This is a genomic window from Sphaerochaeta sp. (assembly GCA_022482495.1).
In the GTDB taxonomy this organism is placed as follows: domain Bacteria; phylum Spirochaetota; class Spirochaetia; order Sphaerochaetales; family Sphaerochaetaceae; genus RUG023.
The window spans coordinates 114,809-171,816 of record JAKVPA010000005.1; the positions used below are offsets into that span (position 1 = coordinate 114,809).

A 57,008-nucleotide genomic window follows, 5' to 3' on the forward strand; every position below is an offset into this window, starting at 1 on the left:
CATCCAGATCGAACCAAAGACTTCCATCTACCAGTACCTGCTGGAGTGGGGGCCGTACACCAATACACCGACCTACCGGGTGGAGCAGTACAGCGACGACCTGTACTTGGTCCATGCCATCGAGTACGATATGGAAATGGAGTTCGCCACCAAAGCGGACCTGCTTCGGTTCAACGCCATCATGGAGCAGTACGCCAAGAAGAACGACGAGAACCAGAAGGATGGCAGCACGGTGCGTTTGATCAGCGGCGCATGGTGGCAGCCGCTGTACAGCGCGTCGTTCCAGCCGGATGCGGGAAATTACACGATGATCTCCGACAACATCCTGTATTCGGCCGACGGTGCCTATTCCATCCATCCGTTCACCCTGCCTGAGGACAAGGATGCCCTGCAGGCCAAGGAACGGGAGTTGTCCGGACGGGAGCCGGTCTCCGAAGTCCGGTACGTGAACAACGCATTCTACCGGTACCTTACCGGGTCTGACCACCAGTAAGGGCCGATGATGAGGAGAGAGGATATGAAGAAAACTCTGTGGGTTTTGATGGCTGTTGCCATGTTCGGTGGCGTCCTGTTCGCCGCCGGCACCAAGGAAGCTGCGCCGGCTGCCGCTGACGCGCTGAAGATCGCCATCGTGACGAGTCCGTCCGGTGTGGACGATGGTTCGTTCAACGAGGACAACTACAACGGCATTCTTGCGTTCATCAAGAATCATCCCGCCGCGACGGTGACCGCCGTCCGCGAGCCGACCGGTGACAGCGCCGCGGCCGTCAAGGCTGCCAGCGACATCGTCGCCGACTACGACGTCGAAGTATGCACCGGCTTCCAATTCGCCGGCATCGGCACGCTGGCCCAGGAGAACCCCTCCACCAAGTTCATCTTGGTTGATTCGTTCCCCTCTGACGCCTCCGGCAAGGAAGTGGCGCTGGACAACGTGTACGCCATGCAGTTCGCCGAGCAGGAGTCTGGTTTCTTCGCTGGCATGGCCGCCGCGCTTGAGACGAAGACCGGCAAGGTCGCCGTGGTCAACGGCATCGCCTATCCGTCCAACGTCAACTACCAGTACGGGTTCATGAGTGGTGTGAAGTACGTCAACATCACCGAAGGGAAGAACGTGGTGTGCGTCGAGCTGGCGTCCCAGGCGGGCACCGACGTGACCGGCAAGAATGTCGGTGGCAACTATATTGGTTCGTTCGCTGATGAGTCCACCGGAAAGATCGTCGGCCAGAAGTTGATCAACGAAGGCTGTGACATCATCTTCGTCGCCGCCGGCGGTTCGGGCAACGGTGTGTTCACCGCGGCCAAGGAATCCAACGGCAAGGCGATGATCATCGGATGCGACGTTGACCAGTGGAAGGATGGCGCCAACGGGGACAAGAACATCATTCTTACCTCCGTGCTGAAGAACATGGCCATCAACGTGGAGCGGCAGCTGGAGAACATCGCCGCCGGTACGTTCAAGGGCCAGAACATCGTCCTGAAGGCCGACACGGACTCCACCGGGTTCGTCAAGACGGAAGGGCATCACCAGATGAGCGCCGATACGGTTGCCAAGCTGGATGCGGCCTACGTGGCCGTCAAGGCGGGAAAGATCGTTCCCGCGGCGAACTTCAACGGCATCACGCCGGAGACGTTCACCGTTTCCAAATAACCAACTCCGCGCATCCACTCCACCGGGGTGGATGCGCCATTGTTTTGATGAGGACAGGCATGCCGGAATCGAGTGAGGCGATCGTTCGCCTTGAGCACATCACCAAGCGTTTTCCCAAGATCGTCGCCAATGACGACATCTCGCTTTCCATCCGCAAAGGCGAGATTTTCGCCTTGCTGGGGGAGAACGGGGCGGGAAAATCCACCTTGATGAGCGTGCTGTTCGGGCTGTACGAGCCGGACGAGGGGCAAATCTTCATCCGGGGAAACGAGGAGCGGATCCATTCCCCGGCGGAAGCGTCGGCGCTGAACATCGGCATGGTGCACCAGCACTTCAAGCTGGTCCTCAACCAAAGCGTGACGGAGAACATCATTTTGGGGAAGGAGCCGGTGAAGCGACGCTTCGGCCTGTTCTCCCCGATCGACATGAAGGGTGCCCGGGAGGACGTACGCCGTCTGTCCGAGCGGTACGGCCTTGATGTGGATCCTGATGCCATCATTTCCGATCTTCCCGTCTCCGCCCGGCAACGGGTGGAGATCCTGAAGATGCTGTACCGGGACGCCGAGATTTTGATCTTCGATGAACCGACCGCCGTGCTGACGCCCCAGGAGATTGAATCGCTCCTTGGGGTGATCCGTTCGCTCCGGGAACGGGGGAAAGACGATCATTCTGATCACCCACAAGCTGGATGAGGTCAAGCAGGTCGCCGATCGGTGCGGCATCCTCTGCCGGGGAAAACTGGCCGGGGTGTACGATGTGGCGAACATCACCACCAAGGAAATGGCGTCCCTGATGGTCGGGTACGACTTTGAGACGACGTTGGTCAAGGACAGTCGCCCGATGGGCGCCGAGTCCCTGTCGGTGGAGCATCTGTCCTACGTGGATGATGATGGCGTGAAGCGGGTGGATGATGTCTCCTTCACCGTCCGTGAAGGGGAGATCCTCGCCGTGGCGGGGGTTGCCGGCAACGGCCAGGTGGAAGTGGCCGACATGGTGGCCGGTCTGCTTTCCCCCGACGTCCGGGGCCATCCGGTTCAAGGGGCAGGACATCACGGATCTCGGCATCCGCGATCGGATCGAACGGGGGATCTCCTACATTCCCGAGGACCGGCAGGAGGTGGGGTTGCTGCTTGATTTCGACCTGGGAACCAACCTGTCGTTGAAGCGGTACTACCAGAGTCCGTACTGCACCCATGGCGTCCTCCACCGGGAAGCGTTCGTCAAAACCGGGGATGCGTTGATCTCCCAGTACGACATCCGTTCCAGCCAAGGGTGCGCCACCCGGGTGCGGTCGATGAGCGGCGGCAACCAGCAGAAGGCCATCGTCGCCCGGGAGATCAGCATGGGACAGTTCCCTGATGATCTTCGTCCAGCCGACCCGGGGGCTGGACATCGGCGCCATCAAGACGATCCATGAGCGGATCGTTGCCCAGCGGGACGAAGGAAAGGCCGTCCTGCTTGTTTCGTTGGAGTTGGATGAGATCATGGAACTGGCGGACACCATCGCCGTAATGTATAACGGAAGGATCCAGACGGTGCAGAGCGCTTCCGGGCTGAGCGCCAACCAGGTGGGCGAGTATATGATGGGGGTGCATCATGAAGCGCAGAAGTGATGGCCCCAAGCGGGTGATGGTCGCCCTGCTGGGGACGGGAAAACGGCAGAATATCCAAACGGCGCTGTTCTGCATCGTCCTTTCCCTGCTTGCCGGTTCGGTGTTGCTGCTCCTGTTGGGCAAGAACCCGCTTCTGGCCTACAAGAGCATTCTGCAGGGTGCGGGGTTCTTCCCCAAGGCGCGGTACGCCGGACACCGCAGCATGCTGACCGATTTCATGAGCCTGTTGAACTACACCACGCCGATGGTCTTCGCCTCCCTGTCGGTGGCCGTCGCCCTGCGCTGCGGCCTGTTCAACATCTGTGTCTCCGGCATGATGGTTGCCAGTGGGTTCGTCGCTTCGGTGCTCCTGGGCTATTCGTCGTTCAGTCCTGCCGTTGCCCGGCCGCTGGTCGTCCTGGTGGGGCTTCTGGTCGGTGGGGGCATCGGCGCGGTGATCGGCTGGCTGAAGTACCGGTACAACACCAACGAGGTGGTGGTGGCCATCATGTGCAACTACATCATCAGCTACGTGGTCAGTTTCTTCATCCAGACGCGGTACATCGATCCGACGACGCGGCAGTCGCTGAAGATCGGGCAGAACGCCCGCCTGACGCTGTTTGACCAGGTGGTGGGGGACCTGAAGATGGAAATCCCGTTGGTGCTTCCCCTTGCCATCGTCTGCGTGCTGCTCCTGTCGTTCCTGTTCTCCCGGGCCCGGCTGGGCTTTGAGCTGAAGGCGGTGGGGATGAACCGCAAGGCGTCCCGGTACGCCGGTATCGCCGTCGGGAAGACGATGGTGACCAGCATGGTGATCAGCGGGGCGCTGGCCGGACTGGCCGGCGTGTCGTACTACCTGGGGTGCTTCGCCTCCATCCAGCCCAAGGTGCTTCCGTCGCTGGGCTTCGACGCCATCGCCGTGGCGCTTCTGGGCAATTCCAATCCTTGGGGGTGTTTCTTCGCGTCCCTGTTGGTGATGACCATCTCCAACGGAACGACGTACATGGCCTCAACCCTTGGGGTGCTCCGGGAGATCGCGTCGTTGATCACCGGCATCCTGCTTCTGTTCAGCGCCTGCGGCGCGTACCTGAAAGGCTTGGCTGACCGGTATGCCGAGGAGTTGGAGGAACAGCGGATTCTGGCGGTGAAGGAAGGAGGGCAACAATGAACAGCATCATCATCGATGGCATGGCGTTCTCGCTGCCGCTGTTCATCATCGCCATCGGCGGCATCTACAGCGAAGGGTCGGGCATCACCAACCTGGCGCTGGAAGGCTTTCTTGGCTTTGGCGCGTTCTGCGGGGGGCTTGCCGTCGCGCTCTTCGGCGGCTCGATGCCCCAGGGGACTTCGATGTACCTTGCCTTCGCCATGGCGGCGCTGGGCGGAATGGTGTTCGCCATGCTGCACGCCCTCCTGTGCATCCACTTCAAGGCTGACCAGGTGATCAGCGGGGTGGTGATGAACGTGCTTTCCGCCGCCCTTACGGCGTTTTTGGCCAACCAGATCAACGCGTCAGTGTTTGGCAAGGCGTCCAACAAGTTCATGCTGGAAGTCTCCCCGCGGTTCACCGTCCCCGGCCTGTCCCGCATTCCCGTTCTGGGGGGATTCTTCACCTCGGTGTACCCGTTCGAGGTGTTGATCATTCTGGTGGCCCTGGTGATGAGTTACGTGCTGTACCGTACCCCGGTGGGGATGCGCATCCGCTCCTCGGGAGACAACCCCCAGGCGGTGGATGCCGCCGGCGGCAACGTGGCAAGGATCCGCTTCGGCGCGGTGATGACCAGCGGCGCGCTTGCCGGACTGGGGGGCATGTGCTTCGCCTATTCCATCTCCACCAACTTCTCCCCGTCCATCTATGCCGGCTTCGGCTACCTGTCCATCGCCGCCATGATCTTCGGCAACTGGCGGATTCTGCCGACGTTCTTCGCCTGCATCCTGTTCGGCTTCGCCCGAAGCGGCGGCTACTACCTGGTGACCAAGCTGGAACTGCCCAGCAGTTACAGCGATCTGGTGCTGACGCTCCCGTACGTGACGACGTTGGTCCTGTTGATCTTCTTCTCCCGTTCCAACCGGGCGCCCCGCGCGCTGGGTGAAATCTACGACAAGGGAAAGCGCTGATCCGTTGGGTTGACAAAATCGACAACTTTGTTTTATAACAGAGATTGTCAGTTAAGGGGATGCGTGATGACGTATCAGGAAAAGCCTTCCGTATTTGACCGGATCGCCTGTGACGTGGCGACGAAGATTGCCTTGGGCGAGGTTGGGGAAGGGGTTCGGTTCTCCGGAAGATCCCTGATGGGGAGCCAGTACAATGTCTCTTCGGAGACGATCCGCAGGGCGATGAAGATTCTCTCCGATGAGGGGATCATCGCCGTCAGGGGCGGCAGTGGCGCTGTCGTCGTCTCCCGTGAGAAAGCCGTCTCGTTCGTGGGACGGTGCCGGCAGGGTACGGATCTCATCGCGTTGAAATCCCAACTGGAAAAGCTCGTGTCCCAACGAGACGAGCTGAATGTGAAGATCAACAAGGTGACGGCCGAGATCATTGACCTGGAGGAACGGTTCCAGTCCAGTGACCGGTTCCGTCCGGTTGAGTTCACCGTGAAGGCGGCCAGTCCCGCGGACGGAAGATCCATCGGGGATCTTGCGTTCCGCCAGAAGACCGGGGCGACCGTCATTGCCGTCCGGCATGGGGAAGACGTTACGCTCTCCCCGGGGCCGGACTGCGTCCTGAACGCGGGAGACAAGCTCGTAATCGTCTGCAATGTGGAGGATATCGGCAAGATTCTGCCGCTGCTCGGGACCGCCTAGGAGCGGAGTATGCGAAAACGAATCATCTGGTTGGTCATGCTGATCGCACTGGCCGGGAGAGGCTTTGCGTCGGAAGCGATCACATTCGCCGATGTCGGCTGGGATTCCATCAAGCTGAACAATGCGTTGGCCTGGCTTCATCGCCAAAAACGTCTATGGGTATGACTGGACGGAAGTCCCAGGTTCCACCCCGATCATCCACGAGGCGTTGATGACCGGAGACGTCGACGTGGTGATGGAGGAGTGGACGGACAACATCCCCACCTACAACGCCGATCGCGATGCGGGGAAGTTCGTCGAACTGGGGATCAACTTCAACGACAACTACCAAGGGTTCTACATTCCCAGATACGTGGCGGATGCCAACCCCGGACTGAAGACTGTCCGGGATCTGAAGGACTACGCCTTTCTGTTCACCGATCCGGAAGATCCCTCCAAGGGTAGGATTTTCGGGGGAATTCCCGGATGGGCCATCACGGAGATCATGGAAAAGAAGGTCACGGTGTACGGGCTGGACGGGTCGTACAACTACGTGGTGCCGGGCAGCAACGCGGCGCTGGATGCCGCCCTGGTCTCCGCTTACGACCGGAAAGAGCCGGTGGTCAGCTACTACTGGGAGCCGACCTGGCTGCTGGGCTCGTACGATTTCGTGCTGCTGCAGGATGACCCGTACGATGCGGAGCGTTTCCCCGATGGGTTTGGGGCCGCCCCGTCGGTGACGGTGACCATCGCGGTGAGCAACGCGTTCGCCAAGACCCATCCCGACCTGTGCGCGTTCCTGTCCCGGTATCATCTCTCTTCTCCGTTGATCAGCGAGGCGCTGGCCTACATGAAGGATACCGGAGCGGACCATGCGTCGACGGCCAGATGGTTGCTGGGAGAGCATCCCGAACTGCTCTCGTCGTGGCTGGACGGCGATGACCTCGCCAAAGCGAAAGCCGCGTTGGAAGGGGATGCGGTGGCGGAAAAGAAAGGGTGGCTGGACTTCCCGGTGACGCTGCCGCTGAACACGGCAAAGGTGGACCAATCGGTGCGTGCCTCGGCTTCCCAGTCCTCCGCAGGAGGCGGACAGAAGTTCCTCTCCGGTTTGGTCGGCTTCTTCTCCTGGATCCTCTCCCATCTTCCCTGGTTTGTCATCATTCTTGGTGTGGGCGTGCTGGGATGGCGAAGCCAGAAGAGCGTCGTCAAAGGGGTGGTGTACGCGCTCCTTGTCTCGGTGATCGGGCTGTTGGGGTTGTGGAGTGAGATGCTCACCACATTGTCCATCGTCCTTGCCAGCGTCCTGTTGGCGTTGGTGCTGGGGCTTCCCATCGGAGTGCTGGTCTCCTTTTCCAAACGGGCCGAGCGGATCGTCCGGCCGATTCTGGACGCCATGCAGACGATGCCGGCCTTCGTCTATTTGATCCCGGCGTTGCTGTTCTTCGGTATGGGCGGCCCGGCCGCCGTGATCGCCACGGTGATCTACGCCATTGTCCCGGTGATCCGCCTGACCTGCTTCGGCATCCAGAGCGTCGATCCCGAGGTGGTGGAGGCGGCGGTCGCCTTCGGTTCCACCCGATGGCAGACGCTGTGGAAGGTGCAGATCCCTCAGGCGCTTCCCACCATCATGACCGGCGTCAACCAGACGTTGATGATGGCCATGGCGATGGTGGTCACCTGCTCGATGATCGGGGCGCGGGGTCTGGGCATGGAAGTGCTCAACGCGGTGAACCGCATTGAGATCGGACGAGGCCTGGTGGCCGGTTCCTGCGTGGTCATCATGGCCATCGTGATGGACCGCATCACCCAGGGCAGGAAAGGAGAAGGCAAATGAGCTCCATCATTGAGATCAAGAACATCACCAAACTGTACGGTGGGGAAAAGGAAAAGGCAGCCCGTTTGCTTGCCCAAGGCGCGGACAAGGAGACGGTGCGCAAGAAGACCGGCGTGACGGCGGCCTTGTGGGACGTCAACCTGTCCATCCCCCAGGGGAAGGTGTTCGTCATCATCGGGCTGTCCGGCTCGGGCAAATCGACGCTGGTGCGGATGATCAACCGGTTGATCGAACCGACCAGCGGAACCATCCTGTTCCAGGGAACGATATCGGGGAACTGGATGGCAGGGGACTGAGGGAACTCAGGCGGAGCAAGGTCTCCATGGTGTTCCAGTCGTTCGGCCTGATGGACAACCGGGATGTGCTGGGCAATGTCGCCTACGGTTTGGAAGTGAACGGGGTGGACAAGGCGGAACGGGAGAAGCGGGCGATGAAGATCCTCTCCATGGTCGGGTTGGAAGGGTGGGAACACCAGAAGTGCGCCTCCCTCTCCGGAGGAATGCGGCAACGGGTCGGCATCGCCCGGGCCCTTGCCACCGACTGTCCGGTGCTGTTGATGGACGAGCCGTTCTCCGCGCTGGATCCTCTGGTGCGCCAGGACATGCAGTTCGAGCTCCTGCGCATCCAGCACAAGCTGAAGAAGACGGTGGTGTTCATCACCCACGACATGGACGAGGCGTTCAAGCTGGGCGACCGGATCGCCATCATGAAGGATGGCCGGGTCATCCAGGTTGCCACGCCGGAAGAGATGAGCCTGCATCCCGCCGACGACTACGTGAAGGCGTTCATCAGCAACGCCGACAAGACCAAGGTGCTGGCCGTCAGTTCCATCATGATCACGCCAAGCGTGCTGGTGCGCTCTTCGGACAGCATCCGCCATTCCATCCGGGTGATGACCCAGCATGGGCTCTCCTCCGCCTACGTGGTGGACGAGGATCTCAAGCTGCAGGGGATCATCGGCATCACCGAAGCGGTGCAGGGATATCGGGAAGGAAAAGAGGTGACGGACGTGGTCCGCACCGACGTGCCGACGGTCCGCAGTGCCGATCTTGTCTCCGCCATCATGCCGCTTGCCGCGGAAAGCCCGTTTCCGTTGGCCGTGCTGGATGACGAAGGGGTGCTGGCTGGCATCGTCACCAAGGCGAGCGTGTTGTCCGCATTGATGTAACCCGTTTGATTGCGTATCATGGGATGCATGAAAACGATTGTCTGTTTTGGTGACAGCAACACGTATGGTTCCAATCCCCACGGAGGAAGATGGGGGCACGATGTCCGTTGGCCGCGGGTTCTGCAGAGCTTGCTTGGCCCTTCGTACTACGTGGTGGAGGAGGGACTCGGAGGCCGTGAGACGGTCTTCGATGATCCGTTGGAGGGGGAGCGCAACGGGTTCGTCGCGCTGCCCTTTGTGCTGAAGACCCACAAGCCGTTCGATCTCCTTGTCATCTCACTGGGAACCAACGACACCAAGTCGATCTTCCACGCTTCATCGAAGGTGATCACCAAGGGGTTGGAACGGCTGGTGGTATACGCCCAGCGGTTTGACTATGGCCCGGGAAACCCGGTACCCAGGATCCTGTTGGTTTCTCCGATTCACGTCGGGACGGACCTTTCCCGTTGTCCGTTCCCCTCGTTTGACCAGGATTCCATCACGAAGAGCAGGCAGCTTGCTCCGCTGATCAAGGAACTGGCCGACCGCACCGGTTGCGCGTTCCTGGACGCGGCGCTGGTGGCGTCCCCCAGCCAGACGGACCAGATCCACATGGACAAGGAATCCCACCTTGCCCTTGCCCATGCCATCGCGGACAAAATACAGGAGATGGAAAGATGAAGCGGCATGCCCCCGGACGGTTCGATCCAGAGGCGCAGCGCGCCGTGATTATCCAGAGCGTCTGTACCGGGGAGCAGAGCCTGTGCTTCATCGACAAAAAGGATGGGACGGAACATCAGGTGGGCTGCATCCGCAGTCCTGAGGACCTGGAGGCCTATCTGAAGGAATATCATCTGCGCCTGTCGCAGATCGAGCGGGAGGTGTAGCATGCTGAATCGGGAAATTGAGGAAGAGATTAGGACGTTCGTCCATGAGCGGAACTGGGAACAGTTCCATACGCCGAAGGATCTGGCCATTTCCATCTCGCTGGAGGCCAACGAGCTGCTGGAGAAGTTCCAGTGGTCCGGCAAAGAGACGGATGTGCCGGCCAAGCGGGACGGGATGAAGGAAGAGCTGGCCGACGTGTTCATCTACTGCTTCATGATGGCTGATGCCATCGGGGTGGACCCCCGGTCCATCATCCAGGAGAAACTGGAACAGAACCGGAAGAAGTACCCCGTCTCGCTCTCCTACGGAAACTCCCTGAAATACACCGAGCTGAAAGGCTGACTACAGGTTTGCCCCGCTTCCTGAGCTCTGGGAGAACAGCCCATGGGTGTCGATCGTCCAGGCGTCGGTGACCGTCGGGGTGATGGTCATGTCGGTGGAGGTGAAGATCGATTTCTCCCGCTTGGTCTCCCCGTTGCTTGAAACCGCGCCATCCCAGAAGAAGTTGGTCGCGTCCTTTCCGTCGTATTCAGTGATGGTGTCCGCCTGTCCTCCGGCAAACGAAAGGACACCGGTGACGGAGAAGGAACGCGCTCCGCTTCCTTTCCCGTACAGCGCGATATTGCTTGCCGCATTCCCATAACTGGTCACCTCCTTGAGGCGCACCGCCGGATTGCTGTTGCTGGTGATGCCGCTCGCCCCGTTGGCGTAGGCGATGCTGTCCGAAAGGAGGTGTGGTACGGCGATGCCGTCCCCTCCCAGCTTGAAACCGTTGCCGTCTCCGTTCCCTGATCCATCGGACAGGCTCCCGTTGCCGTAGGCGACGCACCGCTGGATGGTCACCGCGCCGATCGGGCCGGTCTCGATTTTGGCGTACAGATCCCAGCCGTCATCGATGTTGTGGTAGGCGATGCAGTCGGAGAACAGGTTCCCGTCCCCGACGGTCAGTTTGGCGGCGAAGCCGTCGGCATTGTTCTGGGCGCTGTCGCAGTTGTCGTGGCTGATGCAACCGACCACCCGGTTGCGGGCAGGCCATTTCTCGTACGGTTCGGTGCTGGAGCCGGAGATCTGGATGCCGGTGTCCCCGCATCGGTAGGCGTAGACGCCTTGGACCAGGTTGTCGTTGCCGGCGATCTGCAGTCCCTTGACGTTGTCCGGCGTGTTGGTGATGTCGATGTTTTGGATCACCCAGTAGGAGCCCCACAGTTGCATGCCACCGCCCGCCATGGAGAAATCCAGAACGCTCCGGCTTTCCGCCTTGAGGGTTTTGGGTTTTCCCGGTTTTCCGTCATTGCCACGTTGGATGAGAAGCGGTCTGGTAAGATGATACTCCGGGTCGGTCAGCACGATCGTCTGGCTGGGGGCGCAGAACGCCACGGCGCTGGAGATATCCAGCGGGTCGCTTCGGCTTCCATCTCCGAACGGAGAGCCGTTGTTGGACGCGTACAGTGTGGTTCCGGGATAGGAGAGGTAGATGACGGACAGGGAGGTGGATACGGCCTGTGAGCTTGCCACATACCGTTTGGCTTCCTTGTCGTAGCTTGCCATGGTGGAGCCGGGGTACGGCGCCCATCCCTCCTTGGGCTGGAATGTGATCTCATAATCGTTGATGCCTTTCTCCAGCGTCAGGATTTTGGTGAAGGTGGTGTCCGCCGTTACGCGTTCCTTGTCCAGCAGCACCGGGCCGTTGTGCCGTTTGACGGTCAGATATCCGTCACAGTTTGCCACATAGGCGAACGGGTAGGCCGCGTCGCTGTACGTGGTGGGGCTGTCCACCTTGGTGGTGATGGGGATCAAATCCAGTGGTTTGGGGATTCCCGGAGGATCATCCGCTTTGTTCGTCGTGGTGAACTGGACGTCGTTGACGGTGACGTTGCACCCCCGGGCGACGACGAAGCCGACGTACAGATGGTCGGGATCCAGCACGGACAGGGCGTCCGGTTCGTACAGGATGTACTCCTCGATGGTGTCTTCGCTGGCGATGGTCCGCTTGAAGATGGCGTGGTAGCCGGTGTTGTCCTTCTTCAGGGTCAGGCGGTACACGTCTCCGGTCCGTACCAGATCGCTCTGGTCGTAGCTGAACGCGTGGCTTTCCGAGGTGCCGTATTGGGCGATGGCCTGGTCTCCTCCGTTGATGATCTCATCGGTAAGACCGGTGACGAACCGGGCTCCCAGCGTATCCTTGCTGGTCTTCTTCACGCCTCCGATCGTCTCCTCGAACTTCGTCGCGATGATGGCGGCGCTGTTGGTGTAGTGGTTGACCGACGAGACGCCTTGTTCCCCCAGCCGGTCCATGGCCATCAGGCCGAATCCTTCCTGTCCGTCGGCCACCGGATTGATGTAGTCGATGTGGAACGTCGCCGTCAGGGTGAAGTTCTCCGTCTTCGGATCCAGCGTAGTGTACAGGAACGATACGCCATCGTGGAATGCGGTGAATTTTCCCCCTTTCTCGATGATGGCCCCGTCCTTGCTGAAGGTGCAGCTGGCAAGCTGGAACGACAGGTCATCCCCATCCAGAAGGGTGAAGGTGTTCAGTGTCGGTTTGGTGCTCTGTCCGAATTCAGTGAACGTCCAGATCCGCTCCGCTTCTTTCCTCGCCGTTTTGGTGATCGTCTGGCTTTCCGCCTGCCCATTCCCCCGGGTCGCCCGTACCGTGATGGCGTATTTCGTCCCGACGGAAAGACCTTTCAGCGTGACGGAGGTGTCCGTGGTGCGGCTCACCGTGGCGAACATCCCACCGCGCACCGCCGTGACGGTGTATCCGTCCGCTTCCTTGACCGGATCCCATTGGACGAGCAGCGTCCCGCCTCCCAGGTTCCGTACCGTGACGGTGGGAGCCTGGAGCACCAGGGTGAAGGGGAACGAGACGGACGGGGAGTACTGGCTCTCCTCTCCTTTGACCGCCTTGACCCGGGTGAAGTACGTTCCGCTGGCATCCAACGTGAAGTATGCTTTTTTGGCGTCTTTCCTGCTTCGGCCCACCTTCTGGGTGGAGAGGAGATTCCCTTGGGCGTCGTACAGTTCCACTTCCGCCTTGTCCGCCGTTTCCGCTGAGGTGGACAGCGTGAAGGATACCTTCACGTCATTTCCGTCGGTATCAATGCCGGTGATCGTCGGCATCCAGTCGGAAGCCCAGAGGGACGTGACGCAAAGAAGGGTGAGCAGCAGCAGGGAAAGGCGTCGCATAGGCTACTCCACGACCACGGCGTACAGGTTGATGCCGCTTCCTTTGGAGAAAAGGAGGTACGAGCCATCCTGCAGAATGGTGAAGGTTCCGATCCCGGCATGGGCGCCGTCATCCGCCGGTGCGGTGATCGTCCCCACTTCCGTTCCGTCGGCGGTGGTGACCGCCAGGATCCGGGCGTCCGTCTTGGACGAGCTGTTCAGGTAGACGGTCAGCGTCTCTCCTGCTTTGGCGGGAACGGAGACGCACCGATAGGTGGGTTTCCCCGAGCCGTTCAGTTTGATCCGCAGGTTGAACACCTCTCCGTCGGCGGCTTCCCGCACCTGGTCGATCCGTTCGATGGTGACTCCTTTGTCCGCCGTGGCGATGATGGTCACGTCGTCGAACGTCTTTGAGGATGGCAGACTTGCGGGATCCAGATCATTTGCCGAAAGATACGCTTCGCTGAACGCGGGACTGACGCACAGAACCGCGAGCAGCAGGCAGAGCACAACATGTTTCATATCCAAACTCCTTTTTTTCAGTATAGATGCGCTTTTTTCGAAAAGAAGATGGATGTTTCTGGATATTTCCGACCACGCTAGGCATCTTCGCGCCTCTGTGGTAGGCTCTGGGTGTGTACCACGGCATTTTCTTCTGCGACATTGACGGCACGTTGATCCCCCATGGGCAGGCGTACGCTTCTCCTTCGCTGGTCTCCCTGATGCGTGAGGCGCCCCGGTCGGGGTGGCTGTTCTGCATCGACAGCGGCCGGATGTACCCGTCGGTGCGTCGGGCGTTCCCTGATATGGAAGACCACATGGTCGTCACCTGCAGTACCGGAGGACGGATGTTCTGGCAGGGGAAGGAGATCGGGGATGCGAAGACGATCGACCGTGAGACGGTGGAAAAGATCGCCAAGGACACGCTGGATGAAGGGTATGCCCTGCTGGTCGCCGCCGATGAGACGTTGTACATCCTGGGCAGGGAAGGCGCGTCTCTGGACGCGTTGCTTGCCAGACAGCACGCCACCGTCCGCCTGATCCATCATCTGGATGTGGTGGAAGGGAACATCCACCAACTGACCGTGGTGTATCCGCTCTCTGATCCCCAGGCCGTCCCCTTTTTCCAACAGCGGTGGGGTGGCGTGCTGAACGTCGCGACCAGCGGTTCCGGGTTGATCGACCTTGCGCCGGCAAACAAAGGGGATGGCGTACGGCGCGTCCTGGACTATTTCGGGGTTCCGGTGCAGCACTCCTGGGCGTTCGGTGATGATGAGAACGATGTGCCGATGTTCCAGGCGGTGGCATATCCCTTCGTGATGGAAAACGCGTCGGAATCGTTGAAACGGCGGTTTCCTTTGCACTGCCGGAGCGTCGAGGAGACGGTACGGGACATCATGGGATCGCCGGCACCAGGGGTGAAGGGATAACAATCCCATTGGTTTTCTCTGAGAGAGCGTTTTGTTTTGTTCCGGAAAAACGTATACGGGTTTCAGCTATGGAAGAGGTTGGGGAACGTTGGGTAAGATCGCATCAGGACGAATTGTTCAAGACGCATCATGATGAGATTGATGCGTACAATCTGCTCACGCTCAAACGGATTGTGTTGATCTTCGCGTTCCTGATGTTCATCCTCTTCCTGGTGGTGGTGTTTGATGATGAAAAAGCAGGTGTTGGTGCCGGTGTATTCGATCTGCTTTGGATGCGCGCTGATGATGGAAGGTCTGGCATATACAGCCTTTGGGAAGTGGCATCCGCGGATTCTCCTGTACATCTGGTTTTCCATCCTGATGCTGTTCAGCATCTACCTGAGCGTCATCTACCACCCGTATCAACGGGCCACCATCATGCTTGGACTGTTCTGCATCTTCCCGCTGTGCATTGTGGACAAGCCGCTGCGCGTCAACCTGTTTCTGGGAATATTCTTTGTGCTCCACGCCATTCTGAGTTTCAGAATGAAAGCATCTTCCATCGCCTCAGATGACCTGGTCAACAGTTTGTGCTTTTATCTTACCGGGGGGATTCTTGGCAGGACTGCCATCCTGACCAGGTTGATGGCCTATGAAGGGAAGCGCCGGTTATCCGTGGAAAAGGATACCGACATCCTGACCGGGCTGTTCAACCGGAGAAAGCTCTGTGAGGTATTGGCGTCGTTCGCCGACCGCCGCGTCCCGCATCCCTCCGGCGTGATGATGCTGGATATCGATGACTTCAAGAAGTACAACGACCGGTACGGCCATGTCCGTGGGGATGCCTGCCTGCAGAAGACCGGGGAGCTGTTGAACCGTATGGGAGGGGAGCGGAACATGGTCTCCTACCGGTACGGTGGCGAGGAGTTTGTCGTTTTGGTGTACGGAAGCGGTGGACAGAAGTTGTACGGGTTGGCGGAACGGATCCGCACGGCGATCTCCCAAGTGGATATCCAGGGGGTGCATGTCACCGCCAGCATCGGCGTGGTTGCCACCTTCGCTTCCGACCGTCCCGATTTCTCCGCCGTGGTGGACGAGGCGGACAAGGCGATGTACCAGGCAAAACGCCAAGGCAAGAACCAGGTCTGTTTCGGCTGTCCGATGTCATCCAAACCCAAAAGACAGTATACGAAATGTGAGGATTCGGAAGGAAATCCTCATCAGAAAGCGTAAGAAATCGTTCAGATGGTTCTTCCGAATCTTGCGTTTTTTTGCCCTTTTTTGTGGTTTGATGGGTGGAAATATTCGCTTTTCCCAAGGTAATGCCTATACTTTCTTCAATATATGGAAAACGTGCAGGAACATTGGGTGAAAACGCATCGTGATGAACTTTTCACCGTCAATCAAGAAGAGATCCGAAAATACAACCTCCGTATGTTCAAGCGGCTCGTCCTGCTCTGCGGAGGCCTGATGGCCCTGATGTTCATCGTGGTGCCGTTCAGCGCGGCGAAGCATTCCTTGCTCAACATGTACCTTTCCTGTTTTGTCGCGGCAGTGGTGCTGGGTATCCTCGCCTACACACCCTTCGGATCCAGACATCCCCGTATCCTGTTGTACGTGGGGTTTGCTGTCTTGCTGTTGTTTGCCATCTACCTGAGCGTTGTCCACGCCCCCACCCAACGGGCCACCATCCTCTTGGGGTTGTTCTGCGTCTTTCCGCTGTGCATCGTCGACAAGCCACTGAGGACGGATCTGTTCCTTGGCGCGTTCCTCGTCCTGCACACCATCCTGGGATTCCTGCTGAAACCCAAAGTCATCGCGTTCGATGATGTGGTCAACTGTTTCTGCTTTTATCTTGCCGGCATGGTCATCGGGCGTTCCGTCATCCTGACCCGGTTGGGGTCGCTTGAGGCCCAGCGGCGTCTGGCCATCGAAAAGGATACCGACATCCTGACCGGGTTGTTCAACCGAAGAAAGCTCTGTGAGGTATTGGCGTCGTTCGCCGACCGCCGCGTCCCGCATCCCTCCGGCGTGATGATGCTGGATATCGATGACTTCAAGAAGTACAACGACCGGTACGGCCATGTCCGTGGGGATGCCTGCCTGCAGAAGACCGGGGAGCTGTTGAACCGTATGGGAGGGGAGCGGAACATGGTCTCCTACCGGTACGGTGGCGAGGAATTCGTCGTTTTGGTGTACGGAAGCGGTGGGGACGTGTTGTTTGATGATGCCCAAGCGATCAAAGAGGCCATCAGTCAGGAGAATTTCCAAGGGATTCATGTCACCGCCAGCATCGGTGTGGTTGCCACCTTCGCGTCCGACCGTCCCGATTTCTCCACCGTGGTGGACGAGGCGGACAAGGCGATGTACCAGGCCAAGCGCCAAGGCAAGAACCAGGTCTGTTTTGGCTGTCCGATCCCAGATATAGTATCCGGAATCTGATGTTCAGAGCGGAGTGAACCGCAGAGAGAGCCGGTAGACACCGGGGCGCACCAGATACGGCTCACGGGTGTCCGGCCCGCAAGTCGCCGTCCCGACGCCCCGTACCGCCGCGTCCAGATGAAGTTGCCGTCCTTCCCATGGATGAAGCTGGTCGTAATGGGTCGTCTTCCAGAGTTCGTCATCGGAGAATGGGCTGAGGTTGAATGAGAACGGGGAGGTCTGGGCGGCTATCCGGATCCCGTTTCCTTGGGTGGTGTACAGCTCCAGATGGCGGATATCACTGCGTTCCCCTTGTTCCTGTGGCAGGATATATCCGGTCTCCAGCAGGTCGGCGTTCATCGGTCCGTACTGCCCGATACGGGCGCCACGCTTGCGGTCCGGATAGGTTTCTTCCGGTCCCAAGCCGAACCAGGAGACCTGGTCCCATTCCGGTTCTATCTGGCAGATGACACCGACACGGGGCAGGTCCTCTACGACGGGCAGTACTTCGAAGGTGATGTCCACCGTGGCCTGGTGGCCATCGAACGTCCACCGTTGTTCCAGCCGTTCCACCAGCGAGCCATCGTTGGCGTACACGTTGTGAAGCGTGTAGGTTGTCCCGTCTCCCTGTTGTTTCTCCAGCAATTGGAGATGGAGGTTTTCCAACCCATGGTCAAACCAAGCGCCGAAGGCGCGGGAGGCGTGGTAGCGTTCCGCCCGCTCTGGATCATCGTGGAGAAGCACCCGGTACTTGTTCTTCAGTCCGTCGTTCTGGGTGGGGCAACGGAACAGGCTGGGGAAAAGAGGGAGGGAAAGCAGTTCGGCACCGGAAACCTTCAATGAGGCAAGCAGACCGTCTTCGGTGAAGGTGAGGTCCAGGTTTTTCTTCGGCGCAGGGAAGGCGCGATGGGGCATCGTGTTCAACGGAAATTGTTCCCATGCGGCGAGACTTCCCGCCGCATCCCAGGGCTGGTCGGTCCGGTAGGATATCTCAAAGGTGATCCACGCTTCGGTATGGCCCAAACGGTTTTGGATATCTGGCTCCGTCAACGCGGGGATGGATACCTCGGCGCGTTGTCCAGGGGCCAATACCGGTACGTCCAGCGTCCCGTGGATTGCCTGCCCTTCGTCCGGGTCGGTGACCAGACGCCAGGCAAACCGCAGGTCGGAGGTGTCAGTGAAGTCGCGGAGGTTCTCCACGACGAAGGTCCCGGCTGCGGGATGATGGGCGTGGATGGCGATCGGCTGGAACAACTTCCTGCATTCCTCCAGCACCGGTTTCACGTTGCGGTCAGGATCGACCAGACCGTTCATGCAGAAGTCCAAATCGGAGGGACGATCTCCAAAATCCCCGCCATACCGCCAGGCGGGATGGCGCAAGGTGGGACGGTCGGGTCCCCCTGCCGCAAGCGACCGGGATCGGAAGCCGATGGGCTTTTCCTGAGAGTCCACCAACAGGGCTTGGTCCACCCAGTCCCAGATCCATCCCCCCTGGATGCCCCGGGAGGAGCGGATCACATCCCAGTAGTCGGAAAGGCTGCCGTTGGAGTTGCCCATGGCGTGGCTGTACTCGCACATGATCAAGGGACGAGGATCATCGGTTGTTTCCGTCTCTCGATCCCATTGTTCCAATACTTCCAATGGGGGATACATCGGACTGATGATGTCCGTGGCGTTCCGTCCACCCCGGAATTTGTCGGGAGGAAGCTCCTGCATGCCCGCAGGAAGGTGGGTGGCTCCTTCGTAGTGGAGGGGACGGGTGGGATCGACACGCCGGATCCACGCAGCCAGGGCGTCATGGTTCGGTCCGTATCCGCTCTCGTTGCCCAGTGACCAGATGATCACCGAGGGATGGTTCTTGTCCCGCTCAACCATCCGGCTACCCCGGTCCAGGAAGGCGCCCAGCCAGCGGCTGTCATGGGCAAGGAGGTCGTAGTAGGCGTGGCACTCGATGTTCGCTTCGTCCATCACGTACAAGCCATAGCGGTCGCACAGTTCGTACCATCGTTCGTCGTTGGGGTAGTGGGATGTGCGCACCGCGTTGAAATGGTACTTCTTCATCAACAGGATGTCCTGCACCATCGAGGCGGTGGTCAGCGTTTTGGCCGTGCACCCGTCATGTTCGTGGCGGTTGACCCCTTTGATCAACACCCGTTTCCCGTTGATCAACAAGGCGCGGTTGGCGATCCTCACCGTCCGGATGCCGGTTCGCACGGCGTATGCTTCATTGTTGGCGGTGATGGTCACCGTGTACAACGCAGGATCCTCATGGTTCCACAGATGGGGGTGTCGGACAACAACCTCCACCTGGCCTTTCCACCCCCCTTCCGTCCGGTATGCTCCGCCGATACGGATGCTCCTGTGAAAACAGAGCTTGCCGTTTGGATCGTACAGATGGATATGGACGGTATGGAGGGCGATGGAAGGAACGGATGCCTTCGGACCGTCAAGATCAAAGGCCACGGCGACCTGGACGATGGCACGTTGGTGGTCGTCGGCAACCTGGGTGGTGACGGTCAGGTCGGAGAGGTGGAGGGCCGGCCTGCTGTACAGAAAGAGGCTTCGGTGCAGGCCCCCATACCACCATTGGTCCTGGTCTTCCACGAACGACGCGTCGCTGTAGCGGACCACCACCAGCACCAGGAGATTCTCGCCTTCGGCAAGCAGATCCGTCACATCGAATTCCGCCGGGAGCCTGGTGTCCTTGGAAAAACCGGCATGGGTCCCATTGACGTACACATCCAAGAAGCTTTCCGCGCTCCCCACGTGGAGAATCGTCCTCCGGCCGTTCCACGTGGAAGGGACTGAGAACGTACGGCGGTACACCCCGGTGGGGTTGTGACGCGGCGTGTACGGAGGCCGCTGGGGAAACGGCATCTGGATGTTGGTGTAGTGGGGATGATCCCATCCCTGGACCGTCCAGGTTCCCGGGACATGGATGGGATGTGCGTCCATCACGCCGTTCGTCACCGAAACAGGGACGTTTCGTGGACTATCGTACAGGTGGAAATCCCAAATTCCGTCCAGGTTTTGGTACCACGGATGGGAAGAGAGGTCGCGATGCTCGCAGCCATCCCGCGCGTCTTGAAGCGCCTGGGCTTCCGTGGGGAACGGAAGCATCCCACTTGCGATGGGAAGTCGGTTTTGGGAAAGGCGCTGGGGATCTTCCCACGGCGCCGTGTCCGTGTCATACAGCGGAAGCATGGCGGCCCCTCCAGGGAGTGATCGTCCCACGGTGTTTTTCCGTGTGACGGGGGTAGGTCGTATCATACGACGATCCGTCCAGCTTCTGGTAGTCCCGTCCTTCCTCCAGCGTACCGATGTTTTGATCCGTCACACGGAGCGTCAGCGCGTTTGGATCGAACTGGATCGCCTGTTGTTTCACGAAGGTGATGAACGAGACGAACGAACCGAACTCCGCCGCGTCTCCGCAACGGATGACGACTCCGTGGCGCAGGCCTTGGCTGATCACCTCCTTGTCGCGGTTGGCGCCGGAAGTGGTTCTTTGGTAGCCTTGGCTGAACCAGACACCCACGTAACTTTCGTCGCTCTCTAGGAACAGGTAGTTTCCGTCCTCCGCCGACGCGTCGTAATCAGGGAGCGGGGTGTAGGCATGGATGGCGTGGACCAATTCCCCCGGATCGATGTCAAACAGCATCAGCGTCAGGGAACGGTACTGGACGCACTTGGGGATGGTGCCGTTGCCCGCCCAGTAGCTGGGCCGGTTCTCTCCGCTGAACGCACGTTCTCCGGGATGGTTGACGTAGAACTGGCGGTTTTTCCGTCTGCCGAACGAGACGTCCTGGACGTGCTGTTGGTGTCCATGGGTGAACGGTTTGAAATTCTGGGCGCACCCGGTGGCGTAGGAATTGGTCTTGAACAGATAGGTGTCCACCCGTTGCTCTCCTTGTCCGGAGGTGAGTTCCAGATACTCCCCGTCCTCCAGTTGTTCGTTGGTGGTAGGGGGTACGTACGAGGAGAGGGAGAACAACGCCACGGCGCGGTTTCGCGAGGTCACGTAGCCTTCGTCATAGGCGACGTAATGGAGGAAGCAGGGTTCCACCTGGCAACGCGCTTTCAGGGTCTTTTCGTAGCATCGTCCGCAGGAGCCGATCATCACGCCGCCGAAGCTGTTGTCTTTGATCACCGAGAAGGTGTAGTCCAACGCGTCGCAGGCTTTTCGTCGAATCTCCGCGTCCGGCGCTTTCTCGAACAGGGTGAACAGGCCGATCAAATCGACCGGCAGGTAGGTGGCGCTGTTCCATTCGGCGTAGTGGTACGTTTCGAACTGCTTGAACCAGGAGAGGAGACGTTTCCGTCCCAACGCCTCCTGCTCCTTCCCCGTCCTGCCGCTTGCGGTGAACGTTCGGTCGGGGAAGAGGTGTCCGGCCAGATACTGGGCGGCGTGGAACAGGAACGCGTGGTTTTCGGAGAAATACCACATGACGTCGTTGCCCGGTTCGTCGATCCAGTAGCGGAAATCCAAAATCGTCCGGACCGCTTCCTGGTACAGCGCCTCGTCGTACATGCTCCGTTGGTCCTGGATGCTCCACAGAAGCGGGACGATGACGAAATCGGAACAGTCTTCCTTTCGCTGGATCTTGCCCAGGCTGTTGTGGATGAAACGCAGTGCATCCTCGGTCATCTTCCCTTTGCGCTGGAGGATCGCCATGGCACGGGTGATGTGCTCTTCCCCGGAGCCGCAGATGAAATCCAGGGCGAATTCCTTCCGTTTCTTCACGCCAAGCCGGGTGGGGACCTTCATCAGTTTCGCCGGGCTGAGGGAGAGGAACAGCCTGCGCTGCACCGGATGTCCTCCGAGCTGACATCCCAGGTCGACGTGGTAGGCCCCGACGGAAGAGGAGGCGCAGTCGGCCACCACCAGGGAGCCCTGGCCGGGCTGTACGGTGAAGTGGTCGGCGCCTTTCCAAGGACCGCCGTCACCGCTTGCAGCGAAGGTGAGTTCCAACGGTTCCTTCAGGATGGTGCCGTCGAAACGGAGCTCCACCTTTCCTTCTTCATAGACCTCGTGTTCGAAGGAACAGCTTCGCAGGAACCGTTCCTTTTCCAGAATCTCCTGAGGATCCAGTTCGCTCTGCAGCACTCCTTGGATCGGTGTTTCCCCGACGTAGCGGAATTCAAAGTAGAAGAACACGTCCCGTTCGGCCAGGTCATCGGCGTACACTTCGATCTGATGGACTCCCTTGGCAAGGTCCAGTTCGAGACGTGTGGTCCCGGGAATGTTCCGGGTATAGGGGGCGAAGGTGATCGTTGGTTTCCCGTCCACCCATACCTTGATGCCGCCGCAGGTGTAGATGTCGAAGGGATAGCGTCCTTCGTCCACATCAATCCAGGTGATGGCGTTGACGGACAGGATGTGGGGTGTGTGGAGAAAGCCGGAGAAGTCGATCCGGTTGTTCTCGAACGGAAAGGTGATATGCTCGTAGGATCCTTCGTACCGGGTGATGGCGGAGAGATCATGGGTGGCGAGGAACGCCGTGCGGACCGGGTAGACGATCTGCACATACGCCTCTCCCGTGTTCACCGGCGCGTCGAAGGTAGCGTACGGAGCGGAGAACGGCTCTTTTCTGCATGACGTGGTTTTCCAACGCGTGACGCTTTCGTTGGTGGCGATCTGATACCTCAATGCTTGCATGGTACAACAACCTCTCAAAGGTATCATATCGCATGTGGCGCTAAAAACCACGACATATTTGCCGTGTTGCTGACTCTTCCTTGCATTTCTTGTTTCCTCTTCGTATGATGGGGCTATGGATGGAGCATCACCAGAGTTTCGGGAAGGCGCCTGTTACGATCTGAACAAGGATTCGGACAGTCTGTTCCTTCACTTCGATTATGACGTGCGGAGCGCCCAGGTCAACATGGAGTTCCAGCACTTCCACCGGTATTACGAGATGTTCATCCTCTGTGACAAGGAGGCGGGACACTTGGTGGAAGGCCGGTACTATGCCTTGGTGGAGGGGGACATCGTCCTGCTCAAGCCGGGGTGTCTGCACAAATCAATCTATTTCGAAGGCGGTCCGGTACGGAGGTTGATCATCGCCTTCTCCCTGCCGCAGGAGCATGGGCTTGCCTACAGCATCCGGGGTGTGCTGTCCCTGTTCAACATGGAGAATCCTGTAATCAGGTCTGTCACCGGAGAAGAAGATTGAGTTGTTCCAGATGCTGGATGAGATCGCCGCGGCCAAACGGAACAAGGAGCAGTACTCCGATCTGTACATGTTCTCCCATTTCTGTGATTTCCTGTACGCGTTGAAGGCGGCGGCCGCCCACAATCTGTATGAGAACAAGGAGCTGGGGGAGATGGCACATAAGATCAACACCATCGCCAGCTACATCCACACCCACTACACCGAGCCGATCTCCCTGGAACAGCTGTCCGAGCATTTCTCCATCTCCGATTGCTACCTGTCCCGCAAGTTCAAGGAAGTGTTGGGCTTCCCATTGATCCAGTACATCCAGATGACCCGTGTGCGAGGCGCCCAGCGGCTCCTTCTGACCACCGACCAGAGCATCCAGGACGTGGCGGAGCGGTGCGGGTTCGCGTCGTTCTCCCAGTTCAACCGGGTGTTTGACAAGTACTGTGGTGTCTCTCCCCGAACGTTCCGGAAGATGGGCAGGGAGGGGAAGGCCGAGCTGCGCAGCCTGCGCTTGGAGAATGTCGCCGAGACGACCGGCTACAGCGGCTACCAACAGCAGATCCAGCAGAAAACATCGCAAGATATGCGATAAATCATCCTGTTTCCGGGGAAAACCACAATATCTTTGAGGGGTGAACCGTACTATGATGAGCTCGTCGGAGGTATGACATGCACGTGGTGAGGAACGCCGTCGGAGACGGAAAAGCGAATGACACCCAGGCGGTGCAGGATGCATTGGATCTGGGCGGCGTGGTGGTGTTGGAAAGCGGGAAGACGTACCGGTGCGGCTCGCTTCGCATCCATTCGGAAACCGAGCTGTGCATTGAGACCGGGGGCGGTGTTGCTTGCAAGCGACGACATCAGGGACTACCTGTCCCCGGGGGGCATCGACACGGATGAGAACCGGAGGGTCGGTACTCCCGTGACCCGCAAGCCCGGCTTCGTGTTCCTCCATGCCACGGGAGAACGGAACATCACGCTTTCCGGCGGCGGGGTGATCGACGGCTGTTGCGACGCGTTCGTCCATCGGACCAGTGCCGTATCATCGCGCGGGCAGTTTCTATCCCCGTCCCACCATGGTCTATCTGGAAGGCTGCGCGCACGTGTCCGTCCAAGGTCTGACGTTTCGCAGGGCACCGTTCTGGACGCTGCACATCGCAGGCTGCGACAACGTGCAGGTGGTGGGCGTGACCATCGATAACCCGCTGGACGTGGCCAACAGCGACGGCATTGATCCGGACCACAGCCAGAATGTCCGGATCGTGGGGTGCCACATCCAGTGCGCCGATGACTGCATCTGCTTGAAGAACACCATCGGCAACGACGAATACCATCCGACGCGCAACGTGATCATCGCGGACTGCACGCTGACCTCCACCAGCGCGGCGCTGAAGATCGGGACGGAAGGGGTTGCGGATTTTGAGAACCTGCTGGTCGAGAACTGCATCATCACCGGCTCCAACCGGGGCGTCTCCCTGCAGATCCGCGATGGCGGGTCGGTGCGACAACGTCCGTTTCAGCAATCTGATCATTGAAACGCGGCGCTTCAGCCAGGAGTGGTGGGGAACGGCCGAGCCAATTTCCATCACCTGTCGCGACCGTGATCCCCAGACGCGGTGCGGTACGGTCTCCCATGTGGTGTTCGAGCATATCCAGGCCACCGGGGAGAACGGCGTGCTCTGCTACGCCGACCGTCCGGGCGCCATCTCCGACATTGTCTTTCGGGACGTGCGGGTGACGCTCCGGAAGACCAGCAAGTGGGATGTGGAGGGCCATGACCTCCGGCCCGGCTATCAGGAGCCTTCGCTCCTCAGGGAAAAGGTCCACCCGTTTACGTTTGTGCGGTGCGCCGACATCACGCTGGATGGGGTGACGACACAGGGGGAAGGTTCCTGCCCGGCGTTTGCGGCGGAACCGCTCTCTGTGGAGGACAGTACGGTAAAAAATCGGTGAAAGAGAAAAAGAAATGCGATAATTTTCCTTGTTTGTCGCAAAAATATGGGAATTATTTACTACGAACCCATGATAGCGTGGAATGGTGAGGAGAAAGGAATGAAAGCCAGGGAAAAGCGGAATCCACTGGATCACAATCAAAAATGGGCCTTGTTTTTTTGTGCCCCGAACATGCTGTTTTTTCTCGTGTTTTTTGTGGTGCCAGCCTCCATCGGGCTTTGGTATTCCTTCACCAACTACAACGGTTTGAAGCGGATGGACTATGTTGGCTGGGCCAACTACGCCAATCTCCTGCATGATTCCGAGTTCTGGATGGTGTTGGGAAATACGGTGAAATATGTACTCGTCTCGGTGCCGATCGGGTACGTGGTATCGTTGTTGCTTGCCTTGTTGCTCTCCGATGAGACGATCAAGGGCAATTCGTTCACCCGGGTACTGGTCTACTGGCCGACGTTGATCTCCACCATCATGGTTGGTCTTACCTGGAAATGGATTTTCAGCGAAACGTTCGGCGTCGCCAACTATCTGTTGCAGGCCATCGGCGCCGAGCCGGTGAAGTGGTTCTCCAAGAGCGGTCCCGCGTTCTGGACGACCGTCGTGGCAAGCGTATGGTCGGGATGCGGCGTCAGCATGTTGATCTTCCTGGGGGGCATCAAGCAGATCCCCGCCGAACACTATGACGCGGCGAAGATTGATGGCGCCAATCGCGTCCAGTCGTTCTTTGCCATCACGCTTCCCGCGCTCCGGCCGGTGTCGTTCATGATCATCATGACGTCCATCATCAACGCGTTCAAGGTCTTCGCCATGATCCTGACGTTGACCAACGGCGGCCCGGGAACGGGGACGACGTACATCATCCAGTACATCTATACCACGGGATTCGACAAAATGAAGGTCGGCTATTCCAGCGCGGCTTCCATGATTATGTTCGTCCTTCTTCTGGTCATCTCTTTGATCCAGACGAGAATCAACGAACGCTATTCGGATTGAGGAGGGGATCATGACAGCGGAAAAAACCATGACCGTGGGAAGACCGTCCGTTTGGAACTCGTCCAGCCGGCGTTCCCTGTGGATCAAAAGCATCCTGTCCATTTTGTTCGCCCTGATCTGGGCGTTTCCGGTGGTATGGCTGGTGCTCAGTTCATTCAAGCCCGGTTCGGAGTTGTTCTCCTACCCGTTGACGTTCTTCCCCAAACAGGGGACGTTGGCCAATTACCGCCTGGCGTTCTCCCGGTTCAACATCCTGCGGTACACGTACAACACGGCGTACATCACGGTGTTCGCCACGGTCATCACCATTCTGATGAGCTGCATGTGCGGCTTCGCCCTGGCCAAGTACTCCTACCGGTGGACCAAGGTGTTCTTCATGTGCATGCTGGCCACGACAATGCTCCCCACGGAGATCATCATGAGCCCGAGCTTCACCGTCATCTACAAGCTGGGGTTGTACAACAGCCTGTGGGGATGCATCATCCCCACCGTCGGTACGCTGACCGGGGTGTTCCTGATGCGCCAGTTCTTCATTTCCGTTCCCAATGAACTGTTGGAGGCGGCCCGGATCGACGGGGCGAACGAAGGGACCATTTTCTTCCGTATCATGATGCCGCTGTGCAAACCGCAGATCGCCATTCTGGCCATCTTCTCGTTCCGCTGGCGGTGGAACGACTACATCTGGCCGCTGTTGACATTGCATGCCAAGGAAAAATATACGTTGCAGCTGGCGCTTCGGACGCTCAGCGGCGCAGAGTCGGTGGACTGGGCCACGTTGCTGGCCTCGTCCGTCCTGACGATGATCCCTGTGGTGATCGTGTTCATCATCTTCAACAAGCAGATCATGAGCACCAACGTCGCCAGCGGGGTGAAGGGATAACGCACATACCTGTATGGAATACAGAAGGAGAAAAATATGAAACGAATTGGTTTGACATTGCTGTGCCTGGTGCTGGCTCTGTCGTTGTTCGCCGGTGGTGCTTCCGAGAAAGAGAAATCCGGTGTGGTGAAATTGGAGATTCTGCTTTCCGATGATACGCTGGAGGGCGGCGCGATGGCCAAGGCTGTCGATCGTTTCAACCAGGAATACGCCGACAAAGGCATCCAGGCGGAGATCAACGAAGTCGCGTACGCCGACATCAAATCGCAGATCCAGAACCGTGCGACGGCAAATGATCTGCCGGCGTTGATCAAGACGACTCATTTCGAGCAGTACACCGATTACATCTATCCGCTGGATGGCGTCTGCGATTACACCCCGGACGATTTCGCCGTCAATGGTGTGCGGGGCGGACAGTTTCTCGGTACGCCGGTCAACACGACGGCCGTCGGTATGGTGATCAACAAGACGGCGTTCGACAAGGCCGGGGTTTCCTATCCGGTCAACGAGGAAGACCGCTGGACGTGGGATGAGTTCCTCGCTGCGGTGAAGAAAGTGGTGGCCAATTCGGACTGCGACTACGGTCTGGTCGTCGATCACTCCCAGCAGCGGATCAAGACGATTTTGTACCAGTTCGGTTCCAGCTTCGCCGATGCATCGGGCAAGAAGATCATCTTCGACAGCCCGGAGACCCGCAAGGCGCTCCAGTTCATCGTCGACTTGTACAAGGATGGCGTCTCTCCGGTTTCCGTCGGTCTGGGAACGGACAACGCCCAGTCGGTGTTCAAGACCGGCAAGGCTGCGGCGCACCTGGCGGGCAACTGGGTGATCACCGACTACACGGCCAACATCAAGGATTTCGAATGGACCCCGGTGTTGATGCCGTATGAGAAGGAGAAGGCCACCAGCTTGGGCGGCAACTGGCTGTACGCGTTCAAGGGAACCGGAGTGGAGAAGGAAGCGGTGGAGTTCATCAACTGGTTCTACAAACCGGAGAACTACGCCCAGTACTGCGCCGACGGCAGCTACCTGCCTGGCCGGAAGAACATCGACATCACGTACAACGTTCCGGGCCTGGAGATCTTCAACAAGGAGATCAACGCCTCCAGCGACCTGCCGTCCTACGACAAGAACGTGGAGATCGCCCATCCGGGTTCGTCCTACGGCAACATTATCCGCGATTCGCTGGATCGTGTGATCGCAGGGGAAATCACCATCGACCAGATGATCGACGCTGTGCAGAAGCAGATCAAGGATGCCTATCCTGACATGTCGCTGTAACCGTATCGAAGAGACTGCGGCCGCGTTTGCGGCCGCTTTTTGAGATGCAGGAGGATGCGGTATATGGTGGGTGAGGAGACTCGGATTCGGCAGGCCCTTGACGTATTGGTCCATGGGTTCCATGCCGTGTTGTATGAGGAAGACGAGCAGTTCATCGCCAACATGCGGGGCAAGAACCTCGCAGGGGACGATGTACGGCGTTATCAGTTCTGGGAATGGCCGCAAGGGGTCGGTCTGTTCGGGTTGTACAACCTGTACGAGCAGACGGATGATCCCGCGTATCTTGCCGAATTGGAAGGATACTATGCGACCTGCATGCGGATCGGACTCCCGGCGAAGAACATCAACACCTGCGCTCCGATGCTGACCTTGGCGTTCCTGGCGAAGAAGACGGGAAAGCCCGCCTATCGCGCCCTGTGCGACGAGTGGGCTACCTGGTTGTGCGAGAAGATGCCTCGGACGGAAGAAGGGGGATTCCAGCACATGACCAGTGATTCCCGCAACGACGGGGAGCTGTGGGATGACACGCTGTTCATGGCGGTGTTGTTCTTGGGTGTTTGGGGGAGAATCAGTGGAAACGATCGGTATTCCCAGCTGGCCCAGTACCAGATGCTGGTCCACCAGAAGTATTTGATGGACAAACAGACCGGCTTGTGGTACCACGGCTGGTCGTTTTCCGAACATTCCAACTTCGCCGGTGCGTTTTGGGGCCGGGGAAACTGCTGGATTACGGCGTGCATTCCGCTATTCTTGGCTTATGCGGAGTGTCCGCCTGCGCTCTGCCGCTATCTGACTGGATTGTTGCAGCGTCAGGTTGATGCGCTGGTCCGCTTGCAGGATTCCACGGGTTTGTGGCATACCTTGCTGGATGATCCCACGTCATATCTGGAGGTGAGCGCCACTTGTGGGTTTGGTTTCGGCATGCTGGCCGGGATTCATCAAGGGTTGCTCTCAAGTTCCTGCCGGGAGGCTGCCATGGCGGCGTTGGAGCCGGTACTGGCCAATATTTCTCCGGATGGCGTGGTGGGCAACGTCTCCTATGGTACGCCGATGGGGCGGACCAGCAAGGATTTTTACAAGCATATTCCGCTTCAAAGCATGCCGTACGGGTCGGCGCTTGCCATCCTGTTCCTCTCTGAAGCGTTGAAGGAGTTTGGATGTTCACGATAAGCGGTGATGACCTGTCAGTGATGGTATTGGATCCGGTCGCCGACCGTGACCGGTTGGGAACGCGGTTCACCGCCGCGGGCCAGATGTTCCGGATCACCGATGGGAACGGGATGGATTTGATGAGCGGTCCGACGTTCCCTGATACGTTCAATACGTACGACGCCCAAGGAATTCCCGATTCCTTCAACCATCTTCCCTTGTACGATTCCACGTCACGGGGAGGGGATGTCGGCCGCCTTGCACTGGTGCTGGGTATCGGGGTGGTGGATGGAGAGGCAAACCGTATCATCCGTCCGTCCGTATGGGACATCCGGCGGGAGGCTTCTTCCGCCACGTTCACCGCGCGGGAGCAGTTTGGCCCGTACGATGTCACGTTGGTACGGAACGTTACGATTGCAGGCCGGGTGATCACCTCGCGCACCGAGGTGCACAACGACAGCAACAGGTTTCTCCCGCTTTCCTGGTATCCCCATCCGTTCTTTCCGTTCCATGTCACACGGGATGTGTGCTGGTTCCACACCGCGCCCCAGATGCCGGAGAATTCCGGATACACCTTCTCCGATGGCGTGCTGGAACGTGCGATGGAACCGGATGCCAAAGGCTTTTTCCAACCGTTGACGTACAACAAACCTCAGTCATTGTCCGTCCACATCCTGCATGATCGTGTCGGGGAAGTGGTGATGAAAACGGATTACCCCGTGTGGCATTTCCCCATCTGGGGGAACAACCGCACGTTCTCCGTGGAGCCGTATCTGGAACGGACCGTCTTCCCCGGAGAGCAGTTTGCATGGAATCTGACCTACCGGATGGGATGATATGAAGCACAAGTTCCTGTTCATCTGCACCGCCTCTTTGATGGTGCTGCTCGGAACCAGTGATGCGATGCGGGGAATCTTTACGCCGCTGTTTCGGGAAGGATATGGCTTTTCCGTTGAGCAATTGGGCGTCATCGTCTCGTTGAGTTACGTGGGCAACCTGCTTTGCCTGTTGGCCGGCGGGGTCGTCCTGGATGCCATGGGGAGACGACGTGCGCTGGTGGTGTTTATTCTGCTTCTTGCCGCCAGCGAGTTGTTGCTGCTTCAGGGAAGCAGATTCTCCTTTCTTGCCGTCGGGTTTTTCCTGACGTTGGGGCTTTCCACGCTGCTCAATGCGACGGTCAATCTGATCTCCTCGGAGTTTTCAGAGAAGAAAAAGCTCGCCGTGGTCAACAGCCTGTTCTTCATCCAGGGTGTCGGGACGTCCGGCTCCCAGCTGGTGTTTTCCCATTACGCGTCCAGCCAGGCGGTGTTCTCAGGTCTGGTCGGTGTGCTGGCGGTGACGTTGGCCCTCCTTTCCCTACCGTTCTTCCTTACCCGCTCGTTCGCCCCCAAAGTGCGGGAGACAACGACGACGAAGGGATCCGGGAAGACGGATATGGGCGCGGTGGCGCTCCTTACCGGAGCCCTGGCATTCTATCTGATCGCCGAACATGGTGTCACAAACTATTTGATTTTATACGGTTCCGAGCATTTGAAGCAGAGCGCCGCGACGGCGGGAACGGCGTTGGCCCTGTTCTCCGCGGGGATTATGGTGGGGCGTCTCATCTTGGCCCCGATGGTGGACAGCGTAGGTCCGATCCGGATCATCACCCTGTCCTTGGCGCTGGGATCCGGGGCGTATATCGCGGCGTTCGCCACCAACCATCTGAACATCCTGTTCTTCGCCGGCTTGTTCGTCGCCGTCGTCTATCCGTCTATCGTCGCCGTGGTGTCGGGCTACGCGCCGCCGGCGCTTCGCTCCCGGGTGACTACCGGAGTCATCAGCATCGCCAGCCTGGCCGACGTGCTGTTCAACTTGGGATTCGGCAGGATTGTCGGCAGTCTGGGCTATGGCGTCGCCATGGCGTTGCTCTGTGTCAGCCTGGTCATCGCCCTGCTGTGCATGGGAATCCTGTGGATGCGGACCGCGAAAACCCGGCAAGCATACCATTCCAGAGAGAAGTCAGCGGCTGTTGGGCCTGGTGCAGATGGGGGAGCGGGGAAGCGAACCGAGGACTAGGGATGCACCGACAGAGCAATTTTCTTATGGGTGGGTGCAAGCGGAATTTTCGGGGCTTTGCCGTACAACGTGGTTGCAGGCGCCCTGTATGCTCTTCCAGAAGAAGGATGGGATGGAGTGGCGGATATCATCCCTCCTCACCCCACACCAAACGGTAGTGATCCAAAAAAAAGCAACCCGGATCCGGGTTGCTTAGAGGTGCCGATTGGACTCGAACCAACGCATGACGGTTTTGCAGACCGTTTCCTTACCACTTGGATACGGCACCGACTGAGCCGCCTTCAGTGACAGCAAGATTGACGATACCAGATTCTCTCAGGATAATCAAGGGAGGAGAAACAGGAAATGAAGAAGGCAATCGCTCTGATCATGGTGCTCGTCGCGCTCTGCCCGCTGTTCGCACAAAAGCCCGGGGTTTGGAGCAACTTGTCGCTGGCGGGGCGGTATGGGACGGCAGGCAGTGGAGAATCCGCAGGAGGATTGGGGATGGATTTCGCCCAGTTCGCATATCTAAACCAAAGCACCTTCGGCATCAGCAGCCATGCTTCCGTCCTGTGGGATTTGGGACCGACTCAGACCGCCCAGGTCCGGTTGACCATCGGGCCGGTGGGAACCAGCGTCATCGCCGGAGGAGTGAACCTGTTCTATGGCGTGGGCCTGGCGTCAACGGCTGGCAGTGTTTCCGCATTGGGGGCCATGGGGGAGCTGGGGCTTCGTTTCCGCCTGGCCTCCGATCCTACCGGGGATTTCGCCCTGGTCACCGGAGTGACGGGAACATGGTACTTCTTGTCCACAGACAGAAGTGACGTCCCGTTCCGTGGGGACGTCACCGCCTATGTGGGATGTTCGCTGGGCTTTGACCTGTTGCCTCGGTCCCGGACGCTTCCCGTCTATTACGTCTGATCCAAGCCGACGGACGATTTCAGCTGTTCCTTGGCGTTGGTCACCGCCTGTCCGTACTGCGCGTCCAGCTGTTTCAACGCTTTGTCCAGCATCTTGATGAAATCGGGATCCTGTTCCGGTTTCAGGACGACGTCATCGCCGTACTGCGCCCGGAGCGCCGCCTGTTTCTGTTCCAGCCGTGGCTGGTACTGCCGTTTGGCCTGTTCGGTCATCTGCTGGATCTGGGAAAGATATTGGTCGAAGAACTGTTCCAGTTGCCCCACCAGTCCGATCAAATTGCGGTTGCCGGTCAGGGATGTGAGCTCAGCCACCCGTTTGAACCGTGGCTTGTAGCCGTCGTTCAGCGGAAGGCTGATGTTGTCCACGATGGTGGCCACCACCCCTTTGAGGATCAGATCCTTGTCGTGGCCTTTGTATGCCGCGATTGTTTTCTTGACGGAATCCACCGTCTGTTCTTCATCCTGCAGGAACGCCGCGGCGATCTTCCTTCCTTCCTGGATTTTCTCCGCTGTGGCGATCTTCTCGGGATCGACCTTGATATCCTGCGTTTTTTCCAGCGCGATTTCCCACGCCGACTTAATGACAGACATGCCTGCCTCCTCTCCACCAAGATAGCCAACTTCATCTTCTTGGACAAGCATCGGTTTTCTGGTACAGTACGGGCATGGACTTCGAGCAGTCTATCATGTACGGGTTCGACCTGTTCGGCACGATGATCTTCGCAATCACCGGTGCCGTGAAAGGAGTCCGATGCAAACTGGACATCCTGGGGGTCGTGGTGTTCGCCTGCACCGTGGGGTGCGGAGGCGGCATGCTTCGTGACGTGCTTCTGGGGGCCACCCCGGTCGCCGCGTTCTCCAACAGCGCCTACATCATCATCTGCGTGGCCACCGGACTGGTGATGTTCTTTCTCGCCCCGAAGGTGGTTGGTCGCTGGAGGATCATCCTGTTCAGCGACGCCATCGGGCTGGGGGTGTTCACCGCCCTTGGCATGGCCAAAGGCGCCCTGTACGGCATCGGGCCGGTGGGACAGATTCTCTGCGGCATGTTCTCTGCCGTCGGCGGCGGGGTGATCCGGGACGTGATGTCCAAGTCGGTGCCCATCGTGCTGACCAGTGATTTCTATGCCACGGCCAGCCTGATCGGAGGGGTGGTGTACTTGGTGCTGGAACATTTCGGCATGCCGATGTTCCCCACGTTTGTGATCACCAGCTTCGTGGTGACGATCCTCAGGGTCATCGCCATCCGGTATCAGTTCCACCTTCCTGTGGCGGACACGGCACTGCCGGTTGAGGACCACCTGGAGTTCCATGACAAGAAGGAAAAGGAGCATCACAAATGATACAGACGGAAGCGGTGTATTACCAGGAACCTTATCGGAAGGAACTGGATGCCAAGGTGCTTGCCATTGACGGCAACATTGTCATCCTGGACCGGACGATCTGCTATCCGGAAGGAGGAGGGCAGCCGGGGGACCGTGGGAATGATCGGATCGTCCCGTCTTGTCGATACCCAGAAGACGGACGAGCATGAGATCCGCCACATGGTGGACAAGCCGACCTTCTCCGTCGGGGACGTGGTGCACATCAGCCTGGATTGGCCGCACCGCTACTTCTACATGCAGGAGCATGCCGCCCAGCATACCATCAGCGGAACGCTGTTCACCCGTTTCTCCATCGGGACGGTGGCCGTCCACGAAGGTGAGGATATCCTGACGATCGAGACGAACCAGAATGAGATTTCGCAGGAAACCTGCTACGCGTTGGAGGATGCCGTCAACCAGGTGATCCGTGAGGGGCATGCCATCCGATACGAGCAGATGTCCCATGAAGACGCGGAAAAGTTAGGGATGCGGCGGTCCATCAAGGTGTCCGGCCCGGTGCGGATCGTCGTCATCGACGGCGTGGACATGATCGCCTGCGGAGGTCTCCATGTGGCCAATACCCGGGAGATCGGGCTGGTGCAGTATGTGGGTCAGGAAATGATCCGCTCCCATGTCCGGCTGGTCTTCCGTGTGGCGGAAAACGCACTGAGGGAGATCCGGCACAACCGGAATCTGGTGGAGAAGCTCTGCGCCCTGCACAGCGCCACCCCGGTCGATCTTCTGGAAGTGGAACAACGGCAACTGGATGCCTATCACACCCTGAAGGCGGAGGATGCCCATCTGAAGCTGGATATCTGCCGGTCTCATCTTTCCACGCTCCATGGCATCGCGACCTGGGACATCACCGGTGAGGTGTTTGATCTGAAAGACCTGGCCCAGTGTCTGGATCCCCAGACGGACCTGGCCCTGTGCGCCGTGCGCAAGGAAGGGGAGAAGCTGTACTGGTTGATGGCCTTCTGCGGTTCCTATCGCGGTTTCGCGTTTAACGCCCACCGGACGGATCTTCTCGGTCCGATCCACGGCAAAGGCGGCGGCCGAGACCCGCTGTACCAAGGCATGGGGGAAGGGGCGCCGGAAGCGTTGTTTCAGGCCTTCTCCCGCGTCTTGGAGTAGATGATCAGATCGTCGTCATCGTCCTCCATGCCGTAGTTCGCTCGGAAGTAGTGGCGTACCTTGTACGTCTGGAAGAACCCCATTCCCAGGTAAAACCGCTGGTTGTCGTCGTTTTCCGCCGAGCCTGCCATCAACGTGGCCAGGTCGGGGTAGTGGGAGTAGACAAACGAGACCAACGCCGTACCATACCCTTTTCTTCGCGCGTCCTTCCGTACGGCGATGTTCTTGATCTCATACAACCCGTCCCCTTCTTTGGTCACCAGGCAGACGCCGATGGGATTGGGGTCAGAGAGGACGAACAGCTCTCCTCGGTCCAGATAGTCGGCAAGAATCTCGTCGTCTTCCTCGCAGAGGTGAAGCAGATCAAGGTACTTCCGTTTGTCCGTTTCCTGGGTGATCGTCATGCCTGCATCTCCTTCTGGGCTTCGGCGATGACCATGTCGGTCCGTGCCGGAGCATCCCCGATGTAGTCGCTGGCGTCCAGGAACGAGGCGATCTCCTCTTTGGACAGGTAGCGGAGCATCGTGGCGTTGGATGAAAGCTCGTCTTTCAGCGGGTTTGGCTTGCCGTTCTGGACGGCATCCCACGCCTTCAGCGACGCCTCACGAATCTCCTCGTGCATCTTCTGCCGGTCGGCGCCTTTGCGCCCCAACTCCATCAGAAGGCGTTCGCTGGATGCGAACAGCCCGTAGGTGTCAAGGTTCCGTTTCACTGCCCCTTGGTGGATCACCATGCCGGTGACCACTTTGGTCGCCGTGAGGAGAATCTCGTCGGTGGTCAAAAACAGCGAGGGGAGGATCAAGCGGCGGTTTGCCGAGTCATCCAGCGTCCGTTCCAACAGCATGTACGACGTGTTCTGCCACAGCGGAGCGGTCAGGGAGGATGCGTACCGCGCCAGGCTGTCGATCTTCTCGCTGTTGATGGGATTGCGTTTGAACGGCATGGCGGACGAGCCGACCTGCTTGGAGCCGAACGGCTCGCTCCATTCCCCGATGGGGGGGCTCATCAGAATCCGGAAGTCAATGGCGAACTGGGCCAGCGTCGCGTCCAGGTTGGAGATCGCCTGGGCGATCCTCAGATCCTGCTTTCGGCTGTACACCTGGGTGGCGGCGGTGAAACTGGAGAGTCCCAACGTGTCCATCACCTTCCGTTCCAGATCAAACGTGGTCATCCCGGTGCCCTTGAGCAGTTCCCCATAGCTCGCCGATGTGCCGACGGCTCCTTTCATCCCTTTGCCACGGATTGTCTTACGGACCTGTTTCAGTTCCCTGAGATCCTCGGTCAGATCCTGTGCCGTCTGGGCGAACCGGTAGCCGATGGTGGTCGGTTCGGCCGGTTGGATGTGGGTGAACGCCATGCAGGGGGTATCGCGGTAGATTCGCATCTTCTCGACGAAAGCGGACAGCAGCTTCTTCACTTTGGCGATGATCTCGTCCATTGCCTCGGAGAGGCGGAGCGCCTCGGCGTTGTCCTCGATGTCCATGCTGGTCGCCCCGAGGTGGATGATGGCTCCCGCGGTGGGGCACTGTTCGGCGTAGGTCCGGATCTCCGCCATCAGATCGTGGTGGATCTCCGCCTCGATCTGGGAAGACCTGTCGATGTCGATGTCCTGTTGGTGGGCTTTCAGCTCGGCGACCTGTTCGTCGGTGACGAGCCCTGCGTCATGCTCTGCTTCCGCCAAGGCCACCCAGACCTTTCGGAGCAGAATCCGTTTGTGCTGTTCGGAAAAAAGTGAGCGCATCGCCGCGCTCCCGTATCTCCACGTCAAAGGGGAGATGTACGTGTCATGGGTGAAGGTTGCCATTGGATACCTCGCACCCACAACTCTAGCAGGCGATGCGCCTTTTTGCAACGAGGCTGGGGTTACTCCACGTACCGGATGGATTCCCAGGCGGTGTTGTAGGCGTCCAGATACTGGCCCAGGTCGTCCTTCAGCTCACAGTTGCGCAGGTCATCCACCGTGTAGAACGGCGTGGTGGTCCGGTAGGTGTCAGCTTCCGGGTTCACCGAGGCGGGGAAGTGGAAGCGATCCAGGAACTGTGCGTAGTTCTTCGGGTCGTGGATGTAGTTGATGAACGCCATGGCCAGGTCGTAGTGCTTGGCGCCTTTGGGGATGCACAGCGAATCGATGTACATCGGGCCGCCTTTCTCCGGAATGAAGAAATCGACGTCGCCCCATTTCTCTTCGGGAAGCTCCTCGAAGATGCCTTCGGCATAGCCCTGCACCACGTAGTACTCACCCTGGGCGAAGCTCTTGGCGAATCCTTCGGCGTCAAACTTCACCAGGTTCGGTTTCCATTGGTATTTGACCAGTTGGCGTGCCTTCTCCAGCTCGTCCATGTTGGTGGTGTTGACCGAGTAGCCCAGGTAGGAGAGGGCGTCTCCCAGCACTTCCCGCATGTCGTCCAGCATGCACATCCGTCCGGCAAGGCGGGTGTCTGCGAAGATCGACCAGTCACGGGTGTAATCGGAGACCATCTTCTTGTTGACGGCCACTCCCGCCGCTCCCATGTAGTACGGGACGCTGTACTCCATCTTCGGGTCATACAGCGCTTTCTCCAGAACCAGGTCGGAGATGTACTTTGAGTTGGGGAACTTGGCGGGATCGATCTTCTCCAGCATGTCCTGCGCCTTCATGATGGAGACGTAGTCGCCGGAGGGGACGATGATGTCGTATCCGGCGCCGTTGCCGGCGGCCTTCAGCTTGGCGTACATCTCCTCGTTGCTGGCGAAGTAGTCCAGCACCACCTCACAGTCATACTCCTTGGAGAAGGACTCGATGATGGAATCCGGCGTGTAGTATGACCAGTTGTAGATGTACAGTTTTCTTTCCGAGGAACTTTTGCTTGATGTGGATCCGGAATCGGAAGATCCCGAATTTTTGCTGCAACCGAAGAACAGCACGGGAAGCAGCGACAGAACCAACAAGAACAGTTTTGCAGATTTTTTGTTCATCTCAAAACGCTCCGAAAAAAGGTGTCACGCCGCATCAGAATTGGTAACACCAGTGACCGTGCGGTGTCTTGCAAAAAAGCTAGCCAATTCTTTCCTTAATTCCGGAAAACAGTCAAGGAGCGTGATGGGGGGGAATCAGGGAAAATCCTGCAATTTTTTTGTGATTTCTGTAACGATGGGAAAAAAAAGACCGCCCAGGAGCAATCCCGGGCGGCTGTAAGGACTACCGAATGATGATCTGGTCGCGTTCCGGACCAACGGAGATGTAGGTGATCGGGCACCCGCAGAGCTCCTCCAGACGAGTGACGAACGCCTGCGCTTTGGAGGGGAGATCGTTCCACGTTCTGGCCGCGGTGGTGTCACACATCCATCCGTCGTACTCCTCGTAGATCGGTTTCGCCTTCTCCTGTCCCTTGGTGTCCGGCAGGTAATTGGTTTTCTTTCCATCCCCCATGTCGTAGGCGACGCACACCTTGATCTTGGGGAACGTATCCAGTACGTCCAGCTTGGTCAGGGCGATGTCGGTGAAGCCGTTGACCCAGCATCCGAACTCCACGGCGACGGCGTCAAACCAACCGGTTCTCCGTGGTCTGCCGGTGGTTGCGCCGAACTCCCCTCCGATCTTCCTGAGTTTTTCACCGTCTTCGTCAAACAGCTCGGTGGGGTACGGGCCTCCACCGACGCAGGTGGAGTAGGCCTTGGCCACGCCGATCACCTTGTCGATCTTCCGGGGTGCGATGCCCGCACCGGTGCAGGCGCCGCCTGCGGTGGGGTTGCTGCTGGTGGTGTACGGATAGATGCCCCAGTCCAGATCCCGCATGATGCCAAGCTGTCCTTCCAGCAAAATGTTCTTGCCGGTCTTGTAGGCGTCACGGACGATGGGCAGCGTGTCGACGATTCTTTTTCCGAACTTCTCCCGCCAAGAGGCGCAGAGGGCAAGCAGGTCCTCTTCCTTGTACTCGGGCAGTCCGTAGTAGGCAAGCTCACGGTTCTTCAGGGGAAGTACCATCTCCAGACGGAGCTTCAGGTAGTCGGGATCCAACAGATCCCCGGCGCGCAGTCCGCTCCGGGCCGACTTGTCGGCGTAGCAGGGGCCGATGCCCCGTTTGGTCGTCCCGATCTTCTGGGCGTTGGAGCGTTTGTTTTCCTCAGCGCCATCCAGGGCGCAGTGGTACGGCATGATCAGATGGGCGCGGGTGTCGATGAACAGGTTGCTGGTGTCGACGTGCTTCTCTTCCAGATGCTTGAGCTCTTCTTCCATGGTGGTGAAGTTCACCACCGCTCCCGCGTCCACGATGTTGATGGTGTGGGGATTGAAGATGCCGCTGGGGATGATGTGCAGGGCGAATTTTCCCTTTTCGTTGACCACGGTATGTCCTGCGTTGTCGCCGCCTTGGTAACGGATGGCCACGTCAGCCTTCTGGGCGATGTAGTCGACGATGCGTCCTTTCCCCTCGTCGCCGGATTGGGCTCCGATTACGGATATGACACTCATTACTTTCCCTCCTCGCGCTGTTTGCGTTCCATTTCATTGTGCTCGTCGATGTCGATGGCATCCCACGGGTATTTGATCCATTCATCGGGGATTTCCTCTCCGACGTAGTATCGTTTGATCTCGCTGGGCATCTCGACGTCTTTCTTCTTCAGTTTATTGTGCAGCACCAGCACGGCGATTTCCTTCGGCTTGTACTTCAACAGTTCCCCAACGCAGTAGGCCAGCGTGGTGCGGGTGTCGTCCACCTCGTCGATCAACAGGATGTTCTTGCCGGTCAGCTGGTTGGCCACCTCGTCGATCCACTGGATCTTCGTCGGATGGTCCCGATGGGTGTGGTCCACTCCGTAGTAGGAGATTCCCACCGCGTAGATCGGGCGGTTGATGAACGTCTTCAGGATACGGGCGGGAATGAACCCGCCGCTTCCGATGGCGACGATCAGGTCGGGATTGTAGCCGGTGGCCATCAGCCGCTCGGCAAGCGATTTGACCAGTTTGTGCACTTTCGTGTAGGAAACGTAATACTTCTGTTCGTCCATTCCAAACCTCACTTCTGCGGATACATCTCTGCAATGTACGGAAGCGTGCGATGCTTTTCGTTGTAGTCCAGACCGTAACCGACCACCCAGACGTCGGGGATGGTGAAGCCACAGTAGTCGATCTCCACCGGCACGACGTGGCGGTCCGGCTTGTCCAGCAATACGGCGGTCTTCACCGACAGGGGTTTGCGCTCCTTGAACATGCGGATCAGGTAGTCCAGCGTGTAGCCGGAATCCAGAATGTCCTCGACGATCAGGACGTTCTTTCCTTCCATGTTCTGACGGGTGTCCATCAACAGGCGGACGTTGCCGGAGGTTTTCTCCCCTTGATAGGAAGAAAGCGCGATGAAATCGACGATGTGCTCCTTGGTAAGGTTTCTGGTCAGGTCGGCGGTGAAGATGAACGCGCCCTTCAGAACGCCGACGATCAAAAGCTCTCCTTTGTCCTGGTAGTCGTTGTCGATCTGGCGGGCCAATTCGGTGACCCTGCGTCCGATGGTGTTGGCGTCGATGAGAACGCTCTTCAGATCCTCAGACAACGCAGGGATTGCTAGAGACTGTGGCATGATGGCTCCTCTCTGAAATCGGTTGTACGGATATGTATGGAATATCCGAAAAGAGGGGCTGTGTCAATGAAAGAGGCGCAAGGGGCTTCGCGCCTGATGGACAAACCGGGGGCTTTGGTGAAGAATGGTGCCATGGCTTTTTTGGTCTTCCGGCAACTGGTCGAGATGCTCCTTCTCATCGGTCTGAGTTTCGGCGTTTCCCGCCTGATGCACTACGGGGACAAGGAAGCGCAGTATCTATCCTTCCTGCTCCTGTACGTCATCGCCCCGGCGATCGTCATCGATCCCTACAACATCCCGTTTGAGCCCGAGCGGTTCCACAACACGTTGGTCATGCTGCTCTTTTCGCTGAGCGGTATGCTTCTGCTCATCGCCCTTTCCCAGTTCGTACCCCGCAAGCATGCCGACGCGTCGCTTGCGGCCATCGACCGGATGGGGACGGTGTACTCCAACTGCGGATACATCGGAATTCCCATCGTCCAGGCTGCGATGGGTCCGGAGGCGACGTTCTACATCGTTCCGTACCTGTTGATGTTCAACACGATCTTCTGGATCCATGGACAGTACGTGATGACCGGGCACCTCAGCGTCAAGGCGGTGGTCACCAAACCGATGATCATCGGTTCGTTGTTCGCCTTCCTGCTGTTCGTCAGCCCCTGGACACTGCCTCCGATCATCGGGGAGACAATCTCTTCGCTCAGTTCGCTGAACATGCCGCTTTCCATGTTCCTGTTGGGAATCCTGTTCGCCAATTTCAAACGGGCAAAGAACGGAGAGGGCTTCCCCGCCCGTCGGATGGTGATGGTCTTCATCCTCCGTCTGGTGGTCAGTCCGTTGTTGATCATCCTCTGCTTCCTTCCGCTTCGCGGTGTTTTGGACGCCCAGCCAATCCTGAAGACGCTGGCGTTGATCATCGTCATCGTGTCCGCCTGCCCCTGCGGGGTGAATATCAGCACGGCGGCGGTGCTGTTCCATAAGAATTCCTCCTATGCGGGTCTGCTTGTCATGGGGACGACCATCCTGTCGGTGGTCACCATTCCGGTGTTCACCAAGCTGGCGGAACGAGTATTGTAGACAACAAACCTGTTGGTAAAAGGACAATATCTTTCTTGCGGATTCACCCAACCCATAGTACAGTTACCTGGGGGCCATGTGGTTCCAAGGAGGTTTTTTGCTATGAAAAAGGTGTGTTCCATTGTGGCGATGCTGGGATTGGGGGTTTCCCTGCTGTTCGCCGGAGGAGCTTCGGAGACCGCAGCAACGGCTACGGGAATCGTGCCGGACAAAACGGTGACGGGCAACATCATGATCTATACCTCGATCTACGAGGATATCGTCACCATGATGGATAACGCGTTGGCTGAGAAGTTCCCCAACTGTAACATCGAATTCTTCCAGGGAGGAACCGGAAAAATCCAGACCAAGGTTGCCGGTGAAATGGCGACGGGGAAACTGGGATGTGACATGATGCTGGTCGCCGAACCTGCCTACTCATTGGAGCTGAATGAGGATGGATACCTGCACAAGTATCTTTCCCCGAACCGCGCCAATCTCCGGTTCGACTACGACAAGGAAGGGGCATGGTACCCGGTGCGTGTCTGCAACATGGTGCTTGCATACAATCCTGAGATGTACAAGCCATCGGATCTTGCCACCTCGTACAAGGATTTCGCCACCAATCCCGCATTGAAGGGATACATCTCCATGGGCAACCCGCTGACCAGCGGGACGACGATGGCTGCCGCCGCGGCGCTGTCGGAGAAATACGGGTATGTGTACTTCGACCAACTGGGAAAACAACAGATCATGATCGAAAGCGGTTCCACCGCGTTGGCCAAGCTGGAGACCGGCGAATGCAAGGAGCTGATGATCCTGGAAGAGTCCGTTCTGAAGAAACGGGAAGAAGAGGGAAGTTCCATTTCCGTCATCTATCCGGATGATGGCGTGATTCTGATTCCTTCCACCGTGATGACGGTCGCCGGCGACAAATCGGCGAACAACAACATCGCCTCCTGTGAGAAGGTGACGGACTGGTTGCTCAGCGAGGAAGGCCAGAAGTTCATCGTCAAAGGGTGGATGCATTCCGTTCTGAAAGGATGGAACAGTGGTGATCATATCCCATATGACAGCATCAGTACGGATGATTTGATCAAAAAGGACATGGGGCTGGATTGGGTACGCTGCTACCAGCAACGCACCGAGATCCGCGAGGCCTTCGAGAAATCTGTTTCTCTTTCCAAGTAACCTATGTTGGCCAAGGCAAAAGGTATGCGTGGGGGGCGGGAAGAGACCCTCACCCAAGGACGTTCGTTTGACGTCAAATGGTTGTTCATCATCGGGATCGTCGTGTTTCTCGTTCTGTTTGAAGTGTTCCCGATGGTGTACATGTTCATCAAGTCGTTTTTCCCGGCAAAAGGCTTTTCGCTGGCCTCCTACCGGAAGACGTACGGGTATGAGCTGAACCAGATTTCCCTGCGGAACACGCTGGTCTCGGCGTTCGGCACGATGGTGCTGGGCACGTTGATCGCTTTTCCCTTGGCCTGGTTGGTCGGACGGACCAACCTGTACTACCGGAAGTTCTTCCGGGGCTTGTGCGTCATGACCTACATGGTTCCCCCGTACGTGGGGGCCATGGCATGGTCTCGCCTGTTGAACCCCAACGTGGGGATCATCAATGTATTCCTTCGCAACGTATTCCACTTGAGTTCCAAGACCGGGCCGTTTGACATCTACACGATCGGCGGCATGATCTGGGTGCTTACCAGTTTCTACTATCCCTATGCGTTCATCACCATCTCCCGCGCCATGGAGAAGATGGATCCGTCGCTGGAGGAGGCGAGTCGCATCAGCGGGGCGTCTCCTTGGAAGACGCTGTGGACCATCACGCTGCCGATGATGACGCCGTCGATCATCGCCGGAGCGTTGCTGGTGTTCGTCTCTGCGGCCAGCGCCTACGGCATTCCGTCGATCATCGGGGCCAACGCCAAAGTGAAGATTCCGACGGTGACGACCCGGATCATCGATTATGTCGGGCTGGGGGTGGACGGGCTGTCCGATGCCATGTCGCTTGCCGTCTTCCTGATGCTGCTGGCCAACTTCGTCCTGTACATCAGCACGTTTGTCGTGGGCAAGCGGAAGTACATCACCGTCAGTGGGAAGTCAACCCGGCCGAATACGGTTGACTTGGGACGATGGCGGGTGTTCTTCACCGTGCTGATGTTCCTGTTCGCCTTCATCATGATCGTATTGCCGTTCGTAACGGTGGGCCTTACCAGCATCACCAAGAACCTGGGCAAATCGGTATGGGAGAAGGGCAATTTCACCACGATGCACTGGAGCAGGATTTTTTCCCGAAAGGATGTGTTCCTCAGCGTGAAGAATTCATTGCTCTACGCGGTGATCACCGCGACGTTCGGCATCATCGTTTCCGTAGTGATGGCCAACTTGTTGGAGCGCACCACGATCAAGGGAAGGAGGATCCCCGATTTCCTGATCACCGTCGGGTCGGGCACGCCGTCCGTCGTCATCGCCCTCGGTCTGATCATGACGATGCGGGGGCAGTTCGGCATCAATCTGTACAACACCATGTGGATCATGATCATCGCCTATCTGGTCAAGTACCTGATGATGGGCATGCGGACCGTCGTCTCCGCCATGAGCCAGATCCACGTCAGTCTGGAGGAGTGCAGCAGGATTTCCGGTGCGGGATGGCTGAAGACCACCTGGCGCATCACCATCCCGTTGATCGCCCCTTCCATCGCCGCCGGATGGTTCTTGATCTTCATTCCGACGTTTTATGAACTTTCCATGAGTACGCTTCTGTACAGCAAGGATACCCAGGTCATCGGGTACAAGTTGCATTACTACTGGACGTACACCAGCCAGCAACAGGCCAGCGCCATCGCCTTCGGAATCTTGGTGTTCATCGTAATTTTGAACAGCGTGCTGAACAAGCTGACCAAAGGCGAATTCTCAATCTAAGGAGATCAGAACCATGTCCGTCATCACCATTGATCATGTCACCAAAGCGTTTGGAACCAGTGTGGTGCTGCACGATTTCACCGAGACGTTCCAGGAAGGGGAGTTCATTACGCTCCTCGGTCCTTCCGGATGCGGCAAGACCACGATGCTCCGCATCATCGCCGGCTTTGAGAAACCAACCAAAGGCCGTGTGTTGATCGACGAACAGGTCGTCTCCGGGGACAACGTCTTCGTTCCGCCGGAGAGGCGGAACATCGGGATGGTGTTCCAGAGTTATGCCGTCTGGCCCCACATGACCGTCCGTGAGAATGTCGCCTATCCGTTGGATATCCAGAAGAAAGAGCGGAAGGAAATCAAAAAAAAGGTGGACCAGGTTCTCGCCACCGTCCATCTCAGCCAGTATGCCGACCGGATCCCCAGCCAACTGTCCGGAGGGCAACAACAACGGGTGGCGCTGGCCCGGGCGTTGGTGGCGGAACCGAAACTGCTGTTGCTTGACGAACCGCTTTCCAATCTGGATGCCAAACTGCGGGAGAGCATGCGATTTGAAATCAAGGAAATCCAGAACCAGCTGGCCATCAACGTGGTGTACGTCACCCACGACCAGACGGAAGCCATGGCGATGAGCGACCGTATCGTCGTCATCAACAACGGTACGGTGCAGCAGGTTGGCGCTCCATCGGAAATCTACAATGCCCCAACCAACCCGTTCGTCGCCGATTTCGTAGGAAAGATTGATTTCCTTCCCGGGGTCGCCGAAGAAGGGTGTATCACGCTGGAGGGTACCAGCCAGGCCATTCCGTATGAGGGGGATCTTCGTTGCCCTGTGATCGTCGGCATCCGGCCGGAGTGGGTGACTTACACCGACCATGGGGATTTGTCCGGTACGGTGAAGACCCATTATTTTCTTGGGGATGTCAACGATTGCAGGATTGACATCGGCGGTGGCAAGGAACTGCGGGTGATCACCAATCCGTTCGTCAGCAGAAGCGTCTCGAAGGGGGACGCTGTTTCGCTCCATATCCTGAAATCCTTGGTGTACCGCAAGGATATGTTTGGATCCGACTATCTGGCCATCAAGACGTGATTGCTTCCGCTTGCCTTTTCCCTGTTCTGCAGTAGGATAGAGAAAGGAGGATACGCGGATGTTGGAAAGCGTACCGTTTGCGTCCCTTCAGGTGAATCCGTTCACCATGATGGGAAAAGATCTGATGTTGGTTACCGCCGGAACGGCGGGAAGATGGAATACAATGACGGCTGCGTGGGGCACGTTGGGATATCTGTGGGAGAAGCCGGTAGTGATCGCCTTTGTCCGGCCCAGCCGATACACCCACGCGTTTTTGGAGGCGGCCGATGGGTTCACCTGTTCGTTTTTCCCCAAGTCATACCATGACAAGTTGATCTACCTGGGCACCCACAGCGGACGGGATGGAAACAAGACCGAGGCGGTCGGAATGGTTGCGGACGTGGTGGAGCCTGACCGGATCACCTTCCAAGGGGCGTCGTTGGTCTTCTGTTGCGGGAAAGCGAGCAAGCTGAAGATGGATCCCCGGCTGTTCCTGGATGACTCCATTGAACCGATGTATCAGGGAAAGGATTATCACGACGTATACGTGGGGTTCGTCACCTCCGTCTACCGCGATCAGTGAGACCCTGAGACCCACAGTCCGGCAAGCGCCGCCATCCCACCGATCAGGTTGGGTAGGGAGAACGAGCCGGAGAACAGCGCGTCCAGCACCAGAGCGGTGAACACCTGCCCGACGAACATCAGAAGGGAGAGGGTGAACTGCGGCACTTTGTCCACCACCACGGAGGAGAGGGTGACGCAGACCACTCCCAAGGTGCCTCCCAGGTACAGGTAGGGAGGAATGTGGAACGTGAACGTGGGTGCCGTGCCGGTTGCAAAGAGCACGATGATGGCGCAGGAGAGCCCGGTGATGTAGGTCCACATTGTGCTGACCCAGACGTTGGTTTTCTCGGCCAGATGCCCGTTGACGATCCGCTGGAGCATCAGCGCCACGCCCGCGATTGCGGACAGCACGATGCCCAGCATGCGGGCTCCTCCCATCATCACCATCACGGCGATGCCGGCAATCACCAGAAGCAACCCGAGAATCTTCCGCGGCGTGATGGGATCCTTCTTTACGCCGAACCACCCGAACTGGTCGATGAGAAAGCCAAAGGCGCTCTGGCCGAACAGTTCTGCGGCAAGCATCGCCGAGACGCTGATGTAGGAAAACGCTATGTTGTTCGCTACGGTGGGGATCATCCCGATGGCTCCGCCCAGGTACAGCCACCAGTTCTGCCGATGGGAGAACGGATTGTCTTTTCTGAAAAGAAGGATCACCGTGATGGTGACAAGTCCGCCCAGATGGATCAGCACGGCTGCGGGGTACACCCCGGCGGTGGTGGTCAGCACGCCGTTGACGGCGATCATCACGGCGATGAAGAATCCGGTGAGGACGGAAAGGGTTGGGTACATGCGCTGATGATACCCCCGTCTCGCCCATTGTGCAACGGGCAAAACCATGCTACTTTTGGGAAAGCCACCGGTCCCCCTGTGGGGACCAGAAACGCCTGACTGGACATCGGGCGGAGGGGAGCAGAATGGAATTGGACAAACAACAGGCGGAACACGCGCTGTATTTGATGGCGTGTTCCCGATTCTTTGAACAGCGGATTGACACCTATTTCAAAGCAAAACAGATGCGGGGCACCACCCACCTGTCCATCGGACAGGAAGCGGCCCAGGCGGGGCTTGTCATGGCGCTTCGGGATGGCGACTGGATCGTCCCCACCCATCGCAACCACGGGGTGACGCTCTGTCGTGGCACCGACATGAGCCGGATGTTCAGCGAAATGTTCGGTTCCCGCGAAGGGCTCTGCGCAGGGCTTGGCGGCTCGATGCACATGACGGACGTCTCCCACTGGAACGCCGGATCCTCCGCCGTGGTGGGAAGCGGGGTCCCTATTGCCTTGGGGCTGGCCTTCGCGTTGCGGCAGGAGGGGAACGGGAACCTGGCCGTCGCCATTTTCGGGGACGGCGCGACCAGCCGGGGAACGGTGCATGAGTGCATGAACCTCGCCTCGGTGTGGCATCTTCCCCTGCTGTTCTATCTGGAAAACAACGGATACGGCATGAGCGCCTCGGTGAAGAACGTCGTGGCCACCGATGTGATCGCCCGACGGGCTGAAGGATACCGGATGCCGTGGGCCCGGTGCGACGGCAATGACTTCGATGCCGTCCTCAATGCGGCGGATACCGCCTGTCAAACGATCCGCGAAAGCGGCGGCCCATACTTTCTGGAAGTGATGACCTATCGGGAGAACGGTCACTCCAAGAGTGATGCGTGTGTCTACCGGAGCCGGAGCGAAGAGGAAACGTGGCGGAAGAAGGATCCCATCAACCAGTATGCGGAGCGTCTCGGAAAGGAAGGAATCTGTTCGTCGGAAGAAACCGAACGCATTCTCGCCCAGGCCAAAACCGCGGTGGATGAGGCCGACCGGAAGGCGGTTGCCTCCAAGGATGACCGGCTGAGCCTCCAGGAGGCGCTTTCATTGGTGTACGCTCCGGAACGCAACGTGTCGGTCGCTCCCGTTTCATTCCACAATGGCTCATATCGGGAGGCGATCCGCGAGGCGCTGGATGAAGAGATGAGCCGCGACTCCCATGTGGTGCTGTGGGGCGAGGATATCGGTCTGTACGGCGGTTGTTTCGGGGTGACGGGGGATCTGGTGAAACGGCACCCGGCCCAGGTCCGGGAGACTCCGGTCTGCGAGGAGAGCTTCACCGGTATGGCGGTCGGTGCGTCACTGCTGGGAGTCAGGCCGGTGGTGGAGATCATGTACGGGGATTTCTGCACGCTGGCTTCCGACCCGTTGGTCAACCACGCGGCGAAGATCCGGTTCATGAGCGCAGGCCAGCTTTCCTGTCCGATGGTGCTCCGCGCCCCGATGGGCAGCGGTACGGGACATGGCAGCCAGCACACCCAGAGTCTGGAAGGAATGTTCGCAACCATTCCCGGCCTGGTGGTCGTCGCACCTTCCACGCCGAAGGACGCCAAGGCGCTTCTGAAGAGTGCCATCCGGAGTGACAATCCCGTACTGTTCTTCGAACACAAGCTGTTGTACGGCGAAGAGGGACAGATCGCCGATGGCGGGTATGTGATGCCTCTGGGGAAGGCGGACATCAAACGGCAGGGGACGGACGTGACCCTTGTCTGTTACAGCCGTGCCGTCCAGACCTGTCTGGAAGCTGCCAAACAGCTGGAGACGGAGGGGATTTCCGCAGAGGTGCTGGACCTGTGCACCCTCCGGCCGATGGACATCACCGCCATTCTGGCGTCGGTGGGCAAGACGGGACGTCTGGTGATGGTCCAGGAGAGCGCCGATTTCGGGGGTTTTGGCGCCGCCGTCGTGGCTGCGGTCACCCAGGATCCCAAAACGTTCTCCCGTCTGAAGGCGCACCCGGTGTTGCTCTGTGGCAAAGACTGCCCGATTCCGTTCCGCAAGGAACTGGAAGAGGCGATGGTTCCTTCCTCGGAGGATGTCATCAGCGGGGTGAAGCGATTGATGTGAATTCTGACGGGCTGTTGTCTCTTTTCTTTTTCCCGGCTTGTCGGTACACTGTCCCCCATACAGGAGAAGTTTCATGGACATCGATGTGAAGAACCTGCATCCTCTTGAGGTACGACTGCTCAGGCATGTCAAGGCGGGGGAAGCGATCACCACTGAGCGCATCATTGCGGAACTGGATTACAAGGTGGGACAGTGCAACCAAGCGTTTTCCTGGCTGTGCGCCAAAGGGTGCCTCGTGGAGAAGAGCCGGACGGCCCGCACGCTGTATGAGCTGACCGACGTCGGCAGAGTCCAGCAGAAAGAAGGGCTTCCTGTCCAGCGTATCTTTGATTTTCTTGCCGCCAATGGGCCGCATACTCTTCCGGAGATCGCCCAGGCGTTGCAACTGGAGCAGAGTGAAGTCGGCTCGGCCTTTGGACAACTTTCCAAAGGCAAGGTGGCCGGCATGAACGCCGAGCACAAGGCGATGGCCCTGGGAAGCGACATGCTGCCTGAGGTGAAGATTGCAGCCCAGCTTCTCACCCAGGGGCTTGCCGGTCCGGTGGATGAGGTTTCCTTGTCCGACGAACAGAAAGCGGTGATCCACTCCATTTCCAAGAAGCGTGGGGCAAGCGCCTCGCCGTTCAAGGTGGTGGAGAAGGAAGATGTCGTCTACGCGCTGACCGAAACAGGCGAGCAGGCCAAGGAAGCGTTGGAAGCGGCCCATATCACCGGTGAGGAGTTCGGCGCCGTCACCCCGGAGTTGATCCAGAGCGGCAAGTGGAAGGAAGGTTCGTTCCGTCCGTACGCGCTGAACGCCCCGGTTTCCAAGATCATCCCGGGACGCCTGAATCCCTATGGCGCCTACGTCCAGTGGGTGAAGGACAAGCTGGCCAGCCTGGGATTCGAAGAGTTCGACGGACCGCTTGTAGAGACGGAGTTCTGGAACGGCGACGCGTTGTTCATGCCACAGTTCCACAGCGCCCGTGACATCCACGATGTGTACAGCATCAAGGACCCCGCCCATTGCAAGACCATCGACGAACCGTGGTTCAGCCAGGTCAAGGCGACCCATGAGAACGGATGGGAGACGGGAAGCCGTGGATGGGAATACCATTTCAGCGAAGAGTTCACCAAACGGCAGGTGCTCCGCAGCCAGGGCACGGTGTTGTCTGCCCATACGCTGACCCATGCCAAGGTCCCCGGCAAGTACTTCGGCGTGGTCCGTTGCTTCCGCTATGACCAGGTGGACGCAACCCATGGCGCCGATTTCTACCAGACGGAAGGCATCATGGTCGGGGAGGACGTCAACCTCCGTACACTCCTGGGCTTGCTCAAGATGTTCGCAACGGAGATCGCCGGAGCGGAGGACGTCAAATACGTTCCCGGCTATTTCCCGTTCACCGAGCCGTCCATCGAGGTGCACATCAAGCACCCGGTGCTGGGCTGGTTCGAACTGGGAGGCTCGGGCATCTTCCGTCCGGAAGTGACCGAACCGCTTGGCATCCATGTACCGGTCCTGGCGTGGGGCATGGGCATCGACCGCATGGCGTTGATGCACCTGGGCCTGAATGACATCCGTGAGCTGTTCACGCCGAATATCGAGAGTGTCCGCACGAGGAGGGGAAACTGATGCCGAAGATTGAAACAAGCGAAAACCTGTTCTTCCGCCTTTTGGGGAAGCGGCTTTCCGACCAACAGATGATGGACATCTTCCCCGTCGCCAAAGCGGAGCTGGACGGGCATGCCGATGGCGTGGTGAAGATCGAGCTGAATGACACCAACCGGCCGGACCTGTGGTCCGCCGCCGGGGTGGCCCGCGCCTTGAAGGCGTATGGGGGCGAAAGTTACGAGTATGATTTCTTCTCCACCGCAGAAGAGACGATGGACGCGGAAGGACGTGACCTGTACATCGACGCCAGCGCCAAGCCGGTGCGCGCCTACGACATTGGGTTCGCCGTCAGCGGACATGCCATCACGGAAGAAGAACTGCTTGCGTTGATCCAGAGCCAGGAGAAACTGTGTGATGGATATGGACGCAAACGCCGCAACGTGGCGGTGGGGATCTATCGCAGCGACATGATCACCTACCCGGTCCACTATGCCGGCGTCAATCCGGACACCACCCGGTTCCAGCCGCTGGGTTCGGATGAGGAGATGAGCCTCAGGGAGATCCTTGAGAAGCATCCCAAGGGCAAGGAGTACGGCTACATTGTCGCTGACAAGCCGGTGTTCCCCTATCTTACCGATGACAACGGCGGCACCCTTTCGTTCCCGCCGGTGATCAACTCGGCGAAGATCGGGGCGGTGAAGGTCGGCGACAGCGATCTGTTTGTCGAGATGTCCGGACCGGAACTGGAGCCGTTGCTCCTCGTCGCCGCCATTCTTGCCTGCGACATGGCCGACATGGGCTGGACGATCAAACCGGTGAAGTGCCATTTCCCCGAAGAGACGCCGTACGGCAAAGAAATCACCGTGCCGTACTACTTCCAGCAACCGGTCTCCTGCCAGGTTTCCCTGGTGCAGAAGACGCTGGGGGAAAAGCTTTCCGGCGCGCAGTGTGTGGAAGCGCTGAAGAAGATGGGCGAGTATGCCATCTGCGACAACGATGTCCTGTACGTCACCGTCCCGGAGTACCGCAATGATTTCCTCCATCCGGTGGACGTGGTGGAGGACGTGATGATCGGCTACGGACTGAACAACTTCAAGCCGGAGCCTCCCCATGACTTCACCATCGGACGGCTCACCGATGCCGAGATGTTCGGCCGGTCGGTCAAGCGGATCCTGGTCGGCATGGGCTTCCAGGAGATGATGTACAACTACCTCGGATCCCGCAAAGAGTATATCGACAACATGCATGTCGATGGCTCGGAGTGCATCTTCATCGCCAACCCGATGACGGAGAACTTCGAGGTGGTCCGTCCGTCCATTCTGCCTTCCCTGCTGGAGAGTGAGAGCGTGTCGGCCCATGCGCCGTTCCCCCACAAGATCTTCGAGGTGGGCAAGGTGGCCTACAAGGATCCGTCGGACAACAGTGGCACAACGACACGCAACCATCTGGGCTTCATGATGAGTGACATCGCCGTCGGATACAACGACGTCTCCTCCGTCCTGTACACGCTGATGTACTTCCTGAAGAAGGAGTACACGCTGGGTGAGGTGGAAGGGGATCCTCGGTTCATCCCGGGCCGGTGCGCCCGTGTGCTGGTCGATGGAAAGCCGGTGGGCATCTTCGGAGAGGTCCATCCGCAGGTATTGGAATCCTGGGGATGCGGATATCCGGTCGTCCTGTGCGAGCTTGACCTGGATCTGCTGAGGAACTGAGCCCTCACATCCCCATGCACAGACTGCTGTCGTTCGCGAAACGGGAGTTTGTCTTCGTCATTGCCGCACTGGCTGCCGTGGTCTCCATGGTCCTGGTGCCGGTGGACGGGGCGTATGCCGCGTACATCGACTACCGGGTCATCGGACTGCTGTTCAGCCTGATGCTGGTCATCCAGGCGTTGATCCACTTCGGGTTGTTCTCGTATGTTTCCCACCAGTTGATCAACAGGGCAGGCTCCGTCAGGAGTCTGTCGTTGATTCTGGTGGTCTCCGTGTTCTTCTTCTCCATGCTGGTGACCAACGACGTGTCGCTGTTGACGTTCGTCCCGTTGACCTTGATGGTCTATCCCACCGAGGACAAGGGGTCGTTACGGTTCGTCGTGGTGATGGAAACCATCGCCGCCAACCTGGGCAGCATGGCTTTCCCGTTCGGCAACCCGCAGAACCTGTACCTGTACAACCACTACCAGATGCCGTTTTCCGTCTTTTTCCGCGCCGTGCTTCCCGTTACGTTGCTCTCCCTGGCGCTTCTGGTTGTCACCGTCCTCTTTCGGCGGTATACCGGTACGCTTCGGGTGGAAAACGCCCCGCCGGTGGTGATGGAGCGAACCAAGCTTTGGGTCAGCCTGGTGCTGTTCGCCCTGTGCATCCTCACGGCGCTTCGCGTTCTGGACTACCGGTTGGTGCTGGCCATCGTCTCTGTGGGCGTCCTGGTTCTGGACCGCCGTCTGTTCTCCAAGGTGGATTACGCGCTGTTGGGGACGTTCGTCTTTTTCTTCATCTTCGTCGGCAATCTTGCCCGGATCCCCGCCGTCACCAAGGCTCTGGGGAGCACCATTGGGGGCAGGGAGTTCCTGTACGGCGTCCTGGTCAGCCAGGTGATCTCCAATGTGCCGGCGGCCATCCTTCTTTCGTCGTTCACCACCGATGCCGTAGCCGTCGTGCTGGGTACGGATATCGGAGGACTCGGAACGTTGATCGCCTCCCTCGCCTCGTTGATCTCCTTCAAGGCGTACACCAAGAGCGGAGACTCCCACAGGGGGCGGTACCTGGTCGTCTTCACCATCTGGAACGTCCTGTTTTTGGTGATTCTCTGCGTCTTCGCCGCGCTGTTTTTGTTGTAAGCCAGGCACAGGGGTGATACCGTGGTGAGCATGGACCATCGGGACACGGCAAACGCCTGTTATTTGTGCTACGTCAGCCAAGCGGCGGTGAACAACCTGCCGCCGCTTCTGTTCGCCACGTTCCAGCGCCAGTTTCACGTGGACATCTTTCATGTCGGGTTGTTGGTGATGCTGAATTTCGGCACCCAACTTCTGGCCAATCTGGCCACGGGACGAATTTCCCAAAAGATCGGATACCGAAGGAGCATCGTGCTCTCTGCATGGTGCAGTACGTTGGGCCTTCTGCTTGCTCGGCTTGCTTCCCCGATGGTTCGGGTTCTCCGGTGTGATGGCCGCCCTGCTCATCGGGGCGTTCGGATGCGGGGTGGGGGACGTACTGGGAAGCGCCATCATCCAGGCGTTGCCACGTACATCCGGGAACGGAAACCCCATGGCGCTCCTTCATTCGGCGTACTGCTGGGGTATGGTGCTGGTCATCGGCATCTCTTCCCTGCTGTTCCACCTGCTGGGGCTGGATGCCTGGCCGGTCGTCGCCTGGTTTTGGGCGTTGTTCCCTCTCTGTGACGCGTTTCTGTTCCTCCGTGTCCCGATGGTGAGCATGGAGGATGGACGGACCGACGGCACGTCGCTCCGCTCCCTTTTCTCCCATCCGGTATTCTGGGTGCTCGGCGGCATGATGTTCTGCGCCGCCGGTTCGGAGATATCGATGAACCAGTGGGCGTCGTTGTTCGCCGAGCAGGGGCTGGGCGTGGACAAGGCGGTGGGGGATCTGCTGGGGCCCTGCCTGTTCGCCTTGTGCATGGCGGTCGTCCGGACCTGGTATGGCGTTTCGGGAGCGCGCATTCCGCTCCGGCGGGTGTTGGGGTTCTCCGCCTTGGTCGCCGTTCTGCTCTATGGCGTTGCGGTGTTCTCCCCCAACCGGTTCGTCGCCCTGTTGGGGTGCGCGTTCACCGGGTTTGCCGTGGCGCTCCTCTGGCCGGGGACGCTCAGTCTGTCCGCCACCGTTCTCCCTCACGGAGGAACGATGCTGTTCGGCACGCTGGCGTTCTTCGGGAACATCGGCAGCACGCTGGGACCGCAGGTCGTCTCCCTGGCCTCATCGGCGTCGGGAGACTTGAAGCGTGGGTTGTTGCTGGCAGGCCTGTTCCCGTTGGGGATGGCCATCCTGACCGCCTTCAGCGGCTCAGACGGATCCTGAAGGTCTTCACCTGGAACGGATGGAACGACAGGTTGCCGTCTCCTTCCGGCTCTTCCAGCATGTTGGTCTCATGCAGGGTGGACGGATCCAGCGATGGATCAAAGGAAAGCGTGCCGGAGATCGGTCGCCCATACGGCTCCCGTACCCGGAAGATGATCCCATCCCCATCCTCGGCGATCTTCACCGTCTCCACCGCCAGGCCGGAACCGGGGGTGATCAACGGCTGCTGCGGGCTTTCCACCGCGATGGGCGGGTTGTTCAACGCCTCGGCGTTTGCCATCACATCTTCCAATCCACCGTCCGTCACCATGACGGCATAGGTGAACGTATGTTCCCCCATATCCGCCGTGGGGTCGGGGGCTTTGGGACTGCGCAGCAGTGAAATTGCAAGGTGTCCGTCCTTGGCCCGGTATCCGTACTGGCTGTCCGACATCAGGGCGACGGAAAGATCGGTATCCTGCACCATGACGAACTTCTGGGCCGGCTCCTCGAACTGCGCCGCCTGGATGGAGTTGTTCTCCGCGGTGGATCGGGTGACAAACCCGAAGGGGATGTCGAAGAGGGCGTTCTCCGCAGAGAGCGCTATGGGGAAATCCGCCTTGAGCATCTGGTGTGCCTCGTGCCAATCCACCGTCGTCTGGAAATCGATCCGGGCGCATTCCGTGTGGATGCGGATTTTCTGGGTCAGGAAAGACGCTTTCCCGATCTTCCCTTTTCGGACCAACGTGGGTTCCATCGGGACGGAGACGGAGGAGAGACGTTCCATCGAATCCTTGTCCACGTCCCAGGCGTCCCAGTCCATCGGAAAGTCTTCCCCGAGGAGCAGCGTGTTCCACGCGCCATTTCCTTCGACCAGTTCCCTGCCGTGGAACACCAGCGAGGTGATGGTCCCATCCGTTGCGAAGCGGATGCTTCCCCAGGGAAGCGAAAGGCCATCGGGAGAGAAGGCGCTTTTGCTTGTTCCCGTGGCGTACGGAGCGATGCCCTGGCTGGGGAACGGACAGAGGTTCCTCAACAGCTCTCCTGGTGTGGCCAGGCGGGTGATGATGTCCCCAAGCTGTTCGCCGGCTTTCTCGTAGAACGCGTTGGTTTCCTGATAGACCGCCGTGACGGAGGAACCGGGCAGGATGTCATGGAACTGGTTGATGGCCGTCTCCTTCCACAGGTCGTGGAGGATCGCGCGGCAGGCTTCCCGGTCTTTTGGGGAAATCGTTTGGCGCGCCCACGCCTCTGCAAGAAGGTATTCGGCGTTGTGCAGGAGTGTGGTGGTCCTCCGGTACCCCTGTTTCATCCTGGCCTGCGAGGTATACGTGCCACGGTGCAGCTCGAAGTACAGCTCCCCTTGGTAGACCGGCAGGTTCCGCGATCTGGCGAACACATCCTTCAGTGCGGCGGAGAGCGTCGACCATGCACCTTTCGGACATCCCTGCAGGTCTCCCAGACGACGGAGCAGCTCGATGTCATCCCGCCGGGTGCCGCCGCCGCCGTCCCCTTCGCCCACCGTGTGGCAGAGCGAAGTCTGGTTCTCTTTGGTGCGGACGTTGCCCCAAAGGGAGATGATCTCGGTGGGGGTGTTCCTGCCGTTGTAGCCGCCGGGGATCATATGGGCCTTGATGACCGTCCCGTCGATTCCCTTCCACAGGAACGTGTCGTAGGGAAAGCGGTTGGTGTCGTTCCAGCTGAGTTTGCTGGTGACGAAGTAGGTGACGCCACAGCCGTTGAGGATCTGGGGAAGGTTTCCGTTGTAGCCGAACGAGTCGGGAAGAAAGTAGGTGTCCCCCCGATAGCCCGGGAACATCCGTTCGGTGGCCTGCCGCCCCAACAGCAGGTTTCTGATCAACCCCTCTCCGGTGGCTAGGATGTTGTCCGATTCGATCAGGCCGACGCCGTTGGGTTCCCATTGTCCGCGGTCGAACGCCGCTTTCACCCGCTGGTACAAGGACGGGTATGCGGAAAACACCTGCTCCATCTGCGCCGGTTGGGTGGAGAGGAAGACGAACTCAGGGTATTCCTCCATCAAGGATGTCATCCCGCTGATCGTCCGGGTCGCCTTGCGGATCGTCTCCGTCTTCGGCCAGAGCCAGGCGTGGTCGATGTGCGCCCCTCCGATGGACCAGACGGTCGGAGCGACGGTGCCGTTCTTCGCCGAAAGCAGCTGTTTGGTTTGCTGAAGTGCGAGGAACGCTTCCTGTTCCCAGACATCGGGATCCGTTTCGCCAAGATGGAGGGACATCAGGGCGTCATGGAGACGGGACATTCCCTGCTGCCTGAGGAGCGATTCTTCCGGTTGGGAAAGGTAGGTGTCGGCAAGGGCGGAGATGTCATAGAAGAGTTCGTAAGACGCGGGCAGTTTCTTCATCAGTTCCGGCTTTCCCAGCAGAATGGGATAGTCCTTCTGCATGGTATCCAGTGTGGTGAGCACCTTCTCTCCCCGTACCGGGTGAAAGCCGGGGAAACGATAGCCATCCCAGGCGCAGAGCGTCACCTGGATGGTGGACCCTTTCCATTT

Annotated in this window: 52 protein-coding genes, 1 tRNA gene and 2 pseudogenes (2 of these 55 running past the window's edge); 41 read left to right on the forward strand and 14 right to left on the reverse strand. The window is 58.7% G+C overall.

Features of this window, described 5'->3' with window-relative positions; genetic code table 11:
• From LKE28_07235 to LKE28_07295, 13 genes and pseudogenes are all read left to right on the forward strand, one after another.
• Window positions 1-493 carry the end of a hypothetical protein gene (locus LKE28_07235; GenBank protein MCH3908023.1) on the forward strand. The gene continues 719 nt to the left of window position 1, outside the view, so 493 of the gene's 1,212 nt are visible here — the last part of the coding sequence; its start codon lies off the left edge, out of view; the stop codon is at window positions 491-493.
• Window positions 494-517: 24 nt separating this feature from the next.
• The gene (locus LKE28_07240; GenBank protein MCH3908024.1) at window positions 518-1,648 is read left to right on the forward strand and encodes a BMP family ABC transporter substrate-binding protein; all 1,131 of its coding nucleotides are present in this window, start codon (window positions 518-520) and stop codon (window positions 1,646-1,648) included.
• Window positions 1,649-1,707: 59 nt separating this feature from the next.
• Window positions 1,708-3,261 (forward strand): annotated as a pseudogene (locus LKE28_07245) (ABC transporter ATP-binding protein).
• On the forward strand, window positions 3,245-4,408 hold the full coding sequence (locus LKE28_07250; protein MCH3908025.1) for an ABC transporter permease: 1,164 nt from the start codon (window positions 3,245-3,247) through the stop codon (window positions 4,406-4,408). Before LKE28_07245 ends, LKE28_07250 begins: the two are co-directional and overlap by 17 nt.
• Window positions 4,405-5,358, forward strand: coding sequence for an ABC transporter permease (locus LKE28_07255; GenBank protein ID MCH3908026.1), 954 nt, complete (start codon window positions 4,405-4,407; stop codon window positions 5,356-5,358). The genes LKE28_07250 and LKE28_07255 overlap by 4 nt, the downstream gene beginning before the upstream one ends.
• Window positions 5,359-5,424: 66 nt before the next feature.
• Window positions 5,425-6,048, forward strand: coding sequence for a GntR family transcriptional regulator (locus LKE28_07260; GenBank protein MCH3908027.1), 624 nt, complete (start codon window positions 5,425-5,427; stop codon window positions 6,046-6,048).
• A 9-nt stretch (window positions 6,049-6,057) separates the two neighbouring features.
• On the forward strand, window positions 6,058-6,213 hold the full coding sequence (locus LKE28_07265; GenBank protein MCH3908028.1) for a hypothetical protein: 156 nt from the start codon (window positions 6,058-6,060) through the stop codon (window positions 6,211-6,213).
• Window positions 6,170-7,861: an ABC transporter permease subunit gene (locus LKE28_07270; GenBank protein MCH3908029.1), complete on the forward strand. Its 1,692-nt coding sequence runs from the start codon at window positions 6,170-6,172 to the stop codon at window positions 7,859-7,861. Before LKE28_07265 ends, LKE28_07270 begins: the two co-directional genes overlap by 44 nt.
• Window positions 7,858-8,765: pseudogene (locus tag LKE28_07275) on the forward strand (betaine/proline/choline family ABC transporter ATP-binding protein). The gene LKE28_07270 and the pseudogene LKE28_07275 overlap by 4 nt, the downstream one beginning before the upstream one ends.
• Window positions 8,754-9,029, forward strand: coding sequence for a CBS domain-containing protein (locus LKE28_07280; GenBank protein MCH3908030.1), 276 nt, complete (start codon window positions 8,754-8,756; stop codon window positions 9,027-9,029). The pseudogene LKE28_07275 and the gene LKE28_07280 overlap by 12 nt, the downstream one beginning before the upstream one ends.
• A gap of 27 nt (window positions 9,030-9,056) precedes the next feature.
• Complete coding sequence (locus tag LKE28_07285) at window positions 9,057-9,689, forward strand: SGNH/GDSL hydrolase family protein (protein ID MCH3908031.1); 633 nt, start codon at window positions 9,057-9,059, stop codon at window positions 9,687-9,689.
• Window positions 9,686-9,895 (forward strand): hypothetical protein, encoded by a 210-nt coding sequence (locus tag LKE28_07290; GenBank protein MCH3908032.1) that lies wholly within the window; start codon window positions 9,686-9,688, stop codon window positions 9,893-9,895. Before LKE28_07285 ends, LKE28_07290 begins: the two co-directional genes overlap by 4 nt.
• Before the next feature lies 1 nt (window position 9,896).
• Entirely contained in the window at window positions 9,897-10,238 is a 342-nt protein-coding gene (locus LKE28_07295) for a nucleotide pyrophosphohydrolase (protein ID MCH3908033.1), read from the forward strand.
• Here LKE28_07295 and LKE28_07300 read toward each other — a convergent pair whose 3' ends face one another.
• Window positions 10,239-13,082: a fibronectin type III domain-containing protein gene (locus tag LKE28_07300; GenBank protein MCH3908034.1), complete on the reverse strand. Its 2,844-nt coding sequence runs from the start codon at window positions 13,080-13,082 to the stop codon at window positions 10,239-10,241.
• Between the two features lie 3 nt (window positions 13,083-13,085).
• A complete protein-coding gene (locus tag LKE28_07305; GenBank protein ID MCH3908035.1) occupies window positions 13,086-13,583 on the reverse strand; it encodes a hypothetical protein in 498 nt (165 codons plus the stop codon).
• Between the two features lie 113 nt (window positions 13,584-13,696).
• On the opposite strand from LKE28_07305, the gene LKE28_07310 reads away from it, so the two are divergent.
• From LKE28_07310 to LKE28_07320, 3 genes are all read left to right on the forward strand, one after another.
• Complete coding sequence (locus LKE28_07310; protein MCH3908036.1) at window positions 13,697-14,491, forward strand: Cof-type HAD-IIB family hydrolase; 795 nt, start codon at window positions 13,697-13,699, stop codon at window positions 14,489-14,491.
• Window positions 14,492-14,716: 225 nt separating this feature from the next.
• On the forward strand, window positions 14,717-15,703 hold the full coding sequence (locus LKE28_07315; protein MCH3908037.1) for a GGDEF domain-containing protein: 987 nt from the start codon (window positions 14,717-14,719) through the stop codon (window positions 15,701-15,703).
• 111 nt (window positions 15,704-15,814) lie between these two features.
• Window positions 15,815-16,912 (forward strand): diguanylate cyclase, encoded by a 1,098-nt coding sequence (locus LKE28_07320; protein MCH3908038.1) that lies wholly within the window; start codon window positions 15,815-15,817, stop codon window positions 16,910-16,912.
• A 3-nt stretch (window positions 16,913-16,915) separates the two neighbouring features.
• Here the strand turns inward: LKE28_07320 and LKE28_07325 are convergent, their stop codons facing one another.
• Both LKE28_07325 and LKE28_07330 read right to left on the reverse strand, forming a co-directional pair.
• Window positions 16,916-20,125 (reverse strand): DUF4981 domain-containing protein, encoded by a 3,210-nt coding sequence (locus LKE28_07325; GenBank protein MCH3908039.1) that lies wholly within the window; start codon window positions 20,123-20,125, stop codon window positions 16,916-16,918.
• Window positions 20,079-22,547: a hypothetical protein gene (locus LKE28_07330; GenBank protein MCH3908040.1), complete on the reverse strand. Its 2,469-nt coding sequence runs from the start codon at window positions 22,545-22,547 to the stop codon at window positions 20,079-20,081. The genes LKE28_07325 and LKE28_07330 overlap by 47 nt, the downstream gene beginning before the upstream one ends.
• Window positions 22,548-22,662: 115 nt before the next feature.
• Between LKE28_07330 and LKE28_07335 the strand changes: the two genes are divergently transcribed.
• The 11 genes from LKE28_07335 (at window position 22,663) to LKE28_07385 (ending at window position 31,363) form a co-directional block, all read left to right on the forward strand.
• Entirely contained in the window at window positions 22,663-23,064 is a 402-nt protein-coding gene (locus LKE28_07335) for an AraC family ligand binding domain-containing protein (GenBank protein ID MCH3908041.1), read from the forward strand.
• 10 nt (window positions 23,065-23,074) lie between these two features.
• Window positions 23,075-23,644, forward strand: a complete 570-nt coding sequence (locus LKE28_07340; GenBank protein ID MCH3908042.1) for an AraC family transcriptional regulator — start codon at window positions 23,075-23,077, stop codon at window positions 23,642-23,644.
• Window positions 23,645-23,721: 77 nt separating this feature from the next.
• A complete protein-coding gene (locus LKE28_07345) occupies window positions 23,722-23,952 on the forward strand; it encodes a hypothetical protein (protein ID MCH3908043.1) in 231 nt (76 codons plus the stop codon).
• 134 nt (window positions 23,953-24,086) lie between these two features.
• On the forward strand, window positions 24,087-24,587 hold the full coding sequence (locus LKE28_07350; protein MCH3908044.1) for a glycosyl hydrolase family 28 protein: 501 nt from the start codon (window positions 24,087-24,089) through the stop codon (window positions 24,585-24,587).
• Complete coding sequence (locus LKE28_07355; protein MCH3908045.1) at window positions 24,541-25,005, forward strand: hypothetical protein; 465 nt, start codon at window positions 24,541-24,543, stop codon at window positions 25,003-25,005. The genes LKE28_07350 and LKE28_07355 overlap by 47 nt, the downstream gene beginning before the upstream one ends.
• Before the next feature lie 186 nt (window positions 25,006-25,191).
• On the forward strand, window positions 25,192-25,995 hold the full coding sequence (locus LKE28_07360) for a sugar ABC transporter permease (protein ID MCH3908046.1): 804 nt from the start codon (window positions 25,192-25,194) through the stop codon (window positions 25,993-25,995).
• Between the two features lie 10 nt (window positions 25,996-26,005).
• The gene (locus tag LKE28_07365) at window positions 26,006-26,875 is read left to right on the forward strand and encodes a carbohydrate ABC transporter permease (protein ID MCH3908047.1); all 870 of its coding nucleotides are present in this window, start codon (window positions 26,006-26,008) and stop codon (window positions 26,873-26,875) included.
• A 36-nt stretch (window positions 26,876-26,911) separates the two neighbouring features.
• Window positions 26,912-28,156 carry a sugar ABC transporter substrate-binding protein gene (locus LKE28_07370; GenBank protein MCH3908048.1) on the forward strand — a complete coding sequence of 415 codons (1,245 nt, stop codon included), beginning with the start codon at window positions 26,912-26,914 and terminating at the stop codon, window positions 28,154-28,156.
• Window positions 28,157-28,210: 54 nt separating this feature from the next.
• Window positions 28,211-29,326, forward strand: a complete 1,116-nt coding sequence (locus LKE28_07375; protein ID MCH3908049.1) for a glycoside hydrolase family 88 protein — start codon at window positions 28,211-28,213, stop codon at window positions 29,324-29,326.
• Entirely contained in the window at window positions 29,314-30,141 is an 828-nt protein-coding gene (locus tag LKE28_07380) for a hypothetical protein (protein MCH3908050.1), read from the forward strand. The genes LKE28_07375 and LKE28_07380 overlap by 13 nt, the downstream gene beginning before the upstream one ends.
• Window position 30,142: 1 nt before the next feature.
• Complete coding sequence (locus LKE28_07385) at window positions 30,143-31,363, forward strand: MFS transporter (GenBank protein MCH3908051.1); 1,221 nt, start codon at window positions 30,143-30,145, stop codon at window positions 31,361-31,363.
• A gap of 196 nt (window positions 31,364-31,559) precedes the next feature.
• Here LKE28_07385 and LKE28_07390 read toward each other — a convergent pair.
• Window positions 31,560-31,631: transfer RNA gene (locus LKE28_07390), tRNA-Cys, on the reverse strand.
• A 77-nt stretch (window positions 31,632-31,708) separates the two neighbouring features.
• Here LKE28_07390 and LKE28_07395 point away from each other — a divergent pair.
• Window positions 31,709-32,266: a hypothetical protein gene (locus LKE28_07395; protein MCH3908052.1), complete on the forward strand. Its 558-nt coding sequence runs from the start codon at window positions 31,709-31,711 to the stop codon at window positions 32,264-32,266.
• Here LKE28_07395 and LKE28_07400 read toward each other — a convergent pair.
• The gene (locus LKE28_07400) at window positions 32,257-32,856 is read right to left on the reverse strand and encodes a hypothetical protein (protein ID MCH3908053.1); all 600 of its coding nucleotides are present in this window, start codon (window positions 32,854-32,856) and stop codon (window positions 32,257-32,259) included. The two genes, LKE28_07395 and LKE28_07400, sit on opposite strands and share 10 nt — an antisense overlap.
• A gap of 95 nt (window positions 32,857-32,951) precedes the next feature.
• On the opposite strand from LKE28_07400, the gene LKE28_07405 reads away from it, so the two are divergent.
• From LKE28_07405 to LKE28_07415, 3 genes are read left to right on the forward strand one after another with little or no spacing between them, the layout of a single operon-like run.
• Entirely contained in the window at window positions 32,952-33,608 is a 657-nt protein-coding gene (locus LKE28_07405; protein MCH3908054.1) for a trimeric intracellular cation channel family protein, read from the forward strand.
• Complete coding sequence (locus LKE28_07410) at window positions 33,605-33,799, forward strand: alanine--tRNA ligase-related protein (GenBank protein MCH3908055.1); 195 nt, start codon at window positions 33,605-33,607, stop codon at window positions 33,797-33,799. The genes LKE28_07405 and LKE28_07410 overlap by 4 nt, the downstream gene beginning before the upstream one ends.
• A complete protein-coding gene (locus LKE28_07415) occupies window positions 33,750-34,763 on the forward strand; it encodes an alanyl-tRNA editing protein (GenBank protein MCH3908056.1) in 1,014 nt (337 codons plus the stop codon). The genes LKE28_07410 and LKE28_07415 overlap by 50 nt, the downstream gene beginning before the upstream one ends.
• On the opposite strand, the gene LKE28_07420 is transcribed toward LKE28_07415, so the two are convergent.
• The 6 genes from LKE28_07420 to hpt form a co-directional block, all read right to left on the reverse strand.
• A complete protein-coding gene (locus LKE28_07420; protein ID MCH3908057.1) occupies window positions 34,736-35,167 on the reverse strand; it encodes a GNAT family N-acetyltransferase in 432 nt (143 codons plus the stop codon). The genes LKE28_07415 and LKE28_07420 overlap by 28 nt on opposite strands.
• On the reverse strand, window positions 35,164-36,504 hold the full coding sequence (purB, locus tag LKE28_07425; GenBank protein ID MCH3908058.1) for an adenylosuccinate lyase: 1,341 nt from the start codon (window positions 36,502-36,504) through the stop codon (window positions 35,164-35,166). Before purB ends, LKE28_07420 begins: the two co-directional genes overlap by 4 nt.
• 122 nt (window positions 36,505-36,626) lie before the next feature.
• Window positions 36,627-37,718 carry an extracellular solute-binding protein gene (locus tag LKE28_07430; GenBank protein ID MCH3908059.1) on the reverse strand — a complete coding sequence of 364 codons (1,092 nt, stop codon included), beginning with the start codon at window positions 37,716-37,718 and terminating at the stop codon, window positions 36,627-36,629.
• Between the two features lie 223 nt (window positions 37,719-37,941).
• Window positions 37,942-39,213: an adenylosuccinate synthase gene (locus LKE28_07435; protein ID MCH3908060.1), complete on the reverse strand. Its 1,272-nt coding sequence runs from the start codon at window positions 39,211-39,213 to the stop codon at window positions 37,942-37,944.
• Entirely contained in the window at window positions 39,213-39,749 is a 537-nt protein-coding gene (locus LKE28_07440; protein ID MCH3908061.1) for a phosphoribosyltransferase, read from the reverse strand. Before LKE28_07440 ends, LKE28_07435 begins: the two co-directional genes overlap by 1 nt.
• Before the next feature lie 8 nt (window positions 39,750-39,757).
• Window positions 39,758-40,315, reverse strand: a complete 558-nt coding sequence (gene hpt, locus LKE28_07445; protein ID MCH3908062.1) for a hypoxanthine phosphoribosyltransferase — start codon at window positions 40,313-40,315, stop codon at window positions 39,758-39,760.
• A 66-nt stretch (window positions 40,316-40,381) separates the two neighbouring features.
• On the opposite strand from hpt, the gene LKE28_07450 reads away from it, so the two are divergent.
• From LKE28_07450 to LKE28_07470, 5 genes are all read left to right on the forward strand, one after another.
• Window positions 40,382-41,389 carry an AEC family transporter gene (locus LKE28_07450; protein MCH3908063.1) on the forward strand — a complete coding sequence of 336 codons (1,008 nt, stop codon included), beginning with the start codon at window positions 40,382-40,384 and terminating at the stop codon, window positions 41,387-41,389.
• A gap of 102 nt (window positions 41,390-41,491) precedes the next feature.
• Window positions 41,492-42,559 (forward strand): ABC transporter substrate-binding protein, encoded by a 1,068-nt coding sequence (locus LKE28_07455; GenBank protein MCH3908064.1) that lies wholly within the window; start codon window positions 41,492-41,494, stop codon window positions 42,557-42,559.
• Window positions 42,560-42,583: 24 nt separating this feature from the next.
• Window positions 42,584-44,296, forward strand: a complete 1,713-nt coding sequence (locus tag LKE28_07460) for an iron ABC transporter permease (protein ID MCH3908065.1) — start codon at window positions 42,584-42,586, stop codon at window positions 44,294-44,296.
• A gap of 13 nt (window positions 44,297-44,309) precedes the next feature.
• Window positions 44,310-45,383, forward strand: a complete 1,074-nt coding sequence (locus LKE28_07465; GenBank protein MCH3908066.1) for an ABC transporter ATP-binding protein — start codon at window positions 44,310-44,312, stop codon at window positions 45,381-45,383.
• 58 nt (window positions 45,384-45,441) lie between these two features.
• On the forward strand, window positions 45,442-45,945 hold the full coding sequence (locus LKE28_07470; protein ID MCH3908067.1) for a flavoredoxin: 504 nt from the start codon (window positions 45,442-45,444) through the stop codon (window positions 45,943-45,945).
• On the opposite strand, the gene LKE28_07475 is transcribed toward LKE28_07470, so the two are convergent.
• Window positions 45,939-46,778: a DMT family transporter gene (locus tag LKE28_07475; GenBank protein MCH3908068.1), complete on the reverse strand. Its 840-nt coding sequence runs from the start codon at window positions 46,776-46,778 to the stop codon at window positions 45,939-45,941. The genes LKE28_07470 and LKE28_07475 overlap by 7 nt on opposite strands.
• Before the next feature lie 125 nt (window positions 46,779-46,903).
• Here LKE28_07475 and LKE28_07480 point away from each other — a divergent pair, with 125 nt between their 5' ends.
• From LKE28_07480 to LKE28_07500, 5 genes are all read left to right on the forward strand, one after another.
• Window positions 46,904-48,874, forward strand: a complete 1,971-nt coding sequence (locus tag LKE28_07480; GenBank protein ID MCH3908069.1) for a dehydrogenase E1 component subunit alpha/beta — start codon at window positions 46,904-46,906, stop codon at window positions 48,872-48,874.
• A 73-nt stretch (window positions 48,875-48,947) separates the two neighbouring features.
• The gene (locus LKE28_07485; GenBank protein ID MCH3908070.1) at window positions 48,948-50,486 is read left to right on the forward strand and encodes a phenylalanine--tRNA ligase subunit alpha; all 1,539 of its coding nucleotides are present in this window, start codon (window positions 48,948-48,950) and stop codon (window positions 50,484-50,486) included.
• Window positions 50,486-52,177 (forward strand): phenylalanine--tRNA ligase subunit beta, encoded by a 1,692-nt coding sequence (gene pheT / locus LKE28_07490; GenBank protein ID MCH3908071.1) that lies wholly within the window; start codon window positions 50,486-50,488, stop codon window positions 52,175-52,177. Before LKE28_07485 ends, pheT begins: the two co-directional genes overlap by 1 nt.
• A 14-nt stretch (window positions 52,178-52,191) precedes the next feature.
• Window positions 52,192-53,301, forward strand: coding sequence for a citrate transporter (locus LKE28_07495; protein MCH3908072.1), 1,110 nt, complete (start codon window positions 52,192-52,194; stop codon window positions 53,299-53,301).
• A gap of 286 nt (window positions 53,302-53,587) precedes the next feature.
• Window positions 53,588-54,499 (forward strand): MFS transporter, encoded by a 912-nt coding sequence (locus tag LKE28_07500; protein ID MCH3908073.1) that lies wholly within the window; start codon window positions 53,588-53,590, stop codon window positions 54,497-54,499.
• On the opposite strand, the gene LKE28_07505 is transcribed toward LKE28_07500, so the two are convergent.
• On the reverse strand, window positions 54,477-57,008 hold the 3' portion of the coding sequence (locus tag LKE28_07505) for a glycosyl hydrolase-related protein (protein ID MCH3908074.1). Its footprint extends 330 nt past the window's final position; the window shows 2,532 of its 2,862 coding nt (coding positions 331-2,862); its start codon lies beyond the right edge, outside the window; it ends in the stop codon at window positions 54,477-54,479. The two genes, LKE28_07500 and LKE28_07505, sit on opposite strands and share 23 nt — an antisense overlap.

Excerpts from the sequence above, each read along its gene's own strand:
- LKE28_07430 (MCH3908059.1), bottom strand. The coding sequence starts at position 37,718 with ATGAACAAAAAATCTGCAAAACTGTTCTTGTTGGTTCTGTCGCTGCTT.
- LKE28_07375 (MCH3908049.1), top strand. The coding sequence starts at position 28,211 with ATGCGGTATATGGTGGGTGAGGAGACTCGGATTCGGCAGGCCCTTGAC.
- LKE28_07480 (MCH3908069.1), top strand. The coding sequence starts at position 46,904 with ATGGAATTGGACAAACAACAGGCGGAACACGCGCTGTATTTGATGGCG.
- LKE28_07270 (MCH3908029.1), top strand. The coding sequence starts at position 6,170 with ATGCGTTGGCCTGGCTTCATCGCCAAAAACGTCTATGGGTATGACTGG.
- LKE28_07415 (MCH3908056.1), top strand. The coding sequence starts at position 33,750 with ATGATCGGATCGTCCCGTCTTGTCGATACCCAGAAGACGGACGAGCAT.
- LKE28_07255 (MCH3908026.1), top strand. The coding sequence starts at position 4,405 with ATGAACAGCATCATCATCGATGGCATGGCGTTCTCGCTGCCGCTGTTC.
- LKE28_07470 (MCH3908067.1), top strand. The coding sequence starts at position 45,442 with ATGTTGGAAAGCGTACCGTTTGCGTCCCTTCAGGTGAATCCGTTCACC.
- LKE28_07260 (MCH3908027.1), top strand. The coding sequence starts at position 5,425 with ATGACGTATCAGGAAAAGCCTTCCGTATTTGACCGGATCGCCTGTGAC.
- LKE28_07405 (MCH3908054.1), top strand. The coding sequence starts at position 32,952 with ATGTACGGGTTCGACCTGTTCGGCACGATGATCTTCGCAATCACCGGT.
- LKE28_07420 (MCH3908057.1), bottom strand. The coding sequence starts at position 35,167 with ATGACGATCACCCAGGAAACGGACAAACGGAAGTACCTTGATCTGCTT.
- LKE28_07450 (MCH3908063.1), top strand. The coding sequence starts at position 40,382 with ATGAAAGAGGCGCAAGGGGCTTCGCGCCTGATGGACAAACCGGGGGCT.
- LKE28_07295 (MCH3908033.1), top strand. The coding sequence starts at position 9,897 with ATGCTGAATCGGGAAATTGAGGAAGAGATTAGGACGTTCGTCCATGAG.
- LKE28_07380 (MCH3908050.1), top strand. The coding sequence starts at position 29,314 with ATGTTCACGATAAGCGGTGATGACCTGTCAGTGATGGTATTGGATCCG.
- LKE28_07395 (MCH3908052.1), top strand. The coding sequence starts at position 31,709 with ATGAAGAAGGCAATCGCTCTGATCATGGTGCTCGTCGCGCTCTGCCCG.
- LKE28_07495 (MCH3908072.1), top strand. The coding sequence starts at position 52,192 with ATGCACAGACTGCTGTCGTTCGCGAAACGGGAGTTTGTCTTCGTCATT.
- LKE28_07315 (MCH3908037.1), top strand. The coding sequence starts at position 14,717 with ATGATGAAAAAGCAGGTGTTGGTGCCGGTGTATTCGATCTGCTTTGGA.
- LKE28_07400 (MCH3908053.1), bottom strand. The coding sequence starts at position 32,856 with ATGTCTGTCATTAAGTCGGCGTGGGAAATCGCGCTGGAAAAAACGCAG.
- LKE28_07440 (MCH3908061.1), bottom strand. The coding sequence starts at position 39,749 with ATGGACGAACAGAAGTATTACGTTTCCTACACGAAAGTGCACAAACTG.
- LKE28_07370 (MCH3908048.1), top strand. The coding sequence starts at position 26,912 with ATGAAACGAATTGGTTTGACATTGCTGTGCCTGGTGCTGGCTCTGTCG.
- LKE28_07460 (MCH3908065.1), top strand. The coding sequence starts at position 42,584 with ATGCGTGGGGGGCGGGAAGAGACCCTCACCCAAGGACGTTCGTTTGAC.
- LKE28_07385 (MCH3908051.1), top strand. The coding sequence starts at position 30,143 with ATGAAGCACAAGTTCCTGTTCATCTGCACCGCCTCTTTGATGGTGCTG.
- LKE28_07285 (MCH3908031.1), top strand. The coding sequence starts at position 9,057 with ATGAAAACGATTGTCTGTTTTGGTGACAGCAACACGTATGGTTCCAAT.
- LKE28_07340 (MCH3908042.1), top strand. The coding sequence starts at position 23,075 with ATGCTGGATGAGATCGCCGCGGCCAAACGGAACAAGGAGCAGTACTCC.
- LKE28_07240 (MCH3908024.1), top strand. The coding sequence starts at position 518 with ATGAAGAAAACTCTGTGGGTTTTGATGGCTGTTGCCATGTTCGGTGGC.
- LKE28_07475 (MCH3908068.1), bottom strand. The coding sequence starts at position 46,778 with ATGTACCCAACCCTTTCCGTCCTCACCGGATTCTTCATCGCCGTGATG.
- LKE28_07465 (MCH3908066.1), top strand. The coding sequence starts at position 44,310 with ATGTCCGTCATCACCATTGATCATGTCACCAAAGCGTTTGGAACCAGT.
- LKE28_07365 (MCH3908047.1), top strand. The coding sequence starts at position 26,006 with ATGACAGCGGAAAAAACCATGACCGTGGGAAGACCGTCCGTTTGGAAC.
- LKE28_07265 (MCH3908028.1), top strand. The coding sequence starts at position 6,058 with ATGCGAAAACGAATCATCTGGTTGGTCATGCTGATCGCACTGGCCGGG.
- LKE28_07305 (MCH3908035.1), bottom strand. The coding sequence starts at position 13,583 with ATGAAACATGTTGTGCTCTGCCTGCTGCTCGCGGTTCTGTGCGTCAGT.
- LKE28_07435 (MCH3908060.1), bottom strand. The coding sequence starts at position 39,213 with ATGAGTGTCATATCCGTAATCGGAGCCCAATCCGGCGACGAGGGGAAA.
- LKE28_07410 (MCH3908055.1), top strand. The coding sequence starts at position 33,605 with ATGATACAGACGGAAGCGGTGTATTACCAGGAACCTTATCGGAAGGAA.
- LKE28_07250 (MCH3908025.1), top strand. The coding sequence starts at position 3,245 with ATGAAGCGCAGAAGTGATGGCCCCAAGCGGGTGATGGTCGCCCTGCTG.
- LKE28_07485 (MCH3908070.1), top strand. The coding sequence starts at position 48,948 with ATGGACATCGATGTGAAGAACCTGCATCCTCTTGAGGTACGACTGCTC.
- pheT (MCH3908071.1), top strand. The coding sequence starts at position 50,486 with ATGCCGAAGATTGAAACAAGCGAAAACCTGTTCTTCCGCCTTTTGGGG.
- LKE28_07320 (MCH3908038.1), top strand. The coding sequence starts at position 15,815 with ATGGAAAACGTGCAGGAACATTGGGTGAAAACGCATCGTGATGAACTT.
- purB (MCH3908058.1), bottom strand. The coding sequence starts at position 36,504 with ATGCGCTCACTTTTTTCCGAACAGCACAAACGGATTCTGCTCCGAAAG.
- LKE28_07300 (MCH3908034.1), bottom strand. The coding sequence starts at position 13,082 with ATGCGACGCCTTTCCCTGCTGCTGCTCACCCTTCTTTGCGTCACGTCC.
- LKE28_07455 (MCH3908064.1), top strand. The coding sequence starts at position 41,492 with ATGAAAAAGGTGTGTTCCATTGTGGCGATGCTGGGATTGGGGGTTTCC.
- LKE28_07290 (MCH3908032.1), top strand. The coding sequence starts at position 9,686 with ATGAAGCGGCATGCCCCCGGACGGTTCGATCCAGAGGCGCAGCGCGCC.
- LKE28_07355 (MCH3908045.1), top strand. The coding sequence starts at position 24,541 with ATGGCGGGTCGGTGCGACAACGTCCGTTTCAGCAATCTGATCATTGAA.
- LKE28_07345 (MCH3908043.1), top strand. The coding sequence starts at position 23,722 with ATGCACGTGGTGAGGAACGCCGTCGGAGACGGAAAAGCGAATGACACC.
- LKE28_07280 (MCH3908030.1), top strand. The coding sequence starts at position 8,754 with ATGACCCAGCATGGGCTCTCCTCCGCCTACGTGGTGGACGAGGATCTC.
- hpt (MCH3908062.1), bottom strand. The coding sequence starts at position 40,315 with ATGCCACAGTCTCTAGCAATCCCTGCGTTGTCTGAGGATCTGAAGAGC.
- LKE28_07330 (MCH3908040.1), bottom strand. The coding sequence starts at position 22,547 with ATGCAAGCATTGAGGTATCAGATCGCCACCAACGAAAGCGTCACGCGT.
- LKE28_07335 (MCH3908041.1), top strand. The coding sequence starts at position 22,663 with ATGGATGGAGCATCACCAGAGTTTCGGGAAGGCGCCTGTTACGATCTG.